Raw genomic sequence first — 55,624 nt, 5'->3', positions numbered from 1 at the left:
CCCGTCGCGACGAAGTAGGTGTTGTCGCTGCGGACGAGGTCGTTCGCGTGCAGGACCCGGTCGAGGTCGTGGCCGGCGTCGATCGCGCGCTGGCGCTCGTCGTCGTCCTTGGGCCGCAGGATCCCCTGGATCACGCCGCCCAGCGCGCGGATCGCGCAGGCCGTGATGATGCCCTCCGGCGTTCCTCCGATGCCGACGCACATGTCGAGGCGCGAGTCGTGACGGGCCGCGTTGATGCCGCCCGCGACGTCGCCGTCGAGCAGGAGGCGCGTGCCGGCGCCCGCGGCGCGGATCTCCTCGATCAGCTTCGCGTGGCGCGGGCGGTCGAGCACGGCGATGCGCATCTCGTCGACGGGCTTCCGCTTGGCGCGGGCCAGGGCGCGGATGTTCTCGCCGATCGGGCGCTCGATGTCGATGATCCCGACGCCCTCGGGCCCGGTGACGATCTTCTCCATGTAGAACACGGCGGACGGGTCGAACATCGCGCCGCGGTCGGCGACGGCGATCATCGAGAGGGCGTTCTGGCGACCCGCGGCGGTCAGCGAGGTGCCGTCGATCGGGTCGACGGCGATGTCGGCCGACGGGCCGGAGCCGTTGCCCACGTGCTCGCCGTTGTAGAGCATGGGCGCGTTGTCCTTCTCGCCCTCGCCGATGACGACGACCCCGTCGAAGTTGACGGTGCCGAGGAAGGTGCGCATGGCGTCGACGGCGGCGCCGTCGGCGGCGTTCTTGTCGCCCTTGCCGATGAACGGCACGGCGCGGATGGCCGCGGCCTCGGTGGCCCGGACGAGCTCCATGCCGAGGTTGCGATCAGGGTGGAGGTAGAGCGAGTCGTGGTCGGTATCGGTCACAGCGCGGAGTCCTTCGCGTTCGAGTTCGTGCAGACGGCGTCGTCGCAGGACCCGCGAGAGCGGGTCCCCATCCCGCTCGAAGCCTAGCGGAGGCCCCGCTCGCGCCCCGGGGGAAGGCCCGCACCCGCCTCGCTAGACTCGACCGCGTCGCGGGCCTCGCCCGACCCCCTCCCGTTCATCCGTCAAAGGAGATGCCATGCCCGTCGCTACCCCGGACCAGTACGCAGAGATGCTCGACAAGGCGAAGGCCGGCGGTTTCGCCTACCCCGCCTTCAACGTCTCGTCCTCGCAGACCATCAACTCGGTCCTCCAGGGCCTCACCGAGGCCGGTTCCGACGGCATCATCCAGGTCACCACGGGTGGCGCCGACTACTTCGCCGGCCACACCGTGAAGAACCGCGCGGCCGGAGCGATCGCCTTCGCGAAGTTCGCGACCGAGGTCGCCAAGAACTACCCGGTGACCGTCGCGCTGCACACCGACCACTGCCCCCAGAACGCGCTCGAGGGCTTCGTCTACCCGCTGATCGCCGCCTCCGAGGAGGAGGTCAAGGCCGGTCGCGAGCCCCTGTTCCAGTCGCACATGTGGGACGGCTCGGCCGTGCCGCTGGACGAGAACCTGGCCATCGCCAAGGAGATCCTCCCCCGCATCAAGAACATCAACGCGATCCTCGAGGTCGAGATCGGCGTCGTCGGCGGCGAGGAGGACGGCGTCTCGCACGACATCAACGAGCACCTCTACACGACCCTCGACGACGCGATCGCGACCGTCGAGGCGCTCGGCTTCGGCGAGCAGGGCCGCTACATGGCCGCGCTGACCTTCGGCAACGTACACGGCGTCTACAAGCCCGGCAACGTGCGCCTGCGCCCGGAGCTGCTCCGCGAGATCCAGGACGGCCTGCAGGCCAAGTACGGCACCGACGCCCTCCCGCTCGACCTCGTCTTCCACGGCGGCTCCGGCTCGACCGACGAGGAGATCGCCGAGGCGGTCCGCAACGGCGTCGTGAAGATGAACATCGACACCGACACCCAGTACGCGTTCAGCCGCTCGATCGCGGACACCGTGCTGAAGAACTACGACGGCTTCCTCAAGGTCGACGGCGAGGTCGGCAACAAGAAGGTCTACGACCCGCGCGCCTGGGGCAAGATCGCCGAGACCGCCATGGCCGCGCGGGTGGCCGAGGCGACCCGTCAGCTCGGCTCCGCCGGCAACTCCGGGAAGTAGGCGGACGCTCCGTGACGAACGCACACGACCAGCCGGGCGGCGCCGACCGCCCGAAGCCGCAGTACGGCGAGTACGCGCCTCCCGGCTGGTCGTGGAACCCTCCGGCCGAGACCGTGGTCCCGGATCCGCGCGGCTCCGAGACGGAGCCCCGGCCCGCGACCGCCGGCGCGAAGCCGGGCGTCGCCCACCCGGTCGACCGCCTGCTCACGATCATCCTGCTCGCGCTCGGCGTCTTCTTCGCCGTGCCGACGCTGCTCGATCCGTCGAGCTTCGCGACGACGCTGTCCGACCTCTACGCGAGCCAGGGCATCGGCACCTACGCCTCGCCCGACCTGGCGCGGACGCTGGGCGTCGTCACGGCGCTCGTGCAGTCGCTGATCGTCGCGTTCGCCGTCTGGATCTCGGTCCGGCGGCTTCGGGCGGGCAAGCGGGCCGTCCTCGTCCCGATCCTCGGGATCGCGGCGACGATCGTCCTCTCGATGGTCGTCGCGGGAATCGCGATCCTGGGCGACCCGACCTTCGCCGACTACGTCTCGCGCCTGTCGAGCCAGGGCGCCGCCGGGCTCGACGCCTGACCCCCTCGCACGGACGAGGCCGCCGCCCCCTCGGGGACGGCGGCCTCGTCTCGTGTCGCCGGACGGACCGGCGTCAGTTCGCGGCGGGCGCCGTGACGCGGCCGCCGATGGCGCGGGCGTCGCGCTTGCCGGCGACGTCCTTCCGGAGCTCCTTGGGGAGCGAGAACATCAGGTCCTCCTCCGCCGTCTTGACCTCTTCGACCTCGCCGTAGCCCGCGGCGGCCAGGTCGTCGAGCACCTCGCGCACGAGGACCTCGGGCACCGACGCGCCGCTGGTGACGCCGACGGTGCGGATGCCGTCGAGCCACTCCTGCTTGATCTCGCTGGCGTAGTCGACGCGGTAGGCGGCCTTGGCGCCGTACTCGAGCGCGACCTCGACGAGGCGCACCGAGTTGGAGGAGTTGGCGGAGCCCACCACGATCACGAGTTCGGCGTCGGCGGCGACCTTCTTGATCGCGACCTGCCGGTTCTGGGTGGCGTAGCAGATGTCGTCGCTGGGCGGGTCCTGCAGGTTGGGGAAGCGCTCGCGGAGGCGGCTGACCGTCTCCATCGTCTCGTCGACCGAGAGCGTGGTCTGCGAGAGCCAGACGACCTTGTCGGGGTCCTTCACGACGATGGTGTCGACCTCGTCGGGGCTGCCGACCAGGGTCACGTGGTCCGGAGCCTCGCCCGCGGTGCCCTCGACCTCCTCGTGGCCCTCGTGGCCGATCAGGAGGATCTCGAAGTCGTCGCGCGCGAAGCGGACCGCCTCGCGGTGCACCTTGGTGACGAGCGGGCAGGTCGCGTCGATCGCCTGGAGGTTGCGGTCGGCGGCGCCCTGCACGACCGCCGGGGAGACTCCGTGCGCGCTGAAGACGATGTGCGAGCCCTCGGGGACCTCGTCGACCTCGTCGACGAAGATCGCGCCCTGGCTCTCGAGCGTCGAGACCACGTGCACGTTGTGCACGATCTGCTTGCGCACGTAGACCGGAGCGCCGTAGTGCTCGATGGCCTTCTCGACGGCGACGACCGCGCGGTCGACTCCGGCGCAGTAGCCGCGCGGGGCGGCGAGGAGCACGCGCTTCGCGCCGTCGACGGGGACGTCGCGGAGACGCCCGGTGGCGCGGGGCATGCGCGGCATGGGCAGGCTGATCGAGACTTGACTCACCCCCTGATTCTATGCGCTCCCGGCTGAGCGGAGGCCGATGCGCTGTCGGAGGCATCCCGTACGGTGGTCGACGCGGGCAGCCCCCGCCACTCCCCGCCCGCCCGAGCGAAGGCACCGATGACAGACGCCCCTCCCACCGCCGAGAACCCGTGGCCGGTCGGCCTGCTCGCGAGCAAGCTCAAGGGCTGGATCGAACGGCTGGGCACCGCGTGGGTCGAGGGCGAGATCACCCAGTGGGGGGTCTCGGGCGGCAACGTCTACGGCAAGCTCAAGGACGTCTCAGGCGATGCCACGGTCGGGTTCACGATCTGGTCGTCGGTCCGCTCCCGCATCCCGGCCGATCTGGCGCAGGGCGCCCGCGTGATCGCACTCGTGAAGCCGAACTACTGGCTCAAGGGCGGAACGCTCACCATGCAGGTGTTCGAGATGCGCCACGTGGGCCTCGGCGACCTGCTCGAGAAGCTGGAGCGGCTGCGGCGGCAGCTCGCCTCCGAGGGGCTGTTCGAGCCGGGTCGCAAGAAGCGCCTCCCGTTCCTCCCGCACGGCGTGGGCCTGATCACGGGCAAGGACTCGGACGCGGAGAAGGACGTGCTGCGGAACGCGCAGCTGCGCTGGCCCGCCGTGCGCTTCCGGGTCGTCCACGCTGCGGTCCAGGGGGATCGCACGGTGCCCGAGGTGCTGTCGGCACTGCGCGCCCTCGACGCCGACGAGAGCATCGACGTCATCGTGATCGCCCGCGGCGGCGGCGACTTCCAGAACCTCCTCGGCTTCAGCGACGAGTCGCTCGTGCGCGCCGTCGCCGCCTGCTCGACGCCCGTCGTCAGCGCCATCGGCCACGAGGCCGACCGGCCGCTCCTCGACGACGTCGCCGATCTGCGCGCCTCGACGCCGACCGATGCCGCCAAGCGCGTGGTGCCCGACGTGTCCGACGAGCTCCTCCGGGTGCAGCAGGCGCGCCTGCGGATGACCACGCGGGTGAGCGGGCTCGTCTCGCACGAGGTCGACCGGCTCTCGCAGCTGCGCTCGCGCCCCGTGCTGGCGAATCCCCGCGTCCTGGTCGACCAGCGCTCGGAGGAGCTGACCCGCTGGGTCGCCCGCGGCGCCGAGCTCGTCGAGCGCCGGATCGAGCGCGCGCACCTCGAGGTGGAGCGCCTGCACGGGCATCTGCGCGCCCTCTCGCCGCAGCACACGCTCGACCGCGGCTACGCGATCGTGCAGAACGCCGCGGGTCATGTCGTCCGCGCTGCGAGAGACGCCGAGGCGGGCGAGGCGCTCGTCCTGACGCTCGCGGAGGGCGCCGTCGCCGCTCGCTCCGAGGGGTCCGCCGCCGACCCCGCCGGCCGCGGCTGACCCTCCGCCCGACCTCCCCCGCCGCGCCTGCCCGGGCGCACCGATCGATAGGATCAAGACCATGGCCGACGCCCGCACCGACTCCCCTGCTCCCGAGGGACTCGATTCCGACGTCTCCGGTTTCAGCTACGAGCAGGCCCGCGACGAGCTCGTGCGCGTGGTCTCCGAGCTCGAGCAGGGAAGCTCGACCCTCGAGCGCTCCCTCGCCCTCTGGGAGCGCGGCGAGGCACTCGCGGCGCGCTGCGAGGAGTGGCTGATCGGCGCCCGCGCCCGTCTCGAGGCCGCCCGTTCCGGATCGAGCGCCGGATGAGCCGCCGTAAGGAGCCGAGGGTCGTCGCCGAGCTCGGCCGCCCCGAGACCCCCGCCGAGATCGCAGCGCGCAAGGCCGAGAACTCCCGGCTCTACCGCCAGCGCAAGACCGTCAACAACCTGGTCTTCTCGCTGCTCGCGACGGTCGGAGTCGTGGCCCTCATCGTGCTGATCGTGCCCCGCGGCGACGGCACGGAGCGCCCGGCGATCGACGTGCCGCTCGTCGCCTCGCAGCTCCAGCTCGGCGAGACCGAGACCCTCGCCGTGACCCGCATGCCCGACGACTGGTCCGCGAACGCCGCCGAGCTGCGCACCGACGGCGGCATCGACTACTGGTACGTGGGACTGCTGACGCCGGCGCCCGACTCCGGCTACATCGGCCTCAGCCAGGGCTTCGACGCCGACGACGCCTGGGTCGCCCGGCAGCTCGACCGCGCCGCGGCCACGGGCGTCGAGCGGATCGACGGACGCGAGTGGACGGTCTACGACCGCCGCGACTCGGGCCAGGACACCGGCAACACGCCCTACGCACTCGAGACCACCGAGGGCGCCAGCACCTACCTCGTCTACGGAACCGCTCCCGTCGAGCGGATCCGCGAGGTCGTCGACGCCGTCTCGCCCCAGATCGGCCAGGAGGAACAGTGAGCATCCACGACGACGCCCTCGGCGGCGACGCCCCGCAGACCATCCCGGTGCCGCGCGAGTCCCGCCCGCCCGCGTGGGTGTGGAAGGAGATGCTGCGCGGCAACCAGCGCTTCGTCGCCGGCGAGCCCCGCCACCCGCGGCAGGACGTCGAGCGACGCGCCGAGCTCGCCGCCGCGCAGCGTCCGCTCGCCGCCCTCTTCGGCTGCAGCGACTCCCGCCTCGCCGCCGAGATCATCTTCGACCTGGGCCTCGGCGACCTCTTCGTCGTCCGCAACGCCGGGCAGGTCATCGCCGACTCCATCCTCGGCTCCCTCGAGTACGCGGTCGCCGTGCTGGGAGTGAAGCTGATCCTGGTCCTCGGGCACGACGAGTGCGGCGCGGTGAAGGCCGCGATCGAATCGCAGGCCCCGGGTGCGCAGCGCCTCCCGCCGCACATCGAGCACCTCATCGAGCCGATCATCCCCGCGGTCCGCCGCGTCGTCGGGCCTCAGCCGGACGGGCGCGTGCTCGTCGACCCGTCGGCCACCGACGCACTCGTCGTCGGCCGGGAGCACCTGCGCGACACCGTCGCCGAGATGCTCCAGCGGTCGCCGCTGATCGCCGACGCGGTCGCCTCGGGCTCGCTCGCGGTCGTCGGAGCGAACTACCGCCTCTCCGACGGCACGGTCGTCTCGGACGTCGTGCTCGGCATCGATCCTCCCCAGCTGAGCCCCTACCTCTCCGAGCAGGAGCGCACGCCCAGCACCCTTCCGTCCGGCGCGTCGACCGACGCGACGGAGTCCGGCGCCGAGTAATCGGCCCCGGCGAACAGCACCGATCAGACAAGGACGAACACAGCGTGGTGGATCACCTCCCGACCGACTCCGGCGACTTCCGCATCGAGCACGACACGATGGGCGAGGTGCGCGTTCCGCGGAACGCCCTGTACGCCGCGCAGACGCAGCGCGCCGTCGAGAACTTCCCGATCTCGGGAGCCGGACTCGAGCCGGCCCAGATCGCGGCTCTCGCGCGCATCAAGAAGGCCGCGGCGCTGGCGAACGCCGAGCTGGGCGTCCTCGACGCCGACATCGCGGGGGCGATCGCCGACGCGGCCGACCTGATCGTCGCGGGCGGGTACGACGAGCACTTCCCGATCGACGTCTACCAGACCGGCTCGGGCACGTCCTCGAACATGAACATGAACGAGGTGCTCAGCAGCCTCGCGACCACCGCGCTCGGGCGCGCGGTCCACCCCAACGACCACGTCAACGCGTCGCAGTCCTCCAACGACGTGTTCCCCACCTCGGTGCACGTCGCCGTGACGGGCGCGCTGATCGAGAACCTCATCCCCTCCCTCGAGCACCTCGCCGAGGCGCTCGAGACCAAGGCCGAGCTGTGGTCCGAGGCCGTCAAGTCGGGCCGCACCCACCTGATGGACGCGACCCCCGTGACCCTCGGGCAGGAGTTCGGCGGCTACGCCGCGCAGATCCGACTCGGCATCGAGCGCGTGCAGTCGGCGCTCCCCCGCGTCGCCGAGGTCCCCCTGGGCGGCACCGCGGTCGGCACCGGCATCAACACCCCCGCCGGATTCCCGCAGAAGGTCATCGCGCGCCTCGCGGAGGAGACCGGCCTGCCCGTCACCGAGGCCCGCAACCACTTCGAGGCCCAGGGCGCCCGCGACTCGCTCGTCGAGGCGTCCGGCGCGCTGCGGGTGCTCGCCGTCAGCCTCACCAAGATCAACAACGACCTCCGCTGGATGGGCTCGGGCCCCAACACCGGGCTCGGCGAGCTGCACATCCCCGACCTGCAGCCGGGCTCCTCGATCATGCCCGGCAAGGTCAACCCGGTGATCCCGGAGGCGGTGCTCATGGTCTGCGCCCGCGTCATCGGCAACGACGCCACCATCGCCTGGGCGGGCGCCTCCGGAGCCTTCGAGCTGAACGTCGCGATCCCCGTCATGGGAACCGCTCTGCTCGAGTCGATCCGCCTGCTCTCGAACTCGTCGGTGCTCCTGGCCGACAAGACCGTCGACGGTCTGGAGGCCAACCTGGAGCGCGCCCGCGCCCTGGCCGAGTCCTCGCCCTCGATCGTCACGCCGCTCAACAAGGTCATCGGCTACGAGGCGGCCGCCAAGGTCGCGAAGAACTCCGTGGCCAAGGGCATCACCGTCCGCGAGTCGGTCATCGACCTCGGCTTCGTCGAGCGCGGCGAAGTCACGGAGGAGCAGCTGAAGAGCGCCCTCGACGTGATGAGCATGACCCACCCGGGATGAGTTCTCTGGTCCGTCCTGCGCACGCGCAGGACGGACCGCGGTCGGCTTCTCGGGACGGATGCCTTCCGCAGAGCGTCCTGCGTTCGGCTAGAGCAAAACGCTGGCACGCCTTTCACGGGTTCGCCTTGAAGGCGTGCGGCTGGGCATCCGCAGGTAGATCGGTCGTCGACGGTCGGAGTCGGGGCTTCCCGGTCGCGGAGCATCGGGAGAGCCAGGACTCCTCAGCGCGAGGTCGTCACTCCGCTGGGGGCAGGGGGCCGAGCCAGGCGGTCGCGAAGGTGGAGTGGGCGGACTCGTCGTCGGACGGGTGGAAGAGGCCGGCGAGGACGTCGCGGTACAGGCGCGAGAGTTCCGAGCTCCGCGAGTAGGCCGACCCGCCCGCCACGCGCACGGCGCTCTCCACGATCCGCAGAGCCGCCTCCGTCGTGCGGATCTTGACGCCCACGAGCGACGGCAACCAGTGCGCGCCGCGGTCGACGAGGGCGTCGACGTCGGCGGCGGCCGAGCGCAGCGGAGCATCGAGACCGTCGAGCAGGATCGCCGCGTCCGCGACGCGCCACCGGACGTCGGGGTCGTGCGCGAGGGACCGCCCTCCCGCCTTCCTCGACGTGCGCCGCGCCGCGGACTCGACCGCCAGCGTGAGCGCGCGCTGCGCGATCCCGAGATAGACGGAGGCGATCAGGAGCTCGAACGCCGCGAAGATCGCGAAGACCAGCGGATCCGCGTTCGGCCCCACGGGCAGCGACCGGAACATCCGCCCGGCCGGGATCTCGACGCCGTCCAGGATCGTCGTGCGGCTCTGCGTCGCGCGCATGCCGAGCGTGTCCCAGTCGTCGCGCGTTCCCAGGCCCGCGACGGGCGACTCCGGAGTGTCGCGATCGACGAAGCCGTGCACCAGCCGCGGCTCCGGACCGCTGTCGTCCCGCCCGAAGACGCCCAGCCGCGTCCACGCGGGCGAGAGCGAGGTGAACACCTTCGTCCCGGTGAAGCGATGGCCACCGCCCGGCAGCGGCTCGGCACGGGTCAGGGAGTCGAAGAGCACGAGATCGTTGCCCGGCTCGCTGTTCCCGAAGGCAAAGACGTGGCCGGCGGCGGCGTCCACGAGAACGTGCTCCAGGGAGGAGTCGCCCCGGTCGCGCAGGATCTTCGCGACCCCGGTCCAGACGAGGTGCATGTTGACGGCCAGCGCGGTGGCCGGCGCCGCGGTCGCGAGCCGGGCCTGCTCCGCCGCCGCCTGCTCGAGACCGAGCCCCGCACCGCCCAGCTCGGACGGCACGAGCAGCGCCAGGTAGCCGATCGCGCGCAGCTCCTCGAGGTCCTCGGCGAAGAAGGCGTTGCGCTCGTCGTAGTCGGCGGCGCGGAGGCGGAAGCGCTCGAGGAGCGCGTCGTCGAGGATGCTCACCCGGTCCACGCTACGCCCGTCGACCCGCACGGCCGCCGCAAGAGCTGCCTGCGGCTCGCAGAACCGCGTCCGGCACGCAGCGATCCGAGGATCCTGCGCGCCGGACGCTGTCTCGCGAGCCGGACGACCGACGCGGGTCAGGCCAGCTCGTTCGACTCCAGCATCTCGGTCACCAGCGCCGCGATCGCCGAGCGCTCCGAGCGGGTGAGCGTGACGTGCGCGAACAGCGGGTGCCCCTTCAGCGTCTCGATCACGGAGGCGACGCCGTCGTGACGGCCGACCCGCAGGTTGTCGCGCTGGGCGACGTCGTGGGTCAGCACCACCCGCGAGTTCTGCCCCACACGGGACAGGACGGTCAGCAGCACGTTCCGCTCGAGCGACTGCGCCTCGTCGACGATCACGAACGCGTCGTGCAGCGAGCGCCCGCGGATGTGCGTCAGCGGCAGGACCTCGAGCATCCCGCGCTCGATCACCTCGTCGAGCACGTTCTGCGACACCAGGGCACCGAGCGTGTCGAAGACCGCCTGGGCCCAGGGGTTCATCTTCTCGGCCGCGTCGCCCGGCAGGAAGCCGAGGTCCTGACCGCCGACGGCGTACAGCGGGCGGAAGACCATGATCTTCTTGTGCTGGCGCTTCTCGAGCACCGCCTCCAGTCCTGCGCACAGCGCCAGCGCCGACTTGCCGGTGCCCGCACGGCCGCCCAGCGAGACGATGCCCACCTCCTGGTCCAGAAGGAGGTCGATCGCGAGCCGCTGCTCCGCCGAGCGCCCGTGCAGCCCGAAGACGTCGCGGTCGCCGCGCACGAGCGTGATCTGCCGCTTGCCGGTCACTCGCGCGAGCGCCGAGCCGCGATCGGAGTGGACGACGAGACCCGTGTTGATCGGGATCCCCTCGACCGCGTCGGTGAAGAGGCGCTCCCGGTCGTAGAACTCGCTCATCGCGCCGCCCTCGAGCGTGATGTCGTCCATTCCGGTCCACCCCGACTCCGGAGCGAGCTCGGCGAGGTACTCCTCGGCGGCGAGGCCGATCGACGCCGCCTTGACGCGCATCGGCATGTCCTTGGACACGACGGTGACGGTCGAGCCCTCGTTGGCGAGGTTCATCGCCACAGCGAGGATCCGCGCGTCGTTGTCGCCCAGTTGCAGCCCGCTGGGCAGCACCGACATGTTCGAGTGGTTGAGCTCGACGCGGAGGGTGCCCCCGTTGCCGACGGCGATCGGGAAGTCGAGGCGCTCGTGCTTGATGCGCAGCTCGTCGAGGTGCCGCAGCGCCTGGCGCGCGAAGTAGCCGATCTCGGGATCGTGGCGCTTGCCCTCGAGCTCGCCGATCACGACGATCGGCAGCACGACGGCGTGCTCCGCGAACCGGAACATCGCCATCGGATCGGAGAGCAGCACCGAGGTGTCGAGCACGTACGTGCGGAGGAGCTGATCGGAGGACCCGGTCGAGCCGTGCTGCGGTCGGCGGTGGACGCCGCCCTGCGCTCCGGCCTGCTGGTCCATACCCTGGGGAACTGTCACGACGACTCTCCACACCCCGGAGGCTCGAACGCCCCCGGCTCATGCTGCGAAGCCGGCCCTCCGGTGCGTCTCGGCACCGCGCAGTTCCCTCTCACCGATCTGCGCGATGTCGAGCCGTTCCCTCGGGTCCGTCTCGACCAGGCGCTTCACCTGATGACTCGAACATAACCCCGCGAATGACATCCGTGTGGTTCGAGTGTGTAACCAGTGTGTGAACGCCGGGCGCAGGTCAGAAGTCGGCGCCCGTGCCGGCCGAGACGAGAGCGGCCCGCAGGGCGGCCAGCGTCTCGTCCGTGGTGCTGGCGTGGGGGCTGAAGCGGACCGTTCCCGGCCGGAGGCGCGCGGTCACTCCGTGGACCTCGAGCGACGCGGCCAGCGGAGCGAGCTCCTCCGGGGCCGGTTCGACGACGACGATGCCCGCGCGGTCGCGCTCGTCGCGCGAGCTCGTCACGGCGAGGCCGAACTCGTCGGCGAGATCGATCACGGCGCTGACCCGCTCGGCGATCACCGCGGCGATCGCGGGCACTCCCACCGCCGCGATGTCCTCCAGCGCCCCGGCGAAGCGCGCCTGGGCGATCGGATCCGGGTTCGTCACGCTGTAGGCGCGCGCGCCGGAGGCAGGCGGTGCGACCTCGTCCCAGGGTTCGACGGCGTCGGATCCCGTCCAGCCCGAGAGCACCGGCGAGAGCCGCTCGAGCGCCCGCTCGCCGAGGGCCAGGAAGCCCGTGCCCCAGCCCGACCGCACCCACTTCTGACCGCCGGACACGACGACGTCGGCCGCGGCGTACGGTGCGTCGACGACTCCGAAGCCCTGGATCGCGTCCACGATCAGCAGGCGATCGCCGATGACCTCGCGGAGCGCGCCGAGGTCGGCGAGGTGGCCCGTCCGGGAGTCGACGAGGCTCACGGCCACGGCGACCACGTCCGGAGTGAGAGCGTCGCGCACCGCCTCCGGAGTCACCCGACCGCCCTCGGTCGGCAGCCAGACGGGCGACACCGCCCCGAGCGCCTGCTGCGCACGCACCGCGGCGTAGGGCAAGCTCGGGAACTCGGCGGAGGAGAGCAGCACGCTCCCCCGCAGACCGAGCATCGTGTGCAGCAGACCCGTCGACGTGTTGGGCTGGAAGACGACCTGCTCGGCCGGCAGCTGGACCAGGGCGCCCACGGCGGTGCGCACCCGCTCGTCCTGCCGCTGCAGCTCGTCGAGGGCCCGGCCCGCCTGCAGGAGCTGCGTCGCCGCCTCCTGCTCGGCCACGGCCGTCGCCGAGATCGGGCCGACGCGGGCGAAGTCGAGGTAGCCGGTCTCCTCGGCGAAGGCTCCGAGGTACTCGTCCATCGCGAGGGTGTTCGTCGTGCTCATGCCGGCCCTTCCGGTCGGTGGTGGCGCGGGCGCCTCAGCTGCCGAAGCGGCGGTGCCGCCCCGCGTAGTCGCGCAGGGCCCGGAGGAAGTCGACCTCGCGGATGTCCGGCCCGAGCGCCTCCATGAAGTAGAACTCGCTGTGCGCGCTCTGCCAGAGCATGAAGTCCGAGAGCCGCTGCTCCCCCGAGGTGCGGATGACCAGGTCGGGGTCGGGCTGGCCGCTCGTGTAGAGGTGCTCGCCGATCAGCTCGGGCGTCAGCAGCTCTGCGACGTCCTCGATCGTGGATCCGCGCTTGCCGTGCTCGTCGAGGATGCTGCGGACCGCCTGCGCGATCTCATGGCGCCCGCCGTAGCCCACCGCGAGGTTCACGTGCAGGCCGGTGTGGCGGGCAGTGCGCTCCTCGGCGGCGTCGAGGGCCTCGACGAGCGACTCCGGGAGCCCGTCGTCGGAGCCGACGTGCTGCACGCGCCAGTCCGGCTGCTGGGAGACCTCTTCGGCGAGGTCGGCGATGATCGCGATCAGCTCGGTCAGCTCGGAGCTGTCGCGGCCGACGAGGTTGTCCTGCGAGAGCAGGTAGAGGGTGACGTGCCGGACGCCCAGCTCGTCGCACCACTGGAGGAACTCGTGCACCTTCGCGGCGCCCGCGCGGTGGCCGTGGGCCGCCGTCTCGAGGGCCCGCTGCCGCGCCCAGCGCCGGTTGCCGTCGATGATCATCGCGACGTGGTTCGGCAAGGTGCCGGGAGCCAGGCTCGACCTCAACCGCTTCTTGTAGACGCCGTAGAGGAGGTCCCTTCCCACTGGCAGTCTCGGCTTCGGCACATCGCTACGGTAGCCGATGCTCCTGCCCGGGAAGGGTCGCGGCGCCCGGCGGCGTCACCGGGACCGGCCGTATCCTGAGCCGTATGAGCCACCGGCCGACGCCCCCCGCCCCCGAGCCCGCTCGTCGGTCCTCCCCCCGTGCCGACGACGCCGTGGCGCGGGACGACGCCGACGGGCCGGACCTGCCGAACCTCCCCCTCGTCGACGACGAGATCGACCACGGAGCGGTGGCCGAGTCGAAGCCGACCTGGCGCGGCTGGATCCACGCCGGGCTCTTCCCGTTCGCGATCGTGGCGGGGATCGTCCTCGTCTCGGTGGCCGACGGCACCGCCGCGAAGTGGGCCGCCGCCGTCTTCGCGACGTCCTCGCTCCTGCTCTTCGGCAACTCCGCCCTCTACCACCGGTTCGACTGGGCACCGCGGACGAAGGTGATCCTCAAGCGGATCGACCACGCCAACATCTTCCTGCTGATCGCGGGCACCTACACGCCGCTCGCGGTCCTCGCGCTGCCGCCCGCGCAGGGCACGCTGCTGCTCGTGCTCGTCTGGTCCGGCGCGCTGCTCGGGATCGGCTTCCGGGTGTTCTGGATCTCGGCGCCGCGCTGGCTCTACGTGCCGCTCTACCTGCTCCTGGGCTGGGCGGCGGTGATGTACCTCGCACCGCTGCTCGAGGCGAGCGCGACGATGATGGTCCTCGTCCTCGTGGGCGGTCTCTGCTACACGATCGGAGCGATCGTGTACGGCTTCAAGCGGCCCAACCCCGTGCCGGGGGTCTTCGGGTTCCACGAGATCTTCCACGCGCTGACCGCCGTGGCGTTCGTGTGCCACTGGACGGCGGCGCTGCTGATCTCGCTGCACCCCGCCTACAACGGCGGCTGAGCCGGCGTCAGCGCTCCGAGCGGTCGTCCGCCGGCCCGCGCTCCGAGCGCTCCGCCTCGGCGGCGCGCTCGCGCTCCTCGGCGTCGAGCCGCTCCGCGACCTGCTCGCGGTAGGTGGTCCGCCGGACCCGGCGCACCATGTCGAGCGCGAGGAGGACGGCGGCCACCGCGATCACCAGCATCGTGATGAAGCCGAAGAGGCCCGGCGTGACGGTGTCCTCGTTGAAGTCGGGCGCGGGCGACGGCGTCGCCGCGACGATCCGGGACAGCGCCAGGGCGGCGGAGTCGAGCACGGCGGGGATCACGCGTCCACCTCGTTCCGCTCGCCGGTCGGGAAGGCGACGTCGAGTCCGGCGAAGAGATCGGTCTCGGGCGTCGGCGCCTCCACCCGCGACTGCACGAGCTGGAAGTCGTCGGTCGGCCACGCGGCGTCGATGGCCTCGTGCGGCAGAAAGAAGAAGGCGTTGTCGGGCGCGACCTGGCTGGCGTGCGCGCGCAGGGCCGCATCCCTCCGGTCGTGGAAGCCCGAGATGAGCACCTGCGTCGTCGCGAGGTACGGAGCGTCGTCCGACCAGCGCTTCATCTCCTCGAAGGTCGCCAGGCGCGGGTCCTCCGGGTCGAGGGAGCGGAGGTGCTCCGCGATCGCCCGCAGCTTCTGACCGCTGAACACGCGGTCGTAGTAGAGCTTGGCGACCGACCAGGGCGCCCCGAGGCCGGGGTACTCGTCCGGCTCCCCCGCCGCCCGGAACGCCTCCATGGCGACCTGGTGCGCCCGGATGTGGTCCGGGTGCGGATAGCCGCCGTTCTCGTCGTAGCTGATGATCACGTGCGGCTTGAAGCGTCGGACGAGCCGGACCAGCGGAGCCGACGCCGTCGCGAGCGGGAGCGCCGCGAAGCTCGCGGGCGGAACCGAGCCGTCCTCCTCCATCCCGGAGTCGACGAAGCCCAGCCAGGTGTGCTGCACGCCCAGGATCCGCTGAGCCTCGGCCATCTCGAGGCGGCGGAGCCCGCCCATGTCGCGCTCAGCGTGCGCGCGGGCGGCGAGCGACTCGTTCAGGACGGAGCCGGCCTCGCCTCCGGTGCAGGAGACGACCATGACCTCGGCGCCGCGGTCGGCGTAGGCCGCGAGAGTCGCGGCGCCCTTGCTCGACTCGTCGTCGGGATGGGCGTGCACGGCGAGGAGGCGCGGGACCTCCCGCACCTCCGAATCGACGGAGACCTGGGCGGCCTGGGACACGATCGCTCGATTCCTCGGGGTTTAATGGGGCGACGCGATCGCTCGCTGCGAGCGCGCATCATCCGTCAACAGTAACCGCTACACCCGGGGAGTTCCGTGGCCGTCCGCACGTCCGACAGCTCCGAGCGGAGCGACGAGACCTCGGTCGATCCCGACGCCGTCCGGGCGAGCGGCCCGCTCGCCTCGCGCTACGGACGCACCGCGCGCAGCCGCCGCGGCAACCGCTGGCTCTTCGGCGCGGTCGCACTCGCGTTCGTCGCCGTCTTCGCCGCCTGGGTGGTCTGGGCGGGCCTCGACAGCGGTCGCGACGGCGTCGACGTGCAGGACACGGCGCACCGGGTCGTCGACGACCGCACCGTCACCGTCTCCTTCGACCTCACGGCGCCCGCGGGGACCGACGTGGCCTGCGCCGTCCAGGCGCTCAACGAGCAGTCGGCCGTGGTGGGCTGGCTCGTCGTGGAGTACCCCGCCTCCCCCGAGCGCTTCCGCTCCTTCACCGAGACGGTGCGCACGACCGAGCTCGCGAACACAGGTTTGATCTCCTCCTGCTGGCTCCCGTAGGGTTGCCGGGTGCCCTGACGGACTCGTCGGGGCCTTGTCTTTTTCCACCGCCGCCGGGCGTCGGACGACACGGACGCCGGGGCGGGAGCCCCGGACCCGGACGCCGGACCCCTGCACGCGGCAGTCACGTGAGGAGCCCACCATGGCCGACCAGCCTCAGGTCACCTGGATGACCCAGGAGTCGTACGACCGCCTCCAGGCGGAGCTGAACGAACTGTCCACCGCGGGCCGCGAGGAGATCGCGAAGCGCATCGAGGTCGCCCGCGAGGAGGGCGACCTCAAGGAGAACGGCGGCTACCACGCCGCGAAGGACGAGCAGGGCAAGATCGAGGCGCGGATCCGCCAGCTCACCTCGCTCCTGCGCGAGGCCGAGATCGGCACGCCGCCCGAGAGCCACGGCGTGGTCGAGGCCGGCACGATCATCACGGCCGAGATCGCCGGAGACGAGTCGCGGTTCCTGCTCGGCAACCGCGAGATGGCCGGCGAGAGCGACCTCGACGTCTACAGCCCGCAGAGCCCGCTGGGCGGCGCGATCATGGGCCTGAAGGTCGGCGACTCGACGAGCTTCGAGGCCCCGAACGGCCGGACGATCAGCGTCCGCGTCGTGAACGTCGAGACCTGGAACGGCCACTGATCGTCCCGACGCAGCACGCGAGTGGAGACGCCACCTGCGGAGTCCGGAAGGTCTCCGCGGGTGGCGTCTCTCGTTGCAGCGGTCAGTTGCGGGCGACGCGGGGTTCGTAGCCTGCGTCGCGGAGCACCTGGAGGACCCGCTCCGCGTGCTCCGGACCGCGCGTCTCGACGCTGATCTCGAGTTCGACCTCGCTGATCTGCAGACCTCGACCGTGACGGGTGTGCAGCACCTCGACGACGTTCGCGTTGGCCTCGGAGATGAGCTCGGAGATGCGGGCGAGCTGGCCGGGGCGGTCCGGCAGGCCGATGCTCATCTTGAGGTACCGCTCGGAGGCGGCGAGGCCGCGGCTGATCACGCGCTCCATCATCAGAGGGTCGATGTTGCCGCCCGAGAGGATCACGGCCGTCCTGCCGGCGTCGCGGATCTTCCCGGTGAGGATCGCCGCGATGCCCACGGCGCCCGCGGGCTCGACGACGAGCTTCGCCCGCTCGAGCAGCACGAGCAGCGCGCGGGCGATGTCGTCGTCCTCGACCGTCACGACCTCGTCGACGACGTCGCGGATGATCGCGAAGTTCAGGGCGCCGGGCATGGCCACGGCGATGCCGTCGGCGATCGTGGGCGAGATCGTGATGAGGGTCGGCTCCCCGCTCGCCAGCGACAGCGGGTAGGGAGCGGCGTTCGCGGCCTGCACGCCGATGACGCGCAGCGTGCGCCCCTCCTGCGCGGCCTTCTGCTTCGCCGCCGAGGCGACGCCGGCGATGAGGCCGCCGCCGCCGATCGGGACGACGATCGTCTCGACGCCCTCGGCCTGCTCGAGGATCTCGAGTCCGATCGTGCCCTGCCCGGTGACCACGTCCGGGTGGTCGAACGGCGGGATGAAGACGGCCCCGGTGCGCTCGGCGAACTCGGCCGCCGCCGCGAGCGACTCGTTGAAGATGTGGCCGCTCAGCACCACGTCGGCGCCGTAGTCGCGGGTGGCGGCGAGCTTGGGCAGCGCGACTCCGATCGGCATGAAGATGGTGGCCGAGATGCCCAGCTCGCGCGCGGCGTACGCGACGCCCTGCGCGTGGTTGCCCGCCGACGCCGCGACGACGCCGCGCGCGCGCTCCTCGGGCGAGAGCCGCGACATGCGGAACACCGCGCCGCGGATCTTGTAGGAGCCGGTGCGCTGCAGGTTCTCGCACTTGAGGAACACCGGCGAGCCGAGCACCTGGGCGAGGAACGTGCTCGTCTCCATCGGGGTGTTCGCGATCACGGGCGCGATGACGCTGCGCGCCGCCTCGAACTCCTGGAGGGACGGTCCGACGACGTGACTAGTCTGCATGCTCTGCGGCAACTCTCTCGGGGGTTCGGGTCGGCGAGCGCCAGGCGCCGCTGGCGATGTAGTTGACCATGACGTTCAGGGTCGCGACGAAGGGCACCGCGAAGAAGGCGCCCGCGATGCCCGCGACGATGGAGCCGCCGGCGACGGCGAGCACCACGGCGAGCGGGTGGATCTTGATGGCCGAGCCCATGACGAGCGGCTGGAGGATGTGCCCCTCGAGCTGCTGTACGCCGAGGACGACGATCAGCAGGATCAGGGCGATCAGCGGCCCGTTGTAGACGAGCGCGATGAAGACGGCGAGAGCGCCGGTCGCCACCGCTCCGATCACCGGCACGAACGAGCCCAGGAACACCAGGACGCCGATCGGGATCGCCAGCGGCACGCCCAGGAGGGCCGCGCCCACGCCGATGCCGACGGCGTCGATGAACGCGACGAAGATCTGCACCTTGACGAAGTTGGTGAGCGTCACCCAGCCGGCCCGCCCGGCGCCGTCGACCGCCGGGCGCGCGCGGTGCGGGAAGAGCCGCACGACCCAGCGCCAGATGTTCGGGCCGTCGATCAGGATGAACAGGGTCGAGAAGAGGGTGAGCAGGACGCCGGTCAGGACGTGGCCGATCGTCGAACCGACGCTCAGCGCTCCGCTGACGAGCATGCCCGAATCCTGCTGCAGGGCGGTCAGCGCCTGCTGCGCGTACTCGTTGATCTCGTCCTCGGTGAGGTGGAGCGGTGATTCGAGCAGCCAGGCCTTCAGGTCGTCGTAGGACTGCACCGTCTGGCGGCTCAGGTCGTCGAACCCCTGGTAGACCTGCGTCACGACCAGGAAGAGCAGTCCGCCGATGATGACGATGATGCCGAGCTCCGACACGGTGATCGCGAGCCACTTGGGCCAGCGGTGCCGCTGCAGGAAGCTCGAGAACGGCACCAGCAGCGCCGCGATGACGATGGCGACCAGCAGCGGGATCACGATGAGGCGCAGCTCGATGATGAGCAGCGCCAGCACCGCGAGGGCGGCCACGACGACGAGCACGCGCCACGCCCAGGCGCCCGCGATGCGCATCCCGTCGCTCACGAAGGCGGAGTCGGGAACGGGGCGCGAGGTCCCCGGGACGTGCAGGACAGGCGGCGCCGCGGTGTCGACGACGCGGGGGCCGGAGGAGCGGCGGGACCTGCCGAGTCTCATCCCCACAGACTAGGCCCCGGCGCATTCCCCGGGCGGTATCGACCGCGAGGACTCAGGAGACGGCCGTGCGCGACCGGGCGCAGGCGATGTCGGAGGCCTTCGCTAGCGTGGTCGGACCATGACCGAGCAGCTCTCCCCCGCCCTCGCGCGGCGCATCGCCCTCGCGGCGCAGGGCTTCGGAGCGCCGCGGCCGCCGCGGATCGGCACGCGTCAGGTCCTCGGCGTCGTCGACCGCATCCGGCCGCTGCAGCTCGACTCGGTCAACGTCTTCGAGCGGAGCCACTACCTTCCGCTGCTCGCGCGCCTGGGGCCGTACGACCGCTCCCTGCTCGACGCGGTCGCCTTCGCGCCGAAGGGGCACTACCTCGAGTACTGGGCGCACGAGGCGGCGCTGATCCGGCGCGCCGACGTGCCCCTCTACCGCTGGCGGATGGCGCACTACCGCCGCACCGAGCACGAGGGCTGGGCCGGCGAGAACCGGGCCACGCTCGACTGGCTCCGCGCCGCACTGGCCGACGGGCCGCTCCGCGCGTCCGAGATCGAGCACGAGTCGAACGTCCGCACCGGGCCGTGGTGGGGCTGGTCCGACATCAAGCGCGGTCTCGAGGTCCTCTTCCGCTGGGGCGAGGTGGTCAGCGCCGGGCGCACGCGCTTCGAGCGCTCCTACGCCCTCGCCGAGCAGGCCCTGCCGCGCGAGGTCCTCGACGCCGAGGTGGCGGAGGAGGACGCGGTGCGCGAGCTGGTCCGCCGCGCCGCCGTCGCGCACGGAGTCGCGACGCTCGGCGATCTCGCCGACTACCACCGGCTGCGGCGGGCGCCCACCCTCGCCGCGGTCCACGACCTGGTCGAGGCGGGCGAGCTGCTCCCCGTCGAGGTCCGCGGCTCTGAGCGCTCCGGGCGTCCCGTCCCCCTCTGGCTCCACGCGCGTGCCCGTCGGCCGCGATCGCTCCGCGCCGACGCCCTGCTCTCTCCGTTCGACCCGGTCGTCTGGCACCGCCCGCGCGCCGAGCTCCTCTTCGGCTTCCACTACCGGATCGAGATCTACACGCCCGCAGCGCAGCGCGTGCACGGCTACTACGTGCTGCCCGTGCTCCTCGACGACGTCCTCGCCGCCCGGGTCGACCTCAAGAGCGACCGGCAGCGCAAGGTCCTGCGCGTGCAGGCCGCCTGGCTCGAGTCGGGGGCACCCGCCGACACCGCGGAGCGGCTGGCGGTGCTGCTCCTGGAGGCTGCCGCCTGGCAGGGGCTCGACGCGGTGGAGATCGTCGAGCGGGGCACGCTCGCGGCGGCACTCCTCTCGGCGGTGCGGTCCGCCCGTCCGGATGTCCTAGCGTGAGCGGCATGGTGGACGAACGCTCCGGATCGATCGCGCTCGCACTCTCCGAGAAGTGCGTGGGGCTCCTCCTCGAGCGCGGCACGGTGAAGGGCGTGAGCTCGATCGACCTCTCCCACGCGGCCGGCATCTCGCTGCGCACCTTCCACCGCTACCTCGGCGGCAAGGAGGACTGCGTCCGTCCCGTGCTCTACGCCGCCATCGCGGCCATGGGCCGGGCGCTGACCGCCCGCCCCGCCGACGAGCCGCTGAGCACGGCGCTCGGCGCCGCCTTCGCCGCCGCCGCGTCGGGCCCGCAGCTCGACCGCACGCTGCGGCTCATCCCGCTCCTCACCGAGACCCCGGCGATGCGCGCGGTCTGGGCGCAGTCCCTGCACGACGGCGAGGCGGCCCTCACTCCGTGCATCGCGGAGCGGATGGGGTTCGAGCTCGAGGAGACCCCGCGCGCGGCCGTGCTCGCGACCATCGTGATGGCCCTCGTCCGCCGCGCCCTGGTCGACGCGGTCGCGAGCGGCGCGGATCCGGCGCCCGTCTTCGAGGAGTACCTCACGACCTTGAACGGCGGACCGCTGGCCGTTCCGGCGACGGCCGGACCGTCCTCCTGAGAGCCGCCCGCTAGAACTGGACGCGCGGCGGCTCGGAGATCGCGGCGAGGCTGTCGACCTCGTAGAAGTCGCGCTCCGTGAAGCCCAGTCGACGCGAGAAGAGCGTGTTGGGGAACACCTTCACCTTGGTGTTCATCTCCCGCACGCCGCCGTTGTAGAAGCGGCGGGCCGACTGGATCCTGTCCTCGGTCTCGACGAGCTCGCCCTGCAGCTGGAGGAAGTTCTGGCTGGCCTGCAGCTGCGGATACGCCTCGGCCACGGCGAAGATCGACTTGAGCGCCTTCTGCATGTGGTCCTCGGCCGCGGACGCCTCGGCGGGCCCCTGCGCCGACAGGGTCTCGGCTCGCGCGCGGGTCACCTGCTCGAAGACCTGCTTCTCGTGGGCGGCGTAGCCCTTCACGGCGTCGATGACGTTGGGGATCAGATCCGCGCGCCTCTTCAGCTGGACGGTGATGTCGCTCCAGGCCTCGTCGACCCGGACGTTCAGGGTGACCAGGGAGTTGTAGGTCGCCCAGAGGTAGATCGCGAGGATCACCACGAGGGCCACGACGACGATGAGCGGGACCAGCCATTCCATGCCGACAAGTGTAGGGAACGGCGGTCGACGGCCCGCGCGGGCACGGCGCTTTCGCAGTGTCCGCGGCGACGCTACTTCAGCGTCTTCTGCAGCAGGACCGTGCTCAGCCAGCGGTTGAACTTGAAGCCCACCCGGCCCATCCGGCCGACCTCGACGAAGCCGTACTGCGCGTGCATCGCGAGCGACGCCTCCGCCCCCTTGTCGGCGATGACGGCCATGATCTGCCGGATGCCGACCGCCTTCGCCCGGTCGAGCAGCTCGGTCATCAGCGCCTTGCCGAGTCCCTTGCCCGTGGACGCCGCACGGAGGTAGATCGAGTTCTCGACCGTGAACCGGTAGGCGCGCTTGGACGACCACGGCGAGACCATCGCGTAGCCGAGGATCTGTCCCGACGGGGACACCGCGACGATGAACGGCAGGCCGAGCTTCACGTTGCGGGCGAACTTCGACCGCCACTCCTTGATCGTGGAGTCGTCCTCGTCGAAGGTCACGACGGTGTTGCGCACGTAGTGGTTGTAGATCTCGCGGATGTCGGGGAGGTCCTCCTCGCGCGCCTCGCGGATCTCGTACGAGAAGTCGGGCTCGGGCGGCGGCGCCTTCCGCAGGTGCGGCGGCAGGACGCGTCGCTGCTCGTACTCTTCCTCCAGCATGGGGATCCCCTCCGTCGACCCGGGCCGCTCGCGCGGACCTCGTCCAGCGTATCGGCGCGCACGAGGGCGCCGCGGCTCACTCCGCGAGGCTCCAGTCCACCGGCTCGGCGCCCCGCTCCTCGAGGAGCGCGTTCGCCCGGCTGAAGGGCCGCGAGCCGAAGAAGCCGCGCGAGGCCGACAGCGGACTCGGATGCGCGCTCTCGATCACGCCGGCGTCGCCGAGCATCGGGCGGAGGCCGGCGGCGTCCCTCCCCCAGAGGATCGCGACGAGCGGAGCGTCGCGCGCGGCGAGCGTGCGGATCGCGTGCTCGGTCACGGCCTCCCAGCCCTTCCCCCTATGCGACGCCGGAGCGCCGGGTGCGACGGTGAGGACGCGGTTGAGCAGCATCACGCCATGGCGCGTCCACGCACCGAGATCACCGTGCGCCGGAGGCGTGACCCCCAGATCGTCGCGGAGCTCGCGGTAGATGTTCTGGAGGCTGCGCGGCACCGGCCGGACGTGCCGCTCGACCGCGAACGACAGCCCGATCGGATGCCCGGGCGTCGGGTAGGGGTCCTGGCCGACGATCAGCACGCGGACATCGGCGAGAGGTGCCGCGAACGCGCGGAGCACGTCCTTGCCCGCGGGGAGGTAATGCCGCCCGGCCGCGGTCTCGGAGCGGAGGAAGTCGCCCATCGCCGCGATGTCCGGCCCGACGGGAGCGAGGGCGTCCGCCCAGCCCCGGTCGATCAGTCCGGCGCCGGCCAGCTCCTGCAGATCCATCAGCCCGCGGCGAGTGTCGCCACGACCACGCCGGCCTCGCCTGCGCTCGCACGCCAGACCGAGCCGGCGCCCGAGACGCGCAGCGCGCCGGTGCCGACCGTGAGGACGGTGGACTCGTCGATGGCGACCCCTCCGTCGACCAGGCCCGCCTCGACGGCGGCGACCAGTCGGCCCAGCGTGCCCCACTGCGCGGCGTGCACGTCGATCGAGACGTCGACCAAGCCGATCCCCTCGAGGACCGTCACCTCGTCGAGCTCCTCGGCCGCCTCCTCCGGCGCCACGACGACGCCGCCGATGCGGAAGCCGCCGACGATGGCGCGGTCGGCGGCGATCGCGGCTCCCGCCGAGAACCCGGCGTAGGGGGTCCCCGACGAGACGAGATCGCGCAGCCGCGCGAAGGACGGCTCGAGCGCGTCGCGGTAGGCGGGGGTGAGTCCGCCGCCCACGAGGATCCCGTCGACCCCGTCGAAGACGGACGGGTCGATGCGACCGCCCTCGGGCTTCAGGACGGGGACCGGCTCGAGCTGGCCGACGGAGGCGAGGGTCGCCGCGTAACCGGAGTAGGCCTCGGGGCCCAGGCCGTCGTGCACCACCACGATGGCGATGCGGGGCCCCTCGATGCGCCCGGCGTCGACGGCGCGGGCGCGCGCCTCCGCGAGGAACGCGCCGTAGAGGTCGGAGTCGTGCTCGGCGCCGCCACCGCCGCCGATCAGGTGGACGCTCACTCGTCGTCCTCGCCGAGCGCTCCGTCCACCGGGGGCAGAGCCGACCACGGGAAGACGATCCAGCGCGGGGTGCGGCGCCAGAAGAAGTCGGGCTCGAGCACCGTGCGGGGCTTCGTGTAGAGCGTGACGGTGCGCACCTCGGCGCCCATCGCGCGGATCAGCTTCACCGACAGGGCGAGGGTGTGCCCGGAGTCGGAGACGTCGTCGACCAGGAGGATCCGCTTGCCGCGCACCGACGCCTCGTCCAGGAGCGGCGGGAGCACGACGGGCTCGGCGAGCCGGGCCTCGACGCCGGTGTAGAACTCGACGTTGAGGGCGCCGCAGCTCTTGATGCCGAGCGCGTAGGCGACCGCCCCCGCGAGCAGCAGTCCGCCGCGCGCGATGGCGACGACGAGCTCGGGGCGGTAGCCCGACGCGACCACGTCGTCCGCGAGATGGCGGGCGGCGTCGCCGAACTCGAGCCAGCCGAGGACCTCCTTCTCCGTGGCGGCGAGGAGGGCGGCGGAGTCGTCGGCGTCGGAAACCATGAGGGACAGGCTAAGGCGTCGCGCGCCTCCGCGTCACATCAGCGCCCGACGGGACGGCCCCCGTCAGAGCTTCGGAGCGAGCTCGCCGCGGACGACCTTGTGCGGCGCGGCCTGCGCGACCGGCTTGATCGTCACCAGGTCGAGGTCGACGTGGGGCGGCAGCTCGACCGAGGACACGATCGCGGCTGCGACGTCCTCCGCGACCAGCGGCGCCGCGACTCCGTCGTACACCTTGTCGGCCCGGGCCTTGTCGCCGCCGAAGCGGACGAGCGAGAACTCCTCGGTGTGCACCATGCCCGGCGCGATCTCGATGACCCGGATCGGCTCGCCGGCGAGCTCGAGGCGCAGGACCGCCACCAGGGCGTGCGCGGCGAACTTCGCGGCGTTGTAGCCGCCTCCGCCCTCGTAGGCGACGTGCCCCGCGATCGAGGTCACGGTGACGATGTCGGCGGAGCCCTCGGAGCCTTCGTCGGCGAGACCCCGGCGCAGCAGCGGGAGCAGGGCGCTGGTGACGAGCTTCACCGACAGCACGTTGATCTCGAACATGCGCGTCCAGTCGGCGGGGTCGGACGCCTCGACGGTGTCGAGTCCGAGGGCGCCGCCGGCGTTGTTCACGAGCGCGTGCACCGCCCCGGTCGCCTCCAGGTGGTCGCGCAGCGCGTCGACCTGATCGGAGTCCGTGAGATCCGCCACGAACAGGTCCGCGCCGGTCTCCGCGGCGAGCGCTTCGAGCCGCTCGCGGCGCCGTGCGACGGCCACCACGTCCCAGCCGTGCTCCCGGAACAGGCGCACCGTCGCCGCACCGATCCCCGAACTCGCTCCTGTCACCACGACGCGTCGAACCACGCTCGTCCCCTTCCGTCAAGCCTCGGACACCACCGACTCCGTCGTCGACCCCAACGCTAGTCTGGCCGCGTGCAGCCCGCCGACCCGGCACCCGCCACCGGCGGTGTCACCGCTCCCCCGAAGCGACGCGTCCCCCTGTGGGACAACGCGCGCTTCGTCTGCGTGACCCTCGTCGTCATCGGCCACGGCATCCAGCGGCTGACCGCCAACTCGGACGTCTCCCTGATCGTGTACCTCACGGTCTACGCGTTCCACATGCCCGCCTTCGCCATCATCTCGGGCTACTTCTCGAAGGCGGGGGCGCCGAACTCCCGGGCGATGCGCCGCGTCCTGACCGACATCCTCCTGCCCTACCTGATCATGGAGACGGTCTGGACGCTGGTGCAGTTCCTGGTCGAGGGCCAGTCCGAGTTCAACCCGACGAAGCCGAGCTGGACGCTGTGGTTCCTGCTCGCGCTCGGCATCTTCCGACTCGTGCTGCCGTACCTGGCGCTGCTGCGCTGGCCCCTGCTGATCAGCGTCGTGCTCGCGGTCGGAGTCAGCTACTACGACAACATCGACTCGACCTTCTCCCTCGCCCGGGCGATCGGGATCCTCCCCTTCTTCGTGTTCGGCTGGCGGCTGCGCGGATGGAGGGCCGGCTCGGCGCTGCTGGTCGACCGCTGGCTCGCGCTCCCGGCGCCGCGCGTGCTCGCGGTGCGCGCCGTGGCGGTCGTGCTGTTCGCGATCACGGCGCTGGTGATGGCCGTCAACATCGACGCGTTCCGAGCCGCCGACCTGCGCTTCTGGTTCTTCTACGACCGCCCGTACGACGCGCTCGGAGAGACCGCCTGGTGGGCGGGGCTCGTGCGGCTCGCCCTGATGCTCACGGCCGTCGTCCTCTCGCTCGCGCTCTTCGCGCTCATCCCCCGCGGTCGCACGGTCCTCACTCCCTGGGGCCAGTCGACGATGTACGTGTACCTGCTGCACAGCTTCGTCCTCTATCCGCTGCGGGAGTCGGGGGTCCTGTCCTCGGCCGACAGCGTCCTCGCACTCGTCCTCATGATCGTGCTCTGCATCGCGGTCTCGGTCGTCCTCTCCCTCGGCTGGGCCCGCACCGTGTTCCACAAGATCGTGGAGCCGCGGGCGGCCTGGCTCTTCGCTCCGGTGAAGGACGAGCGGCCGGAGCGGGCGGGGCGCGCGGACCCCACGGGGTCGAAGCGGGACGCGCCCGCCGCGACGGATCGCGGCCCGCGCCGCTGACCGAGCGCCTCTCCGGGATTACCCCGTGTGTCGGGCACCTCGCCCCCGCGCGGCGGCACGCCTAGGCTCGTCGCGGCGGAGAACGGACTCCGCCTGGACGACTTCACGACCCGATTGGATGCACCATGACCGACCCCGCCCAGTGGCAGTTCGAGACCAAGCAGATCCACTCGGGAGCGGCTCCGGACCCTGTCACCAAGGCCCGCGCGACTCCGATCTACCAGACCACGTCCTACGTGTTCGACAACGCTCAGCACGCCAAGAACCTCTTCGCCCTCGCCGAGTTCGGCAACATCTACACGCGCATCCAGAACCCCACGCAGGCCGTGGTGGAGGAGCGCCTCACCGCTCTCGAGGGCGGCTCCGGCGCCCTGCTGCTCGCGTCGGGTCAGGCCGCCGAGACCGCCGCCGTGCTGAACATCGCGCACGCGGGCGACCACATCGTCTCGTCCTCCTCGATCTACGGCGGCACGTACAACCTCTTCAAGTACACCCTCGCCAAGCTCGGCATCGAGACGACCTTCGTCGAGAACCAGGACGACCAGGAGGAGTGGCGCCGTGCGGTGCGCCCGAACACCAAGCTCTTCTTCGCCGAGACCGTCGGCAACCCCAAGATCAACATCCTCGACATCCGAGCGGTCGCCGACGTCGCCCACGCGGCCGGCGTGCCCCTGATCGTCGACAACACGATCGCGACCCCGTACCTGATCCGCCCCTTCGAGCACGGCGCCGACATCATCGTGCACTCGGCGACCAAGTTCCTCGGCGGGCACGGCACCGTCATCGGCGGCGCCATCGTCGACGGCGGAACGTTCCCGTGGACCGAGAACGCGGCGAAGTTCCCCGGACTGACGACGCCCGACGAGTCGTACCACGGCGCCGTCTACACAGCCGCGGTCGGCGACTCCCTCGCCTACATCATCAAGGCCCGCGTGCAGCTGCTGCGGGACCTCGGCGCCTCGATCGCCCCGGCGAGCGCCTGGCAGCTCATCCAGGGCATCGAGACCCTGTCGCTGCGGATCGAGCGCCATGTGCAGAACGCGCAGGAGATCGCCGAGTACCTCGAGAACCACTCGGACATCGCCTCGGTCAACTACTCGGGCCTGCCCACCTCGCCCTGGTACGCGGCAGCGAACCGCTACGCGCCCAAGGGCGTCGGCGCCGTGCTCTCGTTCGAGCTCAAGGGAGGAGTGGACGCCGGCCGCGCGTTCGTCGACTCGCTCACCCTGTTCTCGCACCTCGCGAACATCGGCGACGTCCGCTCGCTCGTCATCCACCCCGCCTCGACCACGCACTCCCAGCTCACCCCGGAGCAGCAGTTGACGGCGGGAGTCACCCCTGGCCTCGTCCGCCTCTCGGTCGGGCTGGAGAGCATCGACGACCTGCGCGCCGACCTCGCCCAGGCCCTCCGCGCCGCACGCGCGGTCGTCGAGGCCTCCCGCGCGAACGCCTGATCCACTCCCCTCCCGCGGGAGGGGCAGCGCACGGTCGAGATCCCCTGCTGCGGCGGGGGATCTCGTCCGTGAGAGGCGATCTCGCGCACGCACGCCGGGAGGGGCGTAACAAACCACGGCGCGGGGCGGCGCTCTGACACGATGGACACCGCTATGGACTGGCAGCAGACACTCGAGGACACCGTCCCTTCGGCGTTCGTCACCGAGCGCCAGCTGCGCTCGGTGATCGGCAAGCCCCCGGCCACCGGAGCCTGGCGCGACGGGGACGACCCGGGGAACCGCCGCTTCGTCGACGTCGGCCCGTTCGACTTCGAGTCCGGCGGCCACCTCCCGCACGTGCGCATCGCCTACGAGACCTGGGGCGAGCTCTCGCCCTCCGGCGACAACGCGGTGCTGGTGCTGCACGCTCTGACCGGTGACTCCCACCTGATCGGCCGCGGCGACCGCGGGCACGCCACCGACGGCTGGTGGTCCGGGCTCGTCGGGCCGGGCGAGGTCATCGACACCGATCGCTACTTCGTCGTCGCCCCGAACATGCTCGGCGGCTGCCAGGGCTCGACCGGCCCCGCCTCCCTCGCGCCGGACGGGCACGAGTGGGGAGCCCGCTTCCCGTACACGAGCGTCCGGGACCAGGTCCGCGCGCAGGCGCTCTTCTCGGATCTCCTCGGCATCGAGCGCTGGCACACCGTCATCGGCGGATCGATGGGCGGGATGCAGGCGCTCGAGTGGGGCATCGAGCATCCGGAGCGCGTGGCCCGGCTCGCCGTGCTCGCCGCTCCCCCGCGCGCGACCGCCGATCAGATCGCCCTCAACTTCGTGCAGCTCGAGGCGATCCGCAGCGATGCGAACTTCGTCGGCGGCGCCTACTACGACGCCGGCGACGGCCAGGGCCCTTACCACGGCCTCGCCCTCGCCCGAAGGATGGCGCTGCTCAACTACCGCAGCCCCTCCGAGCTCAACGACCGCTTCGAGCGCAGCTGGCAGTCCGGGATCAGCCCTCTCGGCGGCGGCGGGCGGTTCGCGGTCGAGTCCTACCTCGACTTCCACGGCAACAAGTTCACCCGGCGCTTCGACGCCAACAGCTACATCACGCTCGTCGAGGCCATGAACTCGCACGACGTCGGGCGCGGACGGGGCGGCGAGGCGGAGGCGCTCTCCCGCATCACGAGCCCCACTCTCGTCCTCGGCATCGACAGCGACCGCCTCTTCCCGGTCGAGGGTCAGCGGATCATCGCCGCGCACGCCCCCGGGAACATCGACGGCGACGAGGTCGCCGTGATCAGCTCGACGTTCGGGCACGACGGCTTCCTGATCGAGGACGACGCGGTCGGCGGCCACCTCGCGCGACTGCTCGCCGTCTGACCGGATCCGGGCGGACGGGCGAGCAGTGGCTATCGTGAGTCGGGGGGCTTCCCCCCGGAGACCCGAGGGAGCAGCCCGGTGCCGATGATCCGCAGCGCGCGGGAGCGCGACCGCCTCCTGCGCCAGTCCGCGCGGGCCGTGGGCCTGCTGACGGACACCGCCGCTCTCGCGCTGGTCCTCGTGCCCGGCACGCTCGGTCCGATCGCGGTCCCGGCCGCGGTGGCCCTCCTGCTGGGTCTCGCCGCCGTGCACGTCCAGCTCGGCCGCAGCGGCGGGCGGCTGTGGCTGATCGCGAGCGGAGCGGGCGGCCTGCTGCTCAGCGCCGGGCTCGCCCTCGATCTCGCGGACTCCCCCGATTTCGCCGCCTTCGTCCTCGTCAGCACGGCGAACGCGGTCACCAGCACCGTCGCCGTCGTCGTCACCACGTCGACGCGGCGGGCACTGCTCCTGCTGCCCGTGATGGTCGCCAGCCTGATCCCGTCGATCCTGATCGCGAGCAGCGCCATGACCCTCAACGCCCTGCTGCTGAGCCTGCTGCCCTGGGGGTGCCTGTGCGCCCTCGCGCTCTGGATCAGCACTGCGGTGCCCCGGGTCGTCCGTCGGATCGACAGCATCGGCAACGCCCACCGCGTCGAGCGGCAGGCCAGCGAGACGGAGGCGCAGCGCCGCCAGGGCGCGCGGCTGCTGCACGACACCGTCCTCGCGACGCTGACCCTGCTCGCCCACTCCGGCGTCGGAGTCTCGGTCGAAGCGCTCCGCCAGCAGGCCGCCGAGGACGCGCACCTCCTGCGCCAGCTCCGCCTGGGAGCCACGCCCACCCCGAGCGCGTCGGGCTCCTACCAGCTCACCAGCGTGACCAGCGCTCCCGCGGCGAACACGCTCGAGAGCGTCAAGAAGCGCTTCGGCCGGATGGGCCTGGACGTCATCTGGCACGGCTCCGGCCAGATCGTGCTCAGCGGCGCCGCTCTCGACTCCTTCCTCATGGCCCTCGCGGAGTGCCTCGAGAACGTCCGCCGCCACTCCGGAGTCAACTCGGCCGACGTCACGATCACGGAGGACGACGGGACGGTGCGCGCGATGGTGACCGACGCGGGCGTCGGCTTCGACATCGACACCGTTCCCGCTGCGAAGCTCGGCTTCAAGGAGTCGGTCGTCGCCCGCCTCGCGGACGTCGGCGGGCGGACCCGGCTCTTCAGTGCGCCGGGAGCCGGCACGACCGTCGTCCTGGAGGTGCCGAAATGACCGAGCCGGTCGCTCCGCTGCTCCGCGGGGCGCCCTCGCGCCGAGGGCGGCCCTCGCGAGCGGCCTCGTCCGCCAAGCGGCAGCACGAGGGGCTCGGCACGAGCTACCTCGGGAGCGGCCTGACCGGCATCGCGCTCGCGATCATGGTGTACGAGCTGCTCGTCTTCCTCACCACTCTCGACGACTACGACGACGCCGGCCTCGTCGTCGCGGCCTGGCTGCTGCTGCTCGCGACGTTCGGAGCGACGGTCCTCGCGATCCGCCTCTCCGGCCAGAGCCTCCCGTCGTGGGCGTACGCCGCCTTCCTCGCGGGAGCCGCGACCACGGTCGTCCTCGATCTGATCGCCGTCGCAGGTGCGCCGGGTGCCGGAGCCGCGCCGACCGCCGCGGTGGGCGCCGCCGTCGCGCACGCGGCGCTGATCGTACACCGCCGAGGAGTCGAGATCATCGTCGTGGCGCTGATCATCACCGCCGCCGAGCTGCTCGCGTTCGCGGCGATGGCGTCGGACGGCGCGGCCGCGATCTCGGTCCGGGTCTGCGCGCTCGTGCTGACCGCGACCCCGGCCGTCGTGGTGGTCGTGATGATGCGCGGCTTCCGCCGCATGGTGCAGCTCGAGATCGACCGGGCGCTCGTGCAGAGCACCACGACGGGCCCGCGCTACGCGGTCGGGATGCTCGCGTCCGAGGAGCTCGCGCGGCTCGACCTCGCCGCGGAGCAGCTGCTGGCCGAGGTCGGCGACGCGACCACTCCGCTCCCCCTCGACTCCACCCGCGCCGCCCGCGCCGCCTCGCTCGCCACCCAGCTGCGACTCCACCTCATCGAGGGTCGCCGCGAGACCTGGCTGCACCACGCGATCCTCGAGTCGGAGTTCCTCGCCCCCCTCGTCCACCTCGAGGACCCCGACGGCACCGCCGGACTGCTCGGCCAGGCTCAGCGCGACGGCCTCCTCTCGGCCATCTGGCTGATCCTCGACGGAGCGGTCGGCACGCCCGCGGCACTCCACGTGCACGCCGGAGCACCGCGTGAACCCGGCCCGGGCGCCCCCGCACGCACCCTCCTCGTCCCGATCCTGCTCCGCTGCGAGGGCGTGCCACTGCGCGGAGTCGATCCTGCGACGTGGGAGGCTATCGCTCAGGTGGGCGCCTCGCGCACCCCGTCCCGCGGCGGCGAACTGCGGATCGAGATCGACTGCCTGGTCGAGAACCCCGTCGACCGATGACGGGACGACCCGGGACACCGCCCACCCGCCTCCGCCACGAACAGCCGAAGGACCCCCGATGACACACACCGCCGAGCCGAAGATCACCCTCGCCGTCGTCGACGACCACAAGATGCTCCTCGGCGCCCTCACGGAGTGGATCCGGGGCGCCGCCTCCGACATCCAGCTCGTCGCCGCCGTCGCCTCCTGGCCCGAGCTCCTCACCCACCCCGAGTTCCCCGTCGACGTGGTGCTGCTCGACCTCGACCTCAAGGACAACATCCCGATCTCGGTGAAGCTCTCCACGCTGAAGACCACCGGCGTGAAGACGGTGCTGATGAGCACCTACTCCGAGCCGGCCGTCGTCCGCGAGGCGCTCGCTTCGGGTGCGCTCGGCTACCTCGTGAAGACCGAGGACGCCGACATGATCGTCGAGGCGATCCGCGCGGCCAAGGACGGCCACTCCTACATCTCGCACGAACTCGACATGGCCCTGTCGACCGGCGACTCCGACGGCGCCCCGAAGCTGAGCGCCCAGGAGCGCCGCGTGATGGCGCTCTACGGCGGAGGCGAGCCCGTGAAGTCGGTGGCGTTCGAGCTGGGCATCTCGGAGGAGACCGCCAAGTCGTACCTCAAGCGCATCCGCGAGAAGTACCGCGTAGTCGGCATCGACGTCGGCACGAAGGTGGCTCTGCGCAAGCGCGCCATCCACGACGGGATCCTGATCGAGACGGACTGAGCTGTCTTGTCCGGCGGTCCCCGCCCGCCGGACCGCGGTCGACTTCGTGACGTGGAGCGTTGTGCAGAGCGAGTCGCGGCGCCCTGCCGGAATCCGCTGGCACGCGGATTCCGGTCGCGGGGCTCACGCGATGCGCTCACCGGCCCGGTGGTCGCCGCCCGCCGAGCCGCAGTCGGCTGTGCGACGGCGTGCGTTCCGCAGAGCGTCTCGCGAGCGCCCTGCCGGGGCTAACGCGCGAGTCGCCTGCCCAGAGGTCCCCACCCACCCACCGGGCCGCGGTCGGCGGCCGCGACTGCCGTCTGCACTCGGTGGTCCCGCCTGCCGGGCCACAGTCGGGTTCGCCGCGCGGTTCGTTCCGCAGAGTGTCCCGCGCGGATCGGGCCCTGCCTCTCCCCTGCTGGTCGAGTAGCCGGCCGCAGGGCGGCGTATCGAGACCCGCGTCCTCCCGGGTCGGGCCGTCCAGCGCCGGGACCGGCTGACGCAGGCCCCCCTACAGGGCGTTGATCGGGACGCTGCCGGTGCCGGGGGCGGCGGGCTCGCGGGGGCCGGTGTGCACGCTGCCGCGCGCGCGGTCGAGGGCGAGGCTGCCGATCGCGAGCAGGATGCCGGCGACGGTGAGCACGACGCCGACCCAGATCGGCGAGAGGTAGCCGAAGCCGGCGGCGATCGCGACTCCCCCCAGCGCGGCGCCGACCGAGTTGCCGATGTTCAGCGCCGAGTGGTTGAGGGCCGCGGCGATCGTCTGGCTGTCGCGGGCGACGTCCATCAGCCGGGTCTGGATCGCGGGCGAGGCGCCCGCCGAGAAGCCCGCGGCGAGGAACCCGAAGACGAGCAGGCCGACCGCCGTCGTGGCCGTCAGCGCCAAGCCGATGAGCGAGACGGCCACTCCGACGAACAGCACGATCAAGGCGCGCGTCACGTTCCGATCGGCCGCCCAGCCGCCGACGAGGTTGCCGACGGTCATACCGAGGCCGATCACGACGAGCACCCACGGCACCGCACCGAGCGGGAGTCGGGTGATCTCGGTCGACAGCGGAGTGATGTAGCTGTACATCGCGAAGAGGCCGCCGAAGCCGATGGCGCCGATCGCGAGCGTCCACCAGACCTGCAGTCGCCCGAACGCCTTGAGCTCGTTCCGCATGGTCGCGCGGGGATCGCCCGGCTGGTGCGGCACGAGCAGCTGGACGGCGACGACCGTCGCGGCGAAGATCGCGGCGACGACGAGGTACGCGGTGCGCCAGCCGGCGTTCTGCCCGATCCAGGTGATCGCGGGGACTCCGACGACGTTCGCGATCGTCAGCCCCGAGAGGACGAAGGCGACGCCCTTGCCGCGGCTGCCGGGACCCATGAGATCGGCTGCGACGAGCGACGCGATGCCGAAGTAGGCGCCGTGCGGCAGCGCGGCGACGAAACGGGCGACGAGCACGAGCTCGAACGTCGGCAGGAGGGCCGAGGCGACGGTACCGAGCGTGAACGCGACCAGCAGGCCCAGGAGCAGGCGCTTGCGCGGCCAGCGGGCGGCCGCGGCGGCGATCGTGGGGGCCCCGACGACGACTCCGAGGGCGTACGCCGAGATGAGCATCCCGGCCTGCGAGTTGGCCAGCTCGGTGTCGGTCGCCCAGACGCCGGGGAGCAGGTCGGCGGCGAGCTGCGGGAGCAGGCCCATCGCGACGAACTCGGTCGATCCGATGCCGAAACCGCCCATCGCGAGGGCGAGCAGGGCGAGGCGGGTCCGTCCGGGCGAGAGAGTCACCGCACCAGGGTACGCGGAATCCGGAGTCGATCGAAACGATTCGAGCGGGAGCGCTCTCCCGCTCGACTCACTCGCCGAGCGCGCGGTCGAGTCGCTCGATCTTCGCGTCGATCTCGCCCGAGTAGCCGGGGCGGATGTCGGCCTTCAGGACGAGCGAGACACGCGAGCCGTACGCGCCGACCGCCTCCGTCGCCCGCTTGATCACGTCGAACACCTCGTCCCACTCGCCCTCGATCTCGGTGAACATCGAGGTCGTGCGATGGGGCAGTCCGGAGTCGCGGACGATGCGGACCGCGGCGGCGACCGCGTCGTGGACGGAGGCGTCGGGGCCCTCGCCACCGGAGGGAGCGACCGAGAACGCGACGAGCATGGGGACCTCCTGCTGTGCGGCCGCGAGTCGACCGCTCGTCCCCGAGCCTACGAGCCGTGCGGACTCAGCGGGCGACAGCCGCCTTCCGCACGATTCCGGACTGCAGCGCTCCGTCGGTGACGCGGGTCCCCGAGCGCCACAGCTCACGGACGACCCAGCCCAGCAGGACCAGCAGCAGGACGTTGCGCGCGGTGAGCACGAGCACCATCCACCAGTGCGAGTAGAGGAGGAAGAGGTAGAGGTACGGGTAGACGAGCTGGGTGAGCGCGGCGATCGCGAGCGTCAGCCGGGCACCCGTCCGGAACGCGTCGCGGCCGACGACCAGGCCCGCGATCACGGGCGGGGCGAGCCAGACGACGTACTGCGGCGAGAGCACCTTGTTCACGTCGATGAACACGACGACGAACGCGAGCGCGAGGAGCGGGAACAGGCGGACGGCCGAGGCGCCGGACCGCAGCGCACGCAGCCCCAGCAGCGCGACGGCGAGCATGCACACGGCGAGCAGTGGCGTCATCAGGTCGGCGGCGGCACCGGTCGAGGGCCCGTGCATCTCGAAGGTGTTGATGTCGGCCGCGTACCAGACGTAGCTCCCCGACCCGGGGATCACCGAGAGCCACATCCACGGGGTGCTCACCACCGCCTCGATCTGGAGCCCCCGCGTCGTCTGGTCGGAGACGAAGCTGAAGACGTGGTCCCCTCCTCCCGCGAGGACGACGGCGGCGACGATCACCGCGGACGCCGCGGCGGGCACGACGATCCGGCGCACCCGACCGCGCAGCACGAGGACGGCGGCCGCGAGGATCGCCGCCGGCCAGACCTTCACCCAGGTGGCGATCGTGAGCAGCAGGGCGGAGACTCCGGGCCGGGTGGCGGCCCACAGCATCCCGGCGATCGCGGGAGGTGCCGTGAACGCGTCGATCCGCCCGACAGCGATCGGGCCCAGCAGCACGAGGAAGAGGAGCCACCAGCGCGCGGCGGCCAGCCGCGCGGGACGCCGACCGTGGACGAGGACGGCGAAGGCCGCTGCGTCGGCCAGTGCCACCAGGACGAGCCACACCAGGTCGTACCCGGCGGCGCCGAGCAGCCATGCGGCCGCGATCGGCGCCCAGGCGAGGATCGGGTACACCCAGCCGGTGTCGATCCCGGCGATGCCGCCGCCGTCGACGGCCGTCTGCATCCACTGCTTGTAGACGATGCTGACGTCGCCCATCGGCAGGCCCGGCGCGAAGAGCGCCAGCACCGAGAGGACGACGTGCACGAGGGCGAAGGCGCCCCAGAGCACCGTGGCGGAGTCGCGGTTCTCGCGCAGCCAGGCGGTCGGGCGGGCGGTCGCGCGGGGTCCTGGGGTCGTCACGGCGTCATCATAGAGCGGGCGTCGAACGGCATCCTGGCAGGCACCGACCGACGGCCGATCCTCAGTACCCGGCGAACGCGTCGGTGCGGATGCGCTTCGCGCCGGCGCCGCGCAGGGCAGCGCGGACGGAGTCGACGAACAGCGGAGAGCCCGAGACGAATCCGGTGCGGCGCGGGGCGTCGGGCACCAGAGCCGCGAGGGACTCGGCGGTGAGTCGTCCCGACGCGTGGGTCCAGCCCTCGGGCAGCACGGTCGGAGCGGCCGGTGCGACGAGCACGACCCGTGCGCCCGACTCCTGGAGCAGCTCGCGGTACGCGACGTCCTCGATCCGCGGGGCCGCGTAGACGACCACGACGTCGCGCGGCGGTCCGGCGGCGAGCGCGCGGAGCTGCGCGGCGAACGGGGTGATCCCGATGCCTCCGGCGACGAGGAGGAGAGGAGCGGCGGGATCGGCCGGCAGCACGAAGTCCCCGCCGACACCCGTGGCGCGGACGACCGCCCCGGGCTCGAGGGACGCGAGGGCGCGCTTGAAGCTGCTCGCCTTCTCGGGCACCCGCATCGCGATCGCCAGCTCGGCGTCGCCGGGGGCGGAGGCGAGCGAGAAGGTGCGCCGGCTCCCCCGCTCATCGGAGCGGTGCGGCAGATCGAGCTCGAGCCACTGGCCCGCCTCGAAGTGCAGTGGGGTGCGCGAGTGGAACCGGTACTCCGTGATGCCCGGCGCGATCGTCTCCGCCGAGCGCAGCTCGAGCGGCAGCCGTCGGCGCTGGCGGTGCGCGAAGGCGAACGCGAGCGCGTTGCCGACGACGAGTCCGAGCTCCGGGCTCGAGTAGAGGATCCCGAGGTGGAACGGGACGCTCGTGATCAGCGCCGCGACGACGGCGACGACGAGCTGCTGGGAACGGCGCGGCGCGAGCGTCAGCGGCTCCGTGAGCATGAAGGCGGCGGCGAAGACGAACGGGTAGGCGGTGAGGACGGAGAGCGCGGCCGCAGCCGGCTCCTGCCCGCCGAGGACCGACTGCGTGATCGAGACGGCACCCGCGACCAGCACGAACACGAGGAAGATCGCCCAGCGCCGCACCCGCGCCACGATCACGAGCGCCGCCACCAGCACCCAGGGCCAGAGCGCGCCGGTCGGCAGCACCCAGGCGGCGGCCGTGAGCGAGCCGTCCAGCGGAGTGCCCTCGAGCAGACCCGCCGCGAGGGCGACGAGGAGGACGGCCACGGCGGCCGGGTTGAAGAGATGGCGGCCGCGCCAGGCGAGGACGTACTTCGACGCCGCGGCGATCGCGCCGACCAGCGCGACGACGAGCAGCGCTCTCGGCTCCGCGGTCGGGAAGAGGAGGAACGCGATGAGGAGGCCGGTGACCAGCGAGGACTCGAGGTGCGCCGGCGAGCGCACCGCCCGCGCGATCAGCCAGGTCGCGGCCGTCGTCGAGACCACGGCCACCACCGCCGTCGCGGCGATCTCGAGCGGCGTGAAGAAGATGCGACCGGCCGCGGAGTAGGCGAGGGCCACCAGGAGGAGCGCGGCGAGCGTCATCCAGACCAGGCGGTACATGGTGATGCGCCCGAGGGCGCGATCGAGGGTGCCGATCATCGGAAGACCTCTCCGGGGAAGCGGGGCGAGTGGTGGAGGGTGCCGTCGCTGAAGACGCGGACGAACTCGAAGTCGAAGCGCTCGGCGAGCGTCTCGGGTGCAGCGACGAAGAGGGCGGTGGCGAGGCCGTCGGCGAGCAGGGCGGAGTCGGCGACGGCCCAGGTGGCCACGACGGTGTCGACGGGCCGGCCGGTGCGTCCGTCGAGCACGTGGTGCAGACCGTCGCCCCAGACGCGGCGGTTGCTGGCGGAGGCGCAGAGCGCGCGCTCGAGGGGAACGGCGACGCCGATCGCGCGAGCGGGATCGTAGGGGTGCTCGAGCGCGACGCGGAACGGGCCGGCCGAGCGGGCGCGGAGATCGCCTCCGGCGTCGACGACCGAGTGCTCGACACCGGCCCCGACCAGCTCGTCGAGGACCAGGTCCACGAGATGGCCTTTGCCCGCCGCTCCGACGTCGAGCACGACGGGAGCCGCCGTGTCGAGGCCGCGTCCGCCGCGTGGGCGGGCGTCGGGCCACGACGGCGCAGCGGCGACCGGGCCGCGGGGCACGAGCGTGTAATCGGCGTCGTAGCCCAGCTGCTCGAGCGCGTCGCCCACGAAGGGGCTCACCGCTCCGCCGGTCAGCTCGTGCAGGTCGTCGTAGAGGGCGAAGAGCTCCTCCGCCTCCTCGGGGAAGACGTGCTCCCCCGGCTCGGTGCGCAGGCGCGCCGCGTCGGAGTCGGCCCGGAAGCGCGACCAGGTGCGGTCGTACCGGTCGACGACCGCGTCGACACGAGCGCGCACGCCCGCGTCGAGCGCGTCGCCGGAGTCGATCCGCCAGACGGTGCCGATCGCGTCGAACCGCCAGACGTGCTCGAGCACGTGCCGGTCGTCAGGCCGCGGCATCGGCCTTGATCGTCTCCACGGCGTCGTTGAAGCCGCCGGAGGTGAGCGAGGAGCCCGAGACGACGCTCACGTCGAGCTCGTCGAGGGGCACGCCCACGACCTCGCCGGCGATGCCGCTCGCGAAGCGCTCCTGGTACTGCTCGCCGGTCGGGTTCTCGGACTGCGGGGTGACGGTGACGGCCGTGACGACGCCGCCCTCGAGCGTCAGCTCGACTCCGACGGTCTCGTTCCCGCCGGGCGAGGTGTAGGCGCCCTCGGCGTCGTAGGTGCCGTCGGCGTAGGCGCTGTCGCTCGTCGCCGCGTCGCCGGTCGCCGCCTCGGTCGAGTCGGTGGTGGGCTCGGCCGCGGCCGAGCTCGAGCCGGTCGTCTCCTCGGCGGAGTCGGTGCCGGCGGTGGCCGTGCTGGAGCAGGCGGCGAGGGCGGCGAGCGTGCCCGCTCCGGCCAGGAGGGTGAGGGCGTAGCGGACGGGAGTCGTGGTCTTCGCGGTCATGTCTGTTCTCCTGAGTGGGGTGCGGACGCGGCTGTGGGTCCCGACCTTAGGGGTGGGACGTGTGGGGATCCGATGAAGCGGCCGTGGGGCTGCGGTGATGCGGCCGCGTCGCGTGCTTCTCCCGGGACAACGACGGGGCGGCGGGATCGGTTCAGCCGTCCGGATCATTGCCCGGCTGTCCTTCTCGCGGGGACAGCCCGGCGCATCACTCCAGGAGGCTCGCGACGACGCGCGGGAGGTGCTCGGCGATGTCGAGGGCCGCGATCGGCCCTCCTCCCGATGCGCTGCCGCCCGCTCGGGCGTGCAGGACGGCCGCGGCCGCTGCGGTGGAGGCGAGCTCGTGGTCGCTGAGGGCCGCCCCTCTCGCCTCGGCATCGGCCGAGCGTCCTGCGAGCAGCGCCCCCAGCACTCCGCCGAGGACGTCGCCGCTGCCGGCCGTTGCGAGCCAGGGAGTGGATCCGCTCACCTCGAGCGCGACGTCGCCCGAGACCACGTGCGTCGTGCTGCCCTTCAGCAGTACGCAGACCCCGAACCGCTCGGCGGCGCGGCGCGCCCAGTGCCCCGGATCCGCGGCGATCGTCGCGGCGTCGACGTCGACTCCGGCCCGCTGGAGCATCCCGGAGAGCTCGCGGAAGTGCGGAGTGATGATCACTGGTCCGGCGACCTCGTCGACCAGGTCCAGCGCGCCCGCGTCGAGCACGACCGGCACCCCCGACCGCAGCTGGTCGAGCAGCACGCGCCGCTCCTGCTCGGACCGGTCGTCGGCGCTGGTGCCCGACCCGACCAGCCAGGCCTGCACCCGTCCGACCGAGGTGACCACCTCGGGCCGCCGTGCGAGCACGAGCCCGGAGGGCCGCTCCGCCCCCAGGTACCGCACCATGCCGACCCCCGTCCGGACGGCCGCCTCCACCCCGAGCACCGCCGCCCCCGGATACCTCTCGGACCCGGTCGCGACCCCCAGCACCCCCCTGCTGTACTTGTCGTCCTCCGCCCGCGGCCGCCGCAGCACCCCCGCCGCCTCCGCCGCCCCGAACTCCCGACTCGCACTCATCCCCCCACCCTAGGTCGCCCCCTCCCGCCCCCGGCAGCCCCGCCAGCACGGTCCGTACACGGCTCGTTCCCGCTCGTGCGCCCCGCGCACGGCCAACTCCCCGGCTCGTGCGCGCAGCGCACGGCCCGCCCCTCTCACCGGAGTCCATCGCGGGGCGTGGGTGGTGCAGTCGCAAGGCGGAGGAGGAAGCGATACCGGCGGTATCGCGCCCGACGACAACGCCGCGAATGCGCCGCCCACGCCCCGCGACAGTTCACCGCGGGGCGTGGGTGGTGCGATCGCAAGGCGGAGGAAGGAGCGATACCGGCGGTATCGCGACTGACGACAACGCCGCGAGCGTGCCGCCCACGCCCCGCGACTAGCGGCGGGTGGCGTCGTCTACTTCGCCGACCAACTCCTCGATGATGTCCTCCAGGAACAGCACTCCTGTGGCCGTCCCCTGCTCGTCGAAGGACCGGGCGAGGTGCGCTCCGGTGCGGCGCATGATGGCGAGGGCGTCCTCGAGGTCGGTGGCTTCGAAGATGGAGGCGAGCTGGCGGATCCGCTTGGCCGGGATGGGCAGGCGGAATTTCGCTCCCTCGGTGTCTCCGTCGAGGTCGAGGACGTCCTTGAGGTGGATGTAGCCCTCGGGCGCTCCGTCGGTGCCGAGGACGACGTAGCGCGAGAAGCCGTGCTTGGCGACGGCGCGCTCGACGTCGGCCGGGGTGGCTCCGGCCGGGAGGCTGACGATCCCGTCGAGCGGGAGCGCGACGTCGTGCACCTTCTTCTCGGTGAACTCGAATGCGGCGAGGAGGGTGCTGGAGTCGCGCAGCGTGCCCTCGCGGGTGGACTGGTCGACGATGGTCTGCACCTCCTCGAGCGTGAAGGTGCTGTTCGCCTCGTCCTTGGGCTCGACCCGGAAGAGCCGCAGCACGCCGTTCGAGATCGCGTTGAGGGCGACGATCAGGGGGCGGATCACCCGGGCGATCGCGACGAGCGGGGGTGCGAGGAGCAGCACCGCCTTGTCGGGCATCGAGAACGAGATGTTCTTGGGCACCATCTCGCCGAGCACGACGTGCAGGAACGACACGATCAGCAGGGTGATGACGAACGCGACGGTGCCGGTCAGCTCCTCCGGCAGGCCGACGGCGTGCAGGGGGATCTCGAGCAGGTGGTGGATCGCCGGCTCGGACACGTTGAGGATCAGCAGTGAGCAGACGGTGATGCCCAGCTGGGTGGTCGCCAGCATGAGCGTGGCGTGCTCCATCGCGGCGAGCGCGGTGATGGCGCTGCGGCGACCGCTCTCGGCGAGGGGCTCGATCTGGGAGCGGCGCGCGGAGATGACCGCGAACTCGGCTCCGACGAAGAAGGCGTTCGCGGCCAGCAGCACCACGAGCCACGCGATTCCGGCCCAGTCACTCATCGCCGGCCTCCTTGCGCGATCGGTGGGGTCTGCCCGCGTCGGCCAGGGGGTCCGGCAGCGTGTCGGGCTCGGCCTCGGGGTCGGGGGTGAAGCGGATGCGGTCGATGCGACGGCCGTCGAGGCGCTCGACGCGGAGGGATCCGCCGTCGACGGCCACCTCGTCGCCGGCGGCGGGGAGCCGGCCGAGCTCGCTCATGACGAAGCCGGCGACGGTCTCGTAGGGGCCCTCCTCCGGGATGTGCACGCCGACGCGGTCGCGGACCTCGTCGGGGCGGAGCATGCCGGGGAAGGTCGTGGAGCCGGGAAGCTTGACGACGTCGGGGCGGGAGCGGTCGTGCTCGTCCGCGACCTCGCCGACGAGCTCCTCGACGAGGTCCTCGAGCGTGGCGACGCCGGCCGTTCCTCCGTACTCGTCGACGACGACGGCGAGCTGGAAGCCGCGGCCCCGCAGCTCGGTCAGGAGCACGTCGAGCTTCATCGTCTCGGGGACCCGGAGCGGTTCGGAGCGCAGCGCCGTCACCGGCACCTCGGACCGCTTGCCGCGCGGCACCGCCACGGCCTGCTTCACGTGGACGACGCCGACGATGTCGTCGATGTCGTCGTCCGTGATCGGGAAGCGCGACAGCCCGGTCGTCCGGGCGAGGTCGAGCACGTCCTGCGCCGTGCTGGAGCGCTCGACCGTCGAGAGGCGCAGGCGCGGCGTCATGACGTCGCCCGCGCTGAGCGCCGAGAAGCGGAGCGTGCGCCCGAGCAGGTCTGCCGTGTCCTCCTCGAGGAGGCCGGCGCTGGCGGAGTGGCGGACGAGGCTCGAGAGCTCCTCGGCGCTGCGCGCGCCCGACAGCTCCTCCTTGGGCTCGATGCCCACGAGGCGCAGCAGCGCGTTGGCGCTGCCGTTCAGCAGCGCCACGGCGGGGCGGAAGACGGTGGTGAACGCGGTCTGCAGCGGGACGACGAGCTTCGCCGTCGCCCGCGGCAGAGCCAGGGCGAAGTTCTTGGGCACGAGCTCGCCGAGGATCATCGACAGCAGGGTGGCGATCACGATGGCCACGACCGTCGCGATCGGCGCGACCGCCGCCTCCGGCACTCCGAGTCCCAGGAAGGGCTGCTCGAGCAGGGTCGAGAGCGCCGGCTCCATCGTGTAGCCGGTGAGCAGCGTGGTGAGCGTGATGCCCAGCTGCGCGCTCGAGAGGTGCGTCGAGGTGACCTTGAGGGCCGCGATCGTCATCCCGAGGCGGGTCTCGCCGCGATCGCGCCGCGCCTCGAGGTCGGCCCGGTCGAGGTTGACGAGCGCGAACTCGCTCGCGACGAAGACGCCGGTGCCCAGGGTGAGCAGGAGGCCGACGCCGAGCAGGATCCACTCAGTCCCCATCTCGGGCACCTCCGCTCGGGGCGGCGGGGATCAGGGCGTCGAGGAGCTCGCGGGGCGCGGATCGGACGGGTCGGTCCGACGGCGGATGAGCAGAGGGAGGGTCGTCCATTGTGGCGTCGAGTCTATCCGGAGCACCGGGCCCCGCGGGGTGCACGAGGGCAGGTCAGAGCCACTTCTTCGCCTTGAACACGGCGTAGAGCCCCACGCCGAAGACGACCATCAGCCCGAGTGCCCACGGGTAGCCGAGCTCCCAGTGCAGCTCGGGCATCTCGTCGAAGTTCATGCCGTAGACGCCCGCGATGAGCGTCGGCGCGAACAGGATCGCCGCCCACGACGAGATCTTCCGCACGACGTCGTTCTGCGCGAGCCCCGTCTCGGTCTGCCGGCGCGAGACCAGGGTCGAGTGCACGGTGAGCGCCTTGTCGAGGATCGCGCGGAGGGCGTCGACGGCCTCCGTGACCCGGATCGTGTGGTCGAGCACGTCGCGGAGCGAGCGGTGCAGCTCCACGTGGTCCGGCGAGGCGGTCTCGGCGGGCGTCTCCTCGGCGAGCGCCCGGAGCAGCGCGGTCAGGGGCTGCACGGACCGCTGGAAGTGGATGACCTCGCGCGAGAGCCGGTAGATGCGCTCCGAGAGCTTGTCGTCCGAGTCGGCTCCGAAGAGCTGGTCCTCGATCTCGTCCACGTCGCCCTGCACTCCCGCGACGACCGGGGCGTACTCGTCCACCACCTGATCGAGGATCGCGTACAGCACCGCCTCCGGACCTCGGGCCAGCAGCGCCGGGTCCTCCTCGAGCCGGCGGCGCACGCGGGCGAGGTCCGGGGAGTCGGCGTGCCGGATCGTGACGACGAAGTCCGGGCCCACGAACACGTGCAGCTCGCCGAACACGACCGCCTCGTCGGCGTCGAGGTACCGCGCCGGCCGCAGCACCACGAACAGCCCGTCGTCGTACCGCTCGAGCTTGGCCCTCTGGTGCCCACTCAGCGCGTCCTCGACGGCGAGCGGATGCAGTCCGAACTCCTCGGCGACGGCCTCGACCTCCTCGCGGGTCGGCCGGTACAGGCCGATCCACGCCATGCCGTGCTCCTCCCGCATCAGCTCGAACGTGTCCTCGAGGGAGTCCGGGTTGCGGATGCGGTGGCCGCCGACGTACACGGCGTTGTCGACGATGGTCATGCGCTCGGTTCTAGCAGACGGGCGCCCGACTCCCGCTGACGGCCGGCGCACCGGCTCTCAGATCACCAGCTGACCGGCAGCGCCTTGCCCTCCTCGTAGCCCGAGGCCGACTGCAGCCCGACCACGGCGCGCTCGTGGAACTCGGCGACGCTGCGCGCCCCGGCGTAGGTGAAGGAGGAGCGGACGCCCGAGGTGATCATGTCGAGCAGGTCCTCGAGCGAGGGCCGCAGGGGGTCGAGGTAGATCGTCGAGGACGAGATGCCCTCCGCGAAGAGGCGCTTGCGCGCGAGCTCGTACGCGTCGAGCCGCCCGAACCGCTCTTGCACGGCCTTCGCCGACGCCATGCCCCAGCTCTCCTTGTAGACGCGGCCGGCCGCGTCCGTCCGCAGCTCGCCCGGCGCCTCGATGGTGCCGGCGAACCAGGAGCCGACCATCACGGAGGAGGCGCCCGCCGCGAGGGCGAGTGCCACATCGCGGGGGTAGCGCACTCCCCCGTCCGCCCAGACGTGCGCGCCGAGCTCGCGTGCCCGCTCCGCCGTCTCGAGCACGGCCGAGAACTGCGGCCGGCCGACGGCGGTCATCATGCGGGTGGTGCACATGGCGCCGGGTCCGACGCCGACCTTGAGGATCGACGCGCCCGCCTCGACGAGGTCCTGCACCGCCTCCGCGGTCACGATGTTCCCCGCGGCGATCGGGACCCCGAGATCCAGTGCCGACACCGTCCGCAGCGCCCGCAGCATCGCCTCCTGGTGCCCGTGGGCGGTGTCGAGCACGAGGACGTCGACACCGGCGGCGACCAGGGCGCGCGCCTTCGCGGCCACGTCACCGTTGATGCCGACGGCGGCGGCGACGCGCAGCCTGCCGTCGGCGTCCAGCGCCGGGTCGTAGATCGTCGAGCGCAGCGCTCCGGTGCGCGAGAGCGTGCCGACCAGGGCTCCGTGGTGCAGCACCGGGGCGAAGTCGAGCCCCGCCTCGACCATGAGATCGAAGGCGGCGCGGCCGGTCGTGACGTCGTCGGCGTCGATCGACGGCGCGGCGTGGTGCACGAGGTCCCCGAGCAGCGCGTCGGGGAGCGCGGTCGCGAGCCGCGAGGCGGGCACGCAGCCCAGCACCGCGCCGCCGGCGTCCTGCACCACGAAGCCGTGGCCCTCCACGGCGGGCAGGATCGCGAGCGCCTGCTCGACGGTCGTCGAGGGATCCGCGGTGAGCGCGCCGGAGAAGGCGACCGGCTGCTCCTTCACCCAGCGGATCGCCGCGTCGAGAGACTGCAGCGGCATGTCCTGCGGGAGGACGCCCAGACCGCCTCGCCGGGCGAGCGCCGCGGCGAGCCGCGGACCCGTCACCGAGTTCATGTTGGAGGAGACCAGAGGGATCGTCGCTCCGGTGCCGTCGCCCGGGGCGAGCGAGACGTCGAGCCTGCTCGTGACCGAGGATCGGCCGGGGACGAGGAACACGTCCGAGTAGGTGAGATCGCCTGAAGGGGTTCCGCCGGAGAAACGCATGCCTGGAACGCTACTCCGGCCCGCCCGCGGGGCCGGTGACCGAGATCCGGGTTAGGCTTGACGACCGGGACGGGACCAGGCGACGGCGCCGGTGCTCACGGGCGAGGACGACGTTCTCGCGGTGTGGTGCAGGCGTCGAGGGATGCGCGGGCCCGTCCGGATGATCGAGGACGAATCAACGGAGAGAGTGGGCGATCGGCTGTGTCGAGCCAGTTGACCGGAGTGGGAACAGACCAGGGCGCGGAGGACTTCGGAGCCAACGAGTGGCTCGTGGAGGAGCTGTACGAGCAGTACAGCGCCGACAAGGCCTCCGTGGACGAGTCCTGGTGGCCGATCCTGGAGCGCTACGGTCAGCAGCTGGCGGCGAAGGCGCCGGCGGCTCCTCCCGCGCCGCAGCCTCCCGCTGAGAAGCCGGCCGCCGCGGGTACCTCGACCAGCGCGGGTGCCACGGTGACGCATCCCGTCACCGCGCCGCAGACCGGCGCCGCGCCCGCCTCGCGCACCACGTCCAAGGAGCCGAAGAAGGCTCCGATCCCGGCTGATGCACCGGTGGGCAAGCCCGCCGACGTCGACACGGAGGCGCAGGAGGAGGACGTCGTCACTCCGCTGCGCGGCATGGCGAAGAGCCTCGCGACCAACATGGACGCCAGCCTCACCATCCCGACGGCGACCAGCGTCCGCACGATCCCGGCGAAGCTGATGATCGACAACCGCATCGTCATCAACAACCACCTGCGCCGCACCCGCGGCGGCAAGGTCTCGTTCACGCACCTGATCGGCTGGGCGCTCATCCGCGCGCTCAAGGACTTCCCGAGCCAGAACGTCTACTACGACGAGCCCGGCGGCAAGCCCTCCGTCGTCGCCCCGGCGCACGTCAACCTCGGCATCGCGATCGACATGCCCAAGCCCGACGGCACCCGCGCCCTGCTCGTCCCGAGCATCAAGCGCGCCGACACCCTGAGCTTCACCGCCTACCTGTCGGCCTACGAGGACCTCGTCAAGCGCGCCCGCGGCAACAAGCTCGTCGCCGGCGACTTCGCCGGGACCACCCTGTCGCTGACCAACCCGGGCGGCATCGGCACGGTCCACTCCGTGCCCCGCCTGATGAAGGGCCAGGGCTGCATCATCGGCGCCGGCGCGCTGGAGTACCCGGCCGAGTTCCAGGGCTCGTCCGAGAAGACGCTCATCGAGCTGGGCATCGGCAAGACGATCACGCTCACCTCGACCTACGACCACCGCGTCATCCAAGGTGCGGGATCCGGCGAGTTCCTCAAGATCGTGCACGAGCTGCTGCTCGGCGGCCGCGGCTTCTACGAGGACATCTTCGCGGCGCTGCGCATCCCCTACGACCCGATCCACTGGTCGACCGACATCGCCGTCGACCTCGCCGAGCGCGTCTCGAAGACCTCGCGCGTGCAGGAGCTCATCAACTCCTTCCGCGTGCGCGGCCACCTCATGGCCGACGTCGACCCGCTCGAGTACGTGCAGCGCTCGCACCCCGACCTCGCCATCGAGAGCCACGGGCTCACCTTCTGGGACCTCGACCGCGAGTTCGTGACCGACGGCTTCGGCGGCAAGCGCCAGCTGAAGCTGCGCGACATCCTCGGCATCCTGCGCGACTCCTACTGCCGCACCGTCGGCGTCGAGTACATGCACATCCAGGACCCGGAGCAGCGGGCCTGGATGCAGCAGAAGCTCGAGCGCGGCTACGAGAAGCCCGGCCACGACGAGCAGCTGCGCATCCTCGGACGCCTCAACGAGGCCGAGGCGTTCGAGACCTTCCTGCAGACGAAGTACGTCGGTCAGAAGCGCTTCTCGCTCGAGGGCGGGGAGTCGCTCATCGCGCTCCTGGACGCCGTGCTGCAGGGCGCGGCCGACGAGAAGCTCGACGAGGTCGCGATCGGCATGGCCCACCGCGGCCGCCTGAACGTGCTGACGAACATCGCCGGCAAGACCTACGGCCAGATCTTCCGCGAGTTCGAGGGGACGCAGGACCCCAAGACGGTCCAGGGCTCCGGCGACGTGAAGTACCACCTCGGCACCGAGGGCGTCTTCCGCGGTGCCGGCGGCGAGGAGATCCCCGTCTACCTGGCGGCGAACCCCTCCCACCTCGAGGCCGTCAACGGCGTGCTCGAGGGCATCGTCCGCGCCAAGCAGGACCGCAAGCCCATCGGCACCTTCACCACCCTCCCGATCCTCGTCCACGGCGACGCGGCGATGGCGGGTCAGGGCGTGGTCGTCGAGACCCTGCAGATGTCCCAGCTGCGGGCGTACCGCACCGGCGGCACCATCCACATCAACATCAACAACCAGGTCGGCTTCACCACGCCTCCCCACGAGGCGCGGACCTCGGTCTACTCGACCGACGGCGCGAAGACCATCCAGGCGCCGATCTTCCATGTGAACGGGGACGACCCCGAGGCCGTCGTGCACGTCGGGCAGCTCGCCTTCGAGTACCGCCAGCGGTTCCACCGCGACGTGGTCATCGACCTGATCTGCTACCGCCGCCGCGGGCACAACGAGGGCGACGACCCCTCGATGACCCAGCCGCTGATGTACAGCCTCATCGAGGCCAAGCGCTCGGTGCGCAAGCTCTACACCGAGGCGCTCGTCGGCCGCGGCGACATCAGCCAGGAGGAGTACGACCGCTCGCACCAGGACTTCCAGGACCGCCTCGAGCGCGCGTTCGCCGAGACGCACGCCGCGCAGACCGGAGCGATCCCGGTGATCTCGCCGGACGGCGACTCCGTGGCCGACCTCGAGCTGCCGGACGCGCAGCAGGGCGGCGACTACCCGGGCGAGCCCGAGAGCACCGGCGTGAAGGAGGAGGTCGTCCGCCTGATCGGCGACGCCTTCAACAACCCGCCCGAGGGCTTCACGGTGCACCCCAAGCTGCAGCAGCTCCTCGCGAAGCGCCAGGAGATGAGCCGCTCGGGCTCCATCGACTGGGCGTTCGGCGAGCTGCTCGCGCTGGGCTCCCTGCTGATCGAGGACACCCCGGTGCGCCTCGTCGGCCAGGACACCCGTCGCGGCACCTTCGTGCAGCGCCACGCGGTGCTGCACGACCGCGGCAACGGCCAGGAGTGGCTGCCGCTGATGAACCTGTCGGAGCAGCAGGCGCGGCTCTGGATCTACGACTCCCTGCTGTCGGAGTACGCGGCGATGGCCTTCGAGTACGGGTACTCCGTCGAGCGACCCGACTCGCTCGTGCTCTGGGAGGCGCAGTTCGGCGACTTCGCCAACGGCGCGCAGATCGTCATCGACGAGTTCATCTCCTCCGCCGAGCAGAAGTGGGGCCAGCGCTCGTCGCTCGTGCTCCTGCTGCCGCACGGCTACGAGGGCCAGGGCCCGGACCACTCCTCCGCCCGCATCGAGCGCTACCTGCAGATGTGCGCCGAGCAGAACATGACGGTCGCCCGCCCGTCGACTCCGGCGTCGTACTTCCACCTCCTGCGCCGTCAGGCATACTCGCGTCCGCGCCGACCGCTCATCGTCTTCACCCCGAAGGCCATGCTGCGACTGCGCGGTGCGTCGAGCCCGGTCGAGGACTTCACCGCCGGCCGGTTCGAGCCCGTGCTCGACGACGCCCGCATCCAGGACGCGTCGGCGGTGAAGCGCGTGCTGCTGCACGCCGGCAAGGTCCACTACGACCTCAAGGCCGAGCTCGAGAAGGAGCCCGACGACGGCATCGCCCTCGTGCGCCTCGAGCAGTACTACCCGGCGCCGATCGAGGGGCTGCGCGCGATCGCCGAGCGCTACCCGGACGCGGAGTTCGTCTGGGTGCAGGACGAGCCCGAGAACCAGGGCGCCTGGCCGTTCATCGCTCTCGAGGTCGCTCCGCAGCTCGGACGGCCGATCCGCGTCGTCTCGCGCCCGTCCGCGGCCTCGCCCGCGGCCGGCTCGGCCAAGCGGCACGCCGCCGAGCAGACCGACCTGCTGGCACGGGCCCTCACCCGGTGAGCTCCGGCTCGTGAAACGACGTTCGGCTCGTCAGAACCCGGGGTTCTGATGAGCCGAACGTGTTCCTGCGAGCCGGAGCGGAGCCGAAGGCGCCTGCGCGGGCCGGACGCGAGCGCGTCGACCCGAGCGCGCGGGCTACGCGCTGACGGTCTCCGTCGAGTGCGACGCCTGCGCCTCGCGCAGCATGCCGAGCACCTGGGCGCGGAGGTCCTCCGGCGCCGTCTCCTTGCACGCGCGCTGCACCGCGACGGTCAGCACGACGCCGACCTTCGCCTCGCCGGAGCAGTCGGGGCAGTTCGCCATGTGCTCGCGGATGTCGGCGGCGTCCTCCTTGCACAGCTCGTTGTGCAGGAACTCCTCGAGTTCCGCCTTCGCCTTGGTGCAACCGCAATCGGTCATTTCGTGCTCCCGGAAGTGAAAGCGGCGCGGAACCCGCGCTCGCGTGCGTAGTCGGTGAGTCGTTCGCGCAGCATGCGGCGGCCGCGGTGCAGCCGGCTCATGACGGTCCCGACGGGGGTCTTCATGATGTCCGCGATCTCCTGGTAGGAGAATCCTTCGACATCGGCGAAATACACGGCGAGCCGGAAGTCCTCCGGGATCGCCTGCAGGGCCTCCTTGACGGCGGTGTCGGGGAGGTGGTCGATCGCCTCGGCCTCGGCCGAGCGGCTGGACGTGGCGGTCGTCGACTCGGCGCCGCCCAGCTGCCAGTCCTCGAGCTCGTCGATGGCGCTCTGATAGGGCTCGCGCTGCTTCTTGCGGTACGAGTTGATGAACGTGTTGGTGAGGATCCGGTAGAGCCACGCCTTGAGGTTCGTGCCCTGCTCGAACTGGCGGAACGCGCCGAACGCCTTCGCGAAAGTCTCCTGGACGAGGTCCTGGGCGTCGGAGGGGTTCTTCGTCATCCGCAGACCCGCCGCGTACAGCTGGTCGATGAAGGGCAGCGCCTGCTGCTCGAAGAGCGCGCGGAGGTCGACGGGCGCGTCGGGCTCGACGGTCGCGGCGTGCTCGAGGGACTCCTCGACGGTCTCCTCGATCGTCTGCTCCGCCTCGTCGGGCGCCGGCGCCTCGGCGGCGGTGCGGGGGCGTGTGGTGTCGTCGCGTGTCATCACAAGCGATCCTAAGCCGCGCAGGCCCGCGGGCACCGGGGTGGACGCCGCGCCCGGGAGGCGCACGGGGCGCTCGAGGACCGCTTCCGCTGATGCTGACGCCATGCTCCGCCTCCGTTCCTCCGCTGCCGACTATCCTGATAACCGATGGTCTTCTCGCGTTATTCCGCTCCCGAGTTCGATCCGTACGGCGACGCCCGCGCGCTCCCCGGAGAGGACGACTGGTCCGCGCCCACGGCGGCCGGGCCGCTCGACGCGGTCGTCGAGCTCCCCGGCTCGAAGTCGCTGACGAACCGCGAGCTCGTGCTCTCGGCGCTGGCGTCGTCCCCGTCGAGCCTGCGCGCTCCGCTGCACTCGCGCGACAGCGCTCTGATGATCGAGGCGCTCCGGTCGCTCGGCACCGGCGTCCGCGAGTCGGGCGCCACCGGCGCATTCGGCGCCGACCTCGTGGTCGAGCCCGCGGAGGAGCTGCTCGGCTCCACGACGATCGACTGCGGACTCGCGGGCACGGTCATGCGCTTCGTGCCGCCGCTCGCGGGTCTCGCCCTCGGCCCGACCACCTTCGACGGCGACGCCTACGCCTACAAGCGCCCGATGGGCGCGACCATCGCGTCGCTCCGCTCGCTCGGCGTCGACGTGGCCGACGACGGACGCGGCTCCCTCCCCTTCACGGTGCACGGCTCGGGATCCGTCCGCGGTGGCGCGGTCACCGTCGACGCCTCCCGCTCGAGCCAGTTCGTGTCGGCGCTCCTGCTCGCCGGCGCCCGCTTCGACGAGGGCCTGCATCTGCGCCACGTCGGCGAGCGGCTCCCCAGCCAGCCGCACATCGACATGACGATCGCCTCGCTCGCGGCCCGCGGCGTCGTCGTCGGCACCCCCGCTCCCGGTGAGTGGACCGTCGAGCACCAGGAGATCTCCGGCGCCGACGTCCTGCTCGAGCCCGACCTCTCGAACGCCGCGCCGTTCCTCGCCGCCGCTCTCGTCACCGGCGGCCGCGTGCGCCTGCGCAACTGGCCCGAGACCACGACGCAGGTCGGCGCCCACCTCGAGCGCTTCCTCCCCCTCTTCGGCGCGAGCGTCGAGCGCGACGGCGGCGACCTCGTCGTCACCGGCGGCGACGAGATCCTCGGCGTCGACCTCGACCTGTCGGAGGGGGGCGAGCTCGCTCCGGCGCTGGCCGCCCTGGCCGCGCTCGCGTCGACTCCGAGCACGCTCACCGGGATCGGCCACATCCGCCACCACGAGACCGATCGCCTCGCCGCCCTCGCGGCCGAGATCACCGGGCTCGGCGGCTCCGTCACCGAGCTCGAGGACGGCCTGCGGATCGAGCCCGCGACGCTGCACGGCGGTCGCTGGCGCACCTACTCCGACCACCGCATGGCGCACGCCGGGGCCATCATCGCCCTCGCCGTCCCCGGAGTGGTCATCGAGGACATCGCGACGACGTCCAAGACCCTCCCGCAGTTCCCCGAGCTGTGGCGCGCACTGGCGGGGTCGGTCTAGCCGTGTCCTGGTGGACCGACAGCGGCCTGGACGCCGACGGCGTCCTCGACGACTTCGACGGCTACGACGAGTCGGACGCCCGGGTCCGGCCGAACCCCAAGGGCACCAAGCCGCGCACCAAGAACCGGCCCAGCTACGAGGACGCCGAGATCGCGATGGTCCTCGGGGTCGACCGCGGCCGCTACACCGTGATGATCGGCGACGGCACTCCCGAGGAGCACGAGTTCACCGCGGCCCGCGCCCGCGAGCTGCGTCGCCAGGCGATCGTCGCCGGCGATCGGGTCGACGTGGTCGGCGACACGACGGGCGACGAGGGCACGCTCGCCCGCATCGTCCGGATCCGCGACCGCTCGACGCTGCTGCGCCGCAGCGCCGACGACACCGACGCCATCGAGCGCGTGATCGTCGCGAACGCCGACCAGATGCTCTGCGTCGTGGCCGCCGCCGACCCCGAGCCGCGCACGCGTCTCGTCGACCGCTACCTCGTGGCCGCGTTCGACGCGGGCATCACGCCGATGCTCTGCATCACCAAGACCGACCTCGCCGATCCCGGGCCGTTCCTGAAGAACTTCGAGGGCCTGGACCTGCGCGTGTTCCTCTCGAGCCAGGACGAGCCCGCGGTCGATGAGATCGCCGAAGCGCTGCTCGGGCACGAGACCGTCGTCGTGGGCCACTCCGGAGTCGGCAAGTCGACCCTCGTGAACAAGCTGGTGCCGGACGCGCACCGCGCCACCGGGCACGTGAACACGGTCACCGGCCGGGGGCGCCACACCTCCTCCTCCACCGTCTCGCTGCGCGTCGAGCGCGACGACCGGCACGGCTGGGTCATCGACACCCCCGGAGTCCGCTCGTTCGGCCTGGGCCACGTGAACACCGACAACATCCTCGGAGCGTTCACCACCCTCGCCGTCCTCGCGGAGGACTGCCCGCGCGGCTGCACCCACCTCCCCGACTCCCCCGACTGCGCGATCGTCGAAGCCGTCGAGAAGGGCCTGCTCGGCGCGAGCGGCCCCGAGCGCCTCGACTCGCTGCAGCGACTCCTGACCACCTTCGCCCCGACCGACGGAAGCAGACGATGACGAGCACCGCCCTCCCCCCGATCCCCGCCGACGAGAGGCTCGCCGCGGGCGACACCGCTCCGGACTTCACCCTGCCGGACCAGGACGGGACGCCCGTCGCTCTGGCCTCGTACCGCGGCACGCGCGTGATCGTCTTCTTCTACCCGCAGGCCGACACCCCCGGCTGCACGACCGAGGCCTGCGACTTCCGCGACAGCGTGTCGTCGCTCCGCTCGCAGGGCTACGAGATCCTCGGAGTCTCCCGCGACACCCCGGAGGCGCTGCGCCGCTGGGCCGACGAGCAGCACCTCGACTACCCGCTGCTGAGCGATCCCGACATGGCCGTCCACCGCACCTACGGCGTCTGGGGCGAGAAGAACTCCTACGGGAAGACGATCGTCGGCGTGCTGCGCTCGACGTTCGTGGTGGGCGCCGAGGGCGAGCTGGAGTTCGCGCAGTACAACGTCCGGGCCACCGGCCACGTGCAGGCGCTGCGCAAGAAGCTCGAGCTCGCCTGAGCGGGGCTCAGAAGCCCTCGTTGGAGCGCGGGGCGTAGTCGGCGCCGAGGGCGCTCAGCTCCTCGGCGCTCAGCTCGAGGTCGACCGAGGCCACTGCGTCGTCGAGGTGGTGCATCTTCGTCGCTCCGACGATCGGAGCGGTCACGGCCTGCTGCTGCCGCACCCAGGCGAGGGCGATCTGCGCGCGGGACACTCCGCGCTCCTCGGCGAGGCGCGCGACCGTCGCCGCGGTCCGCCGGTCGGAGTCCTCCTGCTGGTGGTAGAGCGTCTTGCCGTAGAGGTCGGTCTCGGTGCGTCCCGTCGTCTCGTCCCAGTCGCGGGTGAGACGGCCGCGCGCGAGCGGCGACCACGGGATCACTCCGACGCCCTGATCGAGGCAGAAGGGGTGCAGCTCGCGCTCGTCCTCGCGCTGGATCAGGTTGTACTGATCCTGCATCGACACGAAGCGCGTCCAGCCGCCGAGATCGGCCGTGTACTGCGCCTTCGCGAACTGCCACGCCCACATGCTCGACGCTCCGATGTAGCGGGCCTTGCCCGAGCGCACGACGTCGTGGAGCGTCTCCATCGTCTCCTCGATCGGCGTCTCGGGGTCCCAGCGGTGGATCTGGTAGAGGTCGACGTAGTCCGTGCCGAGTCGGCGGAGACTGTCGTCGATGGCGCTGAGGATGTGGCGGCGCGAGAGCCCGCCGCCGTTGGCGCCGGGGCGCATGCGGCCGTGCACCTTGGTCGCGATGACGACCTCCTCGCGGACCGCGAAGTCGGCCAGCGCGCGACCCACGATCTCCTCGCTCGTACCGTCGGAGTAGACGTCGGCGGTGTCGAACGTGGTGATGCCCAGCTCGAGCGCCCGGCGCAGGAACGGCCGGGACTCCTCCTCCCCCATGCTCCACGCGTGAGCGCCCCGCTCGGAGACGCCGTAGCTCATGCAGCCGAGGACGACGGCCGAGACCTGGAGGCCGCTGGAGCCGAGACGGATGTGATGCATGGTGGAGCCTTCGCGTCGAGAGCAGGGACTCCCCAGCCTGGCAGCCGCGCCCGAGAGGACGCTAGACGACCTCGCGCCGGGTCGCCGCCACCACGCTCGGGAGGAAGATCGTGACCGCGGCGACGAGCGCCGGGCCCAGGAGCGCCCAGCCGATGTCCGGGACGGCGTACTGGCCCTGGAACGCGCCGAGTGCGACGGCCATCTGCACGAGCTGCAGAGTCAGCGCCGAACCGCGCATCCAGCTCCGACGGCGGATCGCCCCCAGCGTGGTCGCGGCGGCCCAGCCGAGGGCGATGAGCCCCAGCACCACGATGGCGATGCCGCCGCCCGGAGTGTCGGAGCGGGTGGTCAGCAGCTCGACCAGCAGCCACCCCGCGAGCACGGCCAGGGCCAGGGTCTCGAGGGCGAGGATCGCGATGAGGACGAGCAGACCGAGGGGGTGCCGCGTGCTCTTCGGGCCGGTCGGAGGCGTGTTCGCGTCGATCATCACAGCCACATCCCATCCTGGACTCTTGATTCGGGTGAGCCACCATGAGAGGCTACTTGAGTTCGTTTCACCGCTCACAGGGTCGTGGGTTTCCGCAGATGTGAACAACCCGATCCTGTCGAGCCGCGAGGCCCGATCGCGACACGGGTGAGCTCGTCCGGATGAAACGGGCGTCACCCCGTCCACCACCCCGAACCGCCTTGCGCAGCCGCGTGAGGCCTCGTGGCGTGCGCCGGTGAGTGCGCCCTGATCCTCCGCCTCCGAACTCGATCATCGGCGTGACTCGATCATCTCACCCGAACACTGCGTGGTTCCTCCACGCACGCCTTCACACAAGGAGCACCTGCATGGACTGGCGCGACAAGGCCGCTTGCCTCACCGCTGACCCCGAGCTTTTCTTCCCCGTCGGGAACACCGGGCCCGCCGTCGACCAGATCGAGAAGGCCAAGTCGGTGTGCGCCCGCTGCACCGTCACCGAGGTCTGCCTCCAGTACGCCCTCGAGACCGGCCAGGACTCGGGCGTGTGGGGCGG

The 55,624-nt window shown here is 71.8% G+C and carries 54 protein-coding genes (2 of these 54 running past the window's edge); 23 read left to right on the top strand and 31 right to left on the bottom strand.

What is annotated here, in order from left to right; genetic code table 11:
* Positions 1–851 carry the 5' portion of a class II fructose-bisphosphatase gene (gene glpX / locus C1I63_RS11555; RefSeq protein ID WP_416351479.1) on the bottom strand. Its footprint begins 136 nt before the window's first position, so only the first 851 of its 987 coding nucleotides appear in the window; its start codon is at positions 849–851; its stop codon lies beyond the left edge, outside the window.
* Between the two features lie 196 nt (positions 852–1,047).
* Between glpX and fbaA the strand changes: the two genes are divergently transcribed.
* Together fbaA and C1I63_RS11545 are read left to right on the top strand one after the other, a co-directional pair.
* Positions 1,048–2,073, top strand: a complete 1,026-nt coding sequence (fbaA, locus tag C1I63_RS11550) for a class II fructose-bisphosphate aldolase (RefSeq protein WP_055788354.1) — start codon at positions 1,048–1,050, stop codon at positions 2,071–2,073.
* Between the two features lie 11 nt (positions 2,074–2,084).
* Positions 2,085–2,648 carry a DUF6264 family protein gene (locus tag C1I63_RS11545; RefSeq protein WP_107574873.1) on the top strand — a complete coding sequence of 188 codons (564 nt, stop codon included), beginning with the start codon at positions 2,085–2,087 and terminating at the stop codon, positions 2,646–2,648.
* A gap of 73 nt (positions 2,649–2,721) precedes the next feature.
* Here C1I63_RS11545 and C1I63_RS11540 read toward each other — a convergent pair whose 3' ends face one another.
* Complete coding sequence (locus tag C1I63_RS11540) at positions 2,722–3,768, bottom strand: 4-hydroxy-3-methylbut-2-enyl diphosphate reductase (protein ID WP_107574872.1); 1,047 nt, start codon at positions 3,766–3,768, stop codon at positions 2,722–2,724.
* Positions 3,769–3,912: 144 nt separating this feature from the next.
* On the opposite strand from C1I63_RS11540, the gene xseA reads away from it, so the two are divergent.
* The 5 genes from xseA to C1I63_RS11515 all read left to right on the top strand — a co-directional run bounded on the left by xseA (position 3,913) and on the right by C1I63_RS11515 (position 8,350).
* A complete protein-coding gene (xseA, locus tag C1I63_RS11535; RefSeq protein ID WP_107575836.1) occupies positions 3,913–5,145 on the top strand; it encodes an exodeoxyribonuclease VII large subunit in 1,233 nt (410 codons plus the stop codon).
* Between the two features lie 61 nt (positions 5,146–5,206).
* Positions 5,207–5,455, top strand: coding sequence for an exodeoxyribonuclease VII small subunit (locus C1I63_RS11530; RefSeq protein WP_056866773.1), 249 nt, complete (start codon positions 5,207–5,209; stop codon positions 5,453–5,455).
* Positions 5,452–6,099 (top strand): DUF4245 domain-containing protein, encoded by a 648-nt coding sequence (locus tag C1I63_RS11525; RefSeq protein WP_107574871.1) that lies wholly within the window; start codon positions 5,452–5,454, stop codon positions 6,097–6,099. The genes C1I63_RS11530 and C1I63_RS11525 overlap by 4 nt, the downstream gene beginning before the upstream one ends.
* An 89-nt stretch (positions 6,100–6,188) precedes the next feature.
* Positions 6,189–6,893 (top strand): carbonic anhydrase, encoded by a 705-nt coding sequence (locus C1I63_RS11520; protein ID WP_082481110.1) that lies wholly within the window; start codon positions 6,189–6,191, stop codon positions 6,891–6,893.
* A gap of 44 nt (positions 6,894–6,937) precedes the next feature.
* On the top strand, positions 6,938–8,350 hold the full coding sequence (locus C1I63_RS11515) for a class II fumarate hydratase (RefSeq protein WP_280523121.1): 1,413 nt from the start codon (positions 6,938–6,940) through the stop codon (positions 8,348–8,350).
* Between the two features lie 235 nt (positions 8,351–8,585).
* Here the strand turns inward: C1I63_RS11515 and C1I63_RS11510 are convergent, their stop codons facing one another.
* The 4 genes from C1I63_RS11510 to C1I63_RS11495 all read right to left on the bottom strand — a co-directional run bounded on the left by C1I63_RS11510 (position 8,586) and on the right by C1I63_RS11495 (position 13,452).
* Positions 8,586–9,761: an acyl-CoA dehydrogenase family protein gene (locus C1I63_RS11510; protein WP_107574870.1), complete on the bottom strand. Its 1,176-nt coding sequence runs from the start codon at positions 9,759–9,761 to the stop codon at positions 8,586–8,588.
* A gap of 128 nt (positions 9,762–9,889) precedes the next feature.
* Entirely contained in the window at positions 9,890–11,254 is a 1,365-nt protein-coding gene (gene phoH2 / locus C1I63_RS11505) for an RNA 5'-3' helicase PhoH2 (RefSeq protein WP_107574869.1), read from the bottom strand.
* 247 nt (positions 11,255–11,501) lie between these two features.
* Complete coding sequence (locus C1I63_RS11500) at positions 11,502–12,632, bottom strand: aminotransferase class V-fold PLP-dependent enzyme (protein WP_244907049.1); 1,131 nt, start codon at positions 12,630–12,632, stop codon at positions 11,502–11,504.
* 34 nt (positions 12,633–12,666) lie between these two features.
* Positions 12,667–13,452 carry an isoprenyl transferase gene (locus C1I63_RS11495; RefSeq protein ID WP_107574868.1) on the bottom strand — a complete coding sequence of 262 codons (786 nt, stop codon included), beginning with the start codon at positions 13,450–13,452 and terminating at the stop codon, positions 12,667–12,669.
* Positions 13,453–13,535: 83 nt separating this feature from the next.
* Here C1I63_RS11495 and trhA point away from each other — a divergent pair, with 83 nt between their 5' ends.
* Entirely contained in the window at positions 13,536–14,330 is a 795-nt protein-coding gene (trhA, locus tag C1I63_RS11490) for a PAQR family membrane homeostasis protein TrhA (protein WP_107574867.1), read from the top strand.
* A 7-nt stretch (positions 14,331–14,337) separates the two neighbouring features.
* Here the strand turns inward: trhA and C1I63_RS11485 are convergent, their stop codons facing one another.
* Positions 14,338–14,634 carry a hypothetical protein gene (locus C1I63_RS11485; RefSeq protein ID WP_244907047.1) on the bottom strand — a complete coding sequence of 99 codons (297 nt, stop codon included), beginning with the start codon at positions 14,632–14,634 and terminating at the stop codon, positions 14,338–14,340.
* Positions 14,631–15,566 carry a mycothiol conjugate amidase Mca gene (gene mca / locus C1I63_RS11480; protein WP_244907045.1) on the bottom strand — a complete coding sequence of 312 codons (936 nt, stop codon included), beginning with the start codon at positions 15,564–15,566 and terminating at the stop codon, positions 14,631–14,633. The genes C1I63_RS11485 and mca overlap by 4 nt, the downstream gene beginning before the upstream one ends.
* A gap of 96 nt (positions 15,567–15,662) precedes the next feature.
* Between mca and C1I63_RS11475 the strand changes: the two genes are divergently transcribed.
* Entirely contained in the window at positions 15,663–16,127 is a 465-nt protein-coding gene (locus C1I63_RS11475) for a DUF4307 domain-containing protein (RefSeq protein ID WP_107574866.1), read from the top strand.
* Between the two features lie 142 nt (positions 16,128–16,269).
* Positions 16,270–16,761 (top strand): transcription elongation factor GreA, encoded by a 492-nt coding sequence (gene greA / locus C1I63_RS11470; protein WP_055788332.1) that lies wholly within the window; start codon positions 16,270–16,272, stop codon positions 16,759–16,761.
* Between the two features lie 82 nt (positions 16,762–16,843).
* On the opposite strand, the gene ilvA is transcribed toward greA, so the two are convergent.
* On the bottom strand, positions 16,844–18,085 hold the full coding sequence (gene ilvA / locus C1I63_RS11465) for a threonine ammonia-lyase (RefSeq protein ID WP_107574865.1): 1,242 nt from the start codon (positions 18,083–18,085) through the stop codon (positions 16,844–16,846).
* Positions 18,075–19,265 (bottom strand): AI-2E family transporter, encoded by a 1,191-nt coding sequence (locus tag C1I63_RS11460; protein WP_107575832.1) that lies wholly within the window; start codon positions 19,263–19,265, stop codon positions 18,075–18,077. Before C1I63_RS11460 ends, ilvA begins: the two co-directional genes overlap by 11 nt.
* A gap of 118 nt (positions 19,266–19,383) precedes the next feature.
* Between C1I63_RS11460 and C1I63_RS11455 the strand changes: the two genes are divergently transcribed.
* Together C1I63_RS11455 and C1I63_RS11450 are read left to right on the top strand one after the other, a co-directional pair.
* A complete protein-coding gene (locus tag C1I63_RS11455; RefSeq protein ID WP_107574864.1) occupies positions 19,384–20,601 on the top strand; it encodes a winged helix-turn-helix domain-containing protein in 1,218 nt (405 codons plus the stop codon).
* A gap of 5 nt (positions 20,602–20,606) precedes the next feature.
* A complete protein-coding gene (locus C1I63_RS11450) occupies positions 20,607–21,203 on the top strand; it encodes a TetR/AcrR family transcriptional regulator (RefSeq protein ID WP_146168453.1) in 597 nt (198 codons plus the stop codon).
* Positions 21,204–21,213: 10 nt separating this feature from the next.
* On the opposite strand, the gene C1I63_RS11445 is transcribed toward C1I63_RS11450, so the two are convergent.
* The 6 genes from C1I63_RS11445 to C1I63_RS11420 all read right to left on the bottom strand — a co-directional run bounded on the left by C1I63_RS11445 (position 21,214) and on the right by C1I63_RS11420 (position 25,291).
* On the bottom strand, positions 21,214–21,780 hold the full coding sequence (locus C1I63_RS11445) for a LemA family protein (protein WP_107574862.1): 567 nt from the start codon (positions 21,778–21,780) through the stop codon (positions 21,214–21,216).
* Positions 21,781–21,851: 71 nt separating this feature from the next.
* Positions 21,852–22,430 carry a GNAT family N-acetyltransferase gene (locus C1I63_RS11440; RefSeq protein ID WP_055788317.1) on the bottom strand — a complete coding sequence of 193 codons (579 nt, stop codon included), beginning with the start codon at positions 22,428–22,430 and terminating at the stop codon, positions 21,852–21,854.
* Between the two features lie 76 nt (positions 22,431–22,506).
* Entirely contained in the window at positions 22,507–23,193 is a 687-nt protein-coding gene (locus C1I63_RS11435) for a uracil-DNA glycosylase (RefSeq protein WP_107574861.1), read from the bottom strand.
* Positions 23,193–23,918, bottom strand: a complete 726-nt coding sequence (locus tag C1I63_RS11430; protein WP_107574860.1) for a type 1 glutamine amidotransferase family protein — start codon at positions 23,916–23,918, stop codon at positions 23,193–23,195. The genes C1I63_RS11435 and C1I63_RS11430 overlap by 1 nt, the downstream gene beginning before the upstream one ends.
* On the bottom strand, positions 23,915–24,445 hold the full coding sequence (locus C1I63_RS11425; RefSeq protein WP_055788307.1) for a phosphoribosyltransferase: 531 nt from the start codon (positions 24,443–24,445) through the stop codon (positions 23,915–23,917). Before C1I63_RS11425 ends, C1I63_RS11430 begins: the two co-directional genes overlap by 4 nt.
* Before the next feature lie 63 nt (positions 24,446–24,508).
* Positions 24,509–25,291: an SDR family NAD(P)-dependent oxidoreductase gene (locus tag C1I63_RS11420; protein ID WP_230671481.1), complete on the bottom strand. Its 783-nt coding sequence runs from the start codon at positions 25,289–25,291 to the stop codon at positions 24,509–24,511.
* 69 nt (positions 25,292–25,360) lie between these two features.
* Between C1I63_RS11420 and C1I63_RS11415 the strand changes: the two genes are divergently transcribed.
* From C1I63_RS11415 to C1I63_RS11390, 6 genes are all read left to right on the top strand, one after another.
* A complete protein-coding gene (locus tag C1I63_RS11415) occupies positions 25,361–26,533 on the top strand; it encodes an acyltransferase family protein (protein WP_107574859.1) in 1,173 nt (390 codons plus the stop codon).
* Between the two features lie 125 nt (positions 26,534–26,658).
* Positions 26,659–27,987, top strand: a complete 1,329-nt coding sequence (locus C1I63_RS11410) for a bifunctional o-acetylhomoserine/o-acetylserine sulfhydrylase (protein ID WP_055788297.1) — start codon at positions 26,659–26,661, stop codon at positions 27,985–27,987.
* A 153-nt stretch (positions 27,988–28,140) separates the two neighbouring features.
* Complete coding sequence (gene metX / locus C1I63_RS11405; RefSeq protein ID WP_107574858.1) at positions 28,141–29,349, top strand: homoserine O-acetyltransferase MetX; 1,209 nt, start codon at positions 28,141–28,143, stop codon at positions 29,347–29,349.
* Between the two features lie 84 nt (positions 29,350–29,433).
* Positions 29,434–30,591 carry a sensor histidine kinase gene (locus C1I63_RS11400; RefSeq protein WP_055788291.1) on the top strand — a complete coding sequence of 386 codons (1,158 nt, stop codon included), beginning with the start codon at positions 29,434–29,436 and terminating at the stop codon, positions 30,589–30,591.
* Positions 30,588–31,811 (top strand): hypothetical protein, encoded by a 1,224-nt coding sequence (locus tag C1I63_RS11395; protein ID WP_107574857.1) that lies wholly within the window; start codon positions 30,588–30,590, stop codon positions 31,809–31,811. Before C1I63_RS11400 ends, C1I63_RS11395 begins: the two co-directional genes overlap by 4 nt.
* A 58-nt stretch (positions 31,812–31,869) precedes the next feature.
* A complete protein-coding gene (locus tag C1I63_RS11390; RefSeq protein WP_056866755.1) occupies positions 31,870–32,529 on the top strand; it encodes a response regulator in 660 nt (219 codons plus the stop codon).
* Between the two features lie 490 nt (positions 32,530–33,019).
* On the opposite strand, the gene C1I63_RS11385 is transcribed toward C1I63_RS11390, so the two are convergent.
* From C1I63_RS11385 to guaB1, 11 genes are all read right to left on the bottom strand, one after another.
* A complete protein-coding gene (locus tag C1I63_RS11385) occupies positions 33,020–34,234 on the bottom strand; it encodes an MFS transporter (protein ID WP_107575831.1) in 1,215 nt (404 codons plus the stop codon).
* A gap of 115 nt (positions 34,235–34,349) precedes the next feature.
* Positions 34,350–34,652: a thiamine-binding protein gene (locus C1I63_RS11380; RefSeq protein WP_055788280.1), complete on the bottom strand. Its 303-nt coding sequence runs from the start codon at positions 34,650–34,652 to the stop codon at positions 34,350–34,352.
* A gap of 64 nt (positions 34,653–34,716) precedes the next feature.
* Positions 34,717–36,006, bottom strand: a complete 1,290-nt coding sequence (locus C1I63_RS11375) for a glycosyltransferase 87 family protein (RefSeq protein WP_107574856.1) — start codon at positions 36,004–36,006, stop codon at positions 34,717–34,719.
* Positions 36,007–36,067: 61 nt separating this feature from the next.
* On the bottom strand, positions 36,068–37,603 hold the full coding sequence (locus tag C1I63_RS11370; RefSeq protein ID WP_107574855.1) for an FAD-dependent oxidoreductase: 1,536 nt from the start codon (positions 37,601–37,603) through the stop codon (positions 36,068–36,070).
* Positions 37,600–38,487: an FAD:protein FMN transferase gene (locus tag C1I63_RS11365; protein WP_107574854.1), complete on the bottom strand. Its 888-nt coding sequence runs from the start codon at positions 38,485–38,487 to the stop codon at positions 37,600–37,602. Before C1I63_RS11365 ends, C1I63_RS11370 begins: the two co-directional genes overlap by 4 nt.
* Positions 38,474–38,977, bottom strand: coding sequence for an FMN-binding protein (locus C1I63_RS11360; protein ID WP_107574853.1), 504 nt, complete (start codon positions 38,975–38,977; stop codon positions 38,474–38,476). Before C1I63_RS11360 ends, C1I63_RS11365 begins: the two co-directional genes overlap by 14 nt.
* A gap of 205 nt (positions 38,978–39,182) precedes the next feature.
* Complete coding sequence (locus C1I63_RS11355) at positions 39,183–40,028, bottom strand: ADP-dependent NAD(P)H-hydrate dehydratase (RefSeq protein ID WP_107574852.1); 846 nt, start codon at positions 40,026–40,028, stop codon at positions 39,183–39,185.
* Between the two features lie 358 nt (positions 40,029–40,386).
* On the bottom strand, positions 40,387–41,430 hold the full coding sequence (locus C1I63_RS11350) for a hemolysin family protein (protein WP_055788261.1): 1,044 nt from the start codon (positions 41,428–41,430) through the stop codon (positions 40,387–40,389).
* Complete coding sequence (locus C1I63_RS11345; RefSeq protein WP_082481032.1) at positions 41,423–42,799, bottom strand: hemolysin family protein; 1,377 nt, start codon at positions 42,797–42,799, stop codon at positions 41,423–41,425. The genes C1I63_RS11350 and C1I63_RS11345 overlap by 8 nt, the downstream gene beginning before the upstream one ends.
* Before the next feature lie 163 nt (positions 42,800–42,962).
* Entirely contained in the window at positions 42,963–43,973 is a 1,011-nt protein-coding gene (gene corA, locus C1I63_RS11340) for a magnesium/cobalt transporter CorA (protein WP_107574851.1), read from the bottom strand.
* Between the two features lie 62 nt (positions 43,974–44,035).
* On the bottom strand, positions 44,036–45,475 hold the full coding sequence (guaB1, locus tag C1I63_RS11335) for a GMP reductase (protein WP_107574850.1): 1,440 nt from the start codon (positions 45,473–45,475) through the stop codon (positions 44,036–44,038).
* A gap of 201 nt (positions 45,476–45,676) precedes the next feature.
* Here guaB1 and C1I63_RS11330 point away from each other — a divergent pair, with 201 nt between their 5' ends.
* Positions 45,677–49,435, top strand: a complete 3,759-nt coding sequence (locus tag C1I63_RS11330) for a multifunctional oxoglutarate decarboxylase/oxoglutarate dehydrogenase thiamine pyrophosphate-binding subunit/dihydrolipoyllysine-residue succinyltransferase subunit (RefSeq protein WP_107574849.1) — start codon at positions 45,677–45,679, stop codon at positions 49,433–49,435.
* Positions 49,436–49,570: 135 nt separating this feature from the next.
* On the opposite strand, the gene C1I63_RS11325 is transcribed toward C1I63_RS11330, so the two are convergent.
* Positions 49,571–49,834, bottom strand: a complete 264-nt coding sequence (locus C1I63_RS11325; RefSeq protein WP_055788251.1) for a zf-HC2 domain-containing protein — start codon at positions 49,832–49,834, stop codon at positions 49,571–49,573.
* A complete protein-coding gene (locus C1I63_RS11320) occupies positions 49,831–50,541 on the bottom strand; it encodes a sigma-70 family RNA polymerase sigma factor (protein ID WP_107574848.1) in 711 nt (236 codons plus the stop codon). The genes C1I63_RS11325 and C1I63_RS11320 overlap by 4 nt, the downstream gene beginning before the upstream one ends.
* Before the next feature lie 147 nt (positions 50,542–50,688).
* Between C1I63_RS11320 and aroA the strand changes: the two genes are divergently transcribed.
* From aroA to bcp, 3 genes are read left to right on the top strand one after another with little or no spacing between them, the layout of a single operon-like run.
* Entirely contained in the window at positions 50,689–52,044 is a 1,356-nt protein-coding gene (gene aroA / locus C1I63_RS11315; RefSeq protein ID WP_107574847.1) for a 3-phosphoshikimate 1-carboxyvinyltransferase, read from the top strand.
* A gap of 2 nt (positions 52,045–52,046) precedes the next feature.
* A complete protein-coding gene (gene rsgA, locus C1I63_RS11310; RefSeq protein ID WP_244907042.1) occupies positions 52,047–53,123 on the top strand; it encodes a ribosome small subunit-dependent GTPase A in 1,077 nt (358 codons plus the stop codon).
* A complete protein-coding gene (bcp, locus tag C1I63_RS11305) occupies positions 53,120–53,620 on the top strand; it encodes a thioredoxin-dependent thiol peroxidase (RefSeq protein WP_107574846.1) in 501 nt (166 codons plus the stop codon). The genes rsgA and bcp overlap by 4 nt, the downstream gene beginning before the upstream one ends.
* A gap of 7 nt (positions 53,621–53,627) precedes the next feature.
* Here bcp and C1I63_RS11300 read toward each other — a convergent pair whose 3' ends face one another.
* Both C1I63_RS11300 and C1I63_RS11295 read right to left on the bottom strand, forming a co-directional pair.
* Entirely contained in the window at positions 53,628–54,605 is a 978-nt protein-coding gene (locus C1I63_RS11300) for an aldo/keto reductase (RefSeq protein WP_107574845.1), read from the bottom strand.
* A gap of 61 nt (positions 54,606–54,666) precedes the next feature.
* On the bottom strand, positions 54,667–55,101 hold the full coding sequence (locus C1I63_RS11295; protein WP_425326976.1) for a hypothetical protein: 435 nt from the start codon (positions 55,099–55,101) through the stop codon (positions 54,667–54,669).
* 338 nt (positions 55,102–55,439) lie between these two features.
* On the opposite strand from C1I63_RS11295, the gene C1I63_RS11290 reads away from it, so the two are divergent.
* On the top strand, positions 55,440–55,624 hold the 5' portion of the coding sequence (locus C1I63_RS11290) for a WhiB family transcriptional regulator (protein WP_055788231.1). The gene runs 64 nt beyond the window's last position; 185 of the gene's 249 nt are visible here — the first part of the coding sequence; its start codon is at positions 55,440–55,442; its stop codon lies off the right edge, out of view.

The sequence above is a fragment of the Rathayibacter caricis DSM 15933 genome (genome assembly GCF_003044275.1).
Classification (GTDB): Bacteria; Actinomycetota; Actinomycetes; order Actinomycetales; family Microbacteriaceae; genus Rathayibacter; species Rathayibacter caricis.
The sequence above is the reverse complement of the archived record's forward strand: the minus strand, read 5'-3'. Positions and strand labels throughout refer to the sequence as shown.

Excerpts from the sequence above, each read along its gene's own strand:
- fbaA (WP_055788354.1), top strand. The coding sequence starts at position 1,048 with ATGCCCGTCGCTACCCCGGACCAGTACGCAGAGATGCTCGACAAGGCG.
- C1I63_RS11540 (WP_107574872.1), bottom strand. The coding sequence starts at position 3,768 with ATGCCGCGCATGCCCCGCGCCACCGGGCGTCTCCGCGACGTCCCCGTC.
- xseA (WP_107575836.1), top strand. The coding sequence starts at position 3,913 with ATGACAGACGCCCCTCCCACCGCCGAGAACCCGTGGCCGGTCGGCCTG.
- C1I63_RS11530 (WP_056866773.1), top strand. The coding sequence starts at position 5,207 with ATGGCCGACGCCCGCACCGACTCCCCTGCTCCCGAGGGACTCGATTCC.
- C1I63_RS11525 (WP_107574871.1), top strand. The coding sequence starts at position 5,452 with ATGAGCCGCCGTAAGGAGCCGAGGGTCGTCGCCGAGCTCGGCCGCCCC.
- C1I63_RS11520 (WP_082481110.1), top strand. The coding sequence starts at position 6,189 with ATGCTGCGCGGCAACCAGCGCTTCGTCGCCGGCGAGCCCCGCCACCCG.
- phoH2 (WP_107574869.1), bottom strand. The coding sequence starts at position 11,254 with ATGGACCAGCAGGCCGGAGCGCAGGGCGGCGTCCACCGCCGACCGCAG.
- C1I63_RS11500 (WP_244907049.1), bottom strand. The coding sequence starts at position 12,632 with ATGAGCACGACGAACACCCTCGCGATGGACGAGTACCTCGGAGCCTTC.
- trhA (WP_107574867.1), top strand. The coding sequence starts at position 13,536 with ATGAGCCACCGGCCGACGCCCCCCGCCCCCGAGCCCGCTCGTCGGTCC.
- greA (WP_055788332.1), top strand. The coding sequence starts at position 16,270 with ATGGCCGACCAGCCTCAGGTCACCTGGATGACCCAGGAGTCGTACGAC.
- ilvA (WP_107574865.1), bottom strand. The coding sequence starts at position 18,085 with ATGCAGACTAGTCACGTCGTCGGACCGTCCCTCCAGGAGTTCGAGGCG.
- C1I63_RS11460 (WP_107575832.1), bottom strand. The coding sequence starts at position 19,265 with ATGAGACTCGGCAGGTCCCGCCGCTCCTCCGGCCCCCGCGTCGTCGAC.
- C1I63_RS11455 (WP_107574864.1), top strand. The coding sequence starts at position 19,384 with ATGACCGAGCAGCTCTCCCCCGCCCTCGCGCGGCGCATCGCCCTCGCG.
- C1I63_RS11450 (WP_146168453.1), top strand. The coding sequence starts at position 20,607 with ATGGTGGACGAACGCTCCGGATCGATCGCGCTCGCACTCTCCGAGAAG.
- C1I63_RS11445 (WP_107574862.1), bottom strand. The coding sequence starts at position 21,780 with ATGGAATGGCTGGTCCCGCTCATCGTCGTCGTGGCCCTCGTGGTGATC.
- C1I63_RS11440 (WP_055788317.1), bottom strand. The coding sequence starts at position 22,430 with ATGCTGGAGGAAGAGTACGAGCAGCGACGCGTCCTGCCGCCGCACCTG.
- C1I63_RS11435 (WP_107574861.1), bottom strand. The coding sequence starts at position 23,193 with ATGGATCTGCAGGAGCTGGCCGGCGCCGGACTGATCGACCGGGGCTGG.
- C1I63_RS11425 (WP_055788307.1), bottom strand. The coding sequence starts at position 24,445 with ATGGTTTCCGACGCCGACGACTCCGCCGCCCTCCTCGCCGCCACGGAG.
- C1I63_RS11410 (WP_055788297.1), top strand. The coding sequence starts at position 26,659 with ATGACCGACCCCGCCCAGTGGCAGTTCGAGACCAAGCAGATCCACTCG.
- metX (WP_107574858.1), top strand. The coding sequence starts at position 28,141 with ATGGACTGGCAGCAGACACTCGAGGACACCGTCCCTTCGGCGTTCGTC.
- C1I63_RS11400 (WP_055788291.1), top strand. The coding sequence starts at position 29,434 with ATGATCCGCAGCGCGCGGGAGCGCGACCGCCTCCTGCGCCAGTCCGCG.
- C1I63_RS11395 (WP_107574857.1), top strand. The coding sequence starts at position 30,588 with ATGACCGAGCCGGTCGCTCCGCTGCTCCGCGGGGCGCCCTCGCGCCGA.
- C1I63_RS11390 (WP_056866755.1), top strand. The coding sequence starts at position 31,870 with ATGACACACACCGCCGAGCCGAAGATCACCCTCGCCGTCGTCGACGAC.
- C1I63_RS11385 (WP_107575831.1), bottom strand. The coding sequence starts at position 34,234 with ATGGGCGGTTTCGGCATCGGATCGACCGAGTTCGTCGCGATGGGCCTG.
- C1I63_RS11380 (WP_055788280.1), bottom strand. The coding sequence starts at position 34,652 with ATGCTCGTCGCGTTCTCGGTCGCTCCCTCCGGTGGCGAGGGCCCCGAC.
- C1I63_RS11370 (WP_107574855.1), bottom strand. The coding sequence starts at position 37,603 with ATGATCGGCACCCTCGATCGCGCCCTCGGGCGCATCACCATGTACCGC.
- C1I63_RS11365 (WP_107574854.1), bottom strand. The coding sequence starts at position 38,487 with ATGCCGCGGCCTGACGACCGGCACGTGCTCGAGCACGTCTGGCGGTTC.
- C1I63_RS11360 (WP_107574853.1), bottom strand. The coding sequence starts at position 38,977 with ATGACCGCGAAGACCACGACTCCCGTCCGCTACGCCCTCACCCTCCTG.
- C1I63_RS11355 (WP_107574852.1), bottom strand. The coding sequence starts at position 40,028 with ATGAGTGCGAGTCGGGAGTTCGGGGCGGCGGAGGCGGCGGGGGTGCTG.
- C1I63_RS11350 (WP_055788261.1), bottom strand. The coding sequence starts at position 41,430 with ATGAGTGACTGGGCCGGAATCGCGTGGCTCGTGGTGCTGCTGGCCGCG.
- C1I63_RS11345 (WP_082481032.1), bottom strand. The coding sequence starts at position 42,799 with ATGGGGACTGAGTGGATCCTGCTCGGCGTCGGCCTCCTGCTCACCCTG.
- corA (WP_107574851.1), bottom strand. The coding sequence starts at position 43,973 with ATGACCATCGTCGACAACGCCGTGTACGTCGGCGGCCACCGCATCCGC.
- guaB1 (WP_107574850.1), bottom strand. The coding sequence starts at position 45,475 with ATGCGTTTCTCCGGCGGAACCCCTTCAGGCGATCTCACCTACTCGGAC.
- C1I63_RS11325 (WP_055788251.1), bottom strand. The coding sequence starts at position 49,834 with ATGACCGATTGCGGTTGCACCAAGGCGAAGGCGGAACTCGAGGAGTTC.
- C1I63_RS11320 (WP_107574848.1), bottom strand. The coding sequence starts at position 50,541 with ATGACACGCGACGACACCACACGCCCCCGCACCGCCGCCGAGGCGCCG.
- aroA (WP_107574847.1), top strand. The coding sequence starts at position 50,689 with ATGGTCTTCTCGCGTTATTCCGCTCCCGAGTTCGATCCGTACGGCGAC.
- bcp (WP_107574846.1), top strand. The coding sequence starts at position 53,120 with ATGACGAGCACCGCCCTCCCCCCGATCCCCGCCGACGAGAGGCTCGCC.
- C1I63_RS11300 (WP_107574845.1), bottom strand. The coding sequence starts at position 54,605 with ATGCATCACATCCGTCTCGGCTCCAGCGGCCTCCAGGTCTCGGCCGTC.